The following is a 57,185-nucleotide window of genomic DNA, read 5'->3' as shown; positions in this document are numbered from 1 at the left end:
CTGGTCGGGTCGGCGCGCTCGCCGTCGCTGTCGGCCTGCTCCTCCGAAGGAGGAGCGTAGGGATTGCCGAGGGCGACGACGCCGGCCTCGGCGACCTTGTGCATCTGGTGGGTACGGATGAGGACTTCGGCGACCTCTCCGTCACCGCGCGACACGGCTGTGTGCAGCGACTGGTACAGGTTGAACTTCGGTACAGCGATGAAGTCCTTGAACTCCGAGACGACCGGCGTGAAGCACGTGTGCAGCTCGCCGAGCACCCCGTAGCAGTCGGCGTCCTCGCCGACGAGTACCAGCAGGCGGCCGAAGTCCGCACCGCGCAGTGTTCCGCGCTTGCGTCTCGCCCGGTGCACGGAGACGAAGTGCCGTGGCCTGATCAGTACTTCGGCCGTGATCCCGGCGTCCTTCAGGACGACGCGGGCGTCCTCGGCGATCTCCGCGAGGGGATCGCCGGCCCGCGCGTCGTTGGCCGCGATGAGCTCGCGGGTCTGCGCGTACTCGTCGGGGTGCAGGATCGCGAAGACGAGGTCCTCGAGCTCGGTCTTGAGTGCCTGGACGCCGAGGCGTTCTGCGAGCGGGATGAGCACATCCCGGGTGACCTTGGCGATGCGCACCTGTTTCTCGGGGCGCATCACGCCGAGGGTGCGCATGTTGTGCAGCCGGTCGGCGAGTTTGATCGACATGACCCGCACGTCGTTTCCGGTGGCGACGAGCATCTTGCGGAAGGTCTCGGGTTCGGCGGCCGCTCCGTAGTCAACCTTTTCGAGCTTGGTCACGCCGTCGACGAGATAGGCGACCTCTTCGCCGAATTCCGTACGCACCTGATCGAGCGTCACCTCGGTGTCCTCGACGGTGTCGTGGAGGAGGGACGCGGTCAGCGTCGTGGTCTCGGCGCCCAGCGCGGCGAGGATCAGCGTCACGGCGAGGGGGTGTGTGATGTAGGGCTCGCCGCTCTTGCGCATCTGTCCCCGGTGGGAGGACTCGGCGAGGACGTATGCCCGGCGCAGCGGCTCAAGGGGGGCTTCCGGGTGGTGGGCGCGATGGGCCTCGACCACATGTCCGATCGCGTCGGGCAGCCGGTTGCCCGCGGCGGGGCCGAGGAGCGCGGCCCAGCCGATGCGGCGCAGGTCGATCCGGGGACGGCCGCGCCGGCGGTGCGCGCCCGGTGTGACCGGGCCCGGCGTCGCGGGATTGGTCGCCTCCGCACTCATGAGCACCTCCGGCTGCGTCGACCGGCGGCGGTCTGCGGGGTTCCCGCCCGGGCCGGTGCTTGATGCTACCGAGCCCATCACGTGGAGCAGTCCCCCTCTCGCCCAGCGTGAAACGGATCACCCATTCGAGCGAACGTTCAGGGGTTTACGGTTTCGAGACCCGCCAGCCAGTCCGCGTCGATCTCTCCCTCGGCGACGATCGCCGCAGGTCCCGTCATCTCGATCTCCCCGTCGGCCCGCTCCGTGATCACGAGCCGTCCGCCGGGCAGATCCACTGCGTACGTCACCGGGGATCCGGTGACCGCGGGGTCCAGGCCGTCCCTGCGGGCCGCCGCGACGGCCACGGCGCACGCGCCCGTGCCGCACGAGCGGGTCTCGCCCACGCCGCGCTCATGGACCCTCATGGCTACGTGACGGGGGCCGCGGTCGACGACGAACTCGACGTTCACCCCGTCCGGGTAGGCCGTGGCCGGGGTGAAGGGCGGGGCGGAGAAGAGGGTGCCGGCCTGGGCGAGGTCGTCCACGAAGGCAACGGCGTGGGGGTTGCCCATGTTCACGTTGCGGGCGGGCCAGCTGTGGTCGGCGACGCTGACGGTGACGTCCCCTTCGGGGAGGAGGGCCTTGCCCATGCCGACCGTGATGTCGCCCTCCTTGTCGATGTGCACGCGCTTCACGCCTCCGCGCGTGGCCACCGCGAGGTCGCCCTCGCCGACATGGCCGGCGCGCTGAAGGTAGTGGGCGAACACACGCACGCCGTTGCCGCACATCTCGGCGACCGAGCCGTCGCCATTGCGGTAGTCCATGAACCACTCGGCCCCGGAAGCCAGGTGCCGCGCGTCGGGGTGGGCTGCGGAGCGCACCACGTGCAGCAGGCCGTCACCGCCGATTCCGGCTCGTCGGTCGCACAGGGCTGCGACGGCCGCCGGGGGCAGCTCCAGGGCGTTCTCCGGGTCGGGGACGATCACGAAGTCGTTCTCGGTCCCGTGCCCCTTGAGGAAGGCGATCCGCGTGCTCATTCCTCGATCGTACGGGGTGGCGACGACAGCCCGTCGGGACGGCCCATCACGCGGACCGGCCCGGCCTGATCCGAACCAGGGCGCTAGCGCAGGCGGGCGACGCGCCACACGGCGAGGACGGCGACTGCGGCCACCACGACCGCGTACGCGCCGACGACCCGCCAGTCCGGGCGCCGGCCCGATCCCCGGGCCGGGAATCCGGGCCAGGTGTAGCCGACGCGGCGCGCGGCCATCATTCCCCAGCCGGCGGCGCAGGAGCTGATCAGCAGCCCCAGCATCGCCACGACGGCCCCGCCGTCCCCGAACTCGAAGAAGAGCGGGAAGGCGAACATCAGGGAGCCGATCGCGGAGAGCATCACAATGGGCGCGAGCTGCCACAGGCGCAGGCGGCGCTGCGGGCGCAGCTCCACCTCGACCTCGGCGCCCGCGATCTGCGATGCGAGCTCCTCGGCCGTGGGGCCGTCGGCGATCACACCGTCCGGGGTCGCGTCCGGTCCGTCAGGGCTCAGCTGTTCCCCGCCGGGTGCGGTGTCACGAGGGCCGGCCTCCATCGCCACGCGCCCTCCCACTTCGGACTCCACTGGTCGATCGATGGTCGATGATGGCACGCTCCCAGGGGCCGCGATGACGGCCGGAGCGTCCCGATGCCATCACGTGATCAGGCTGTAACCGGTCGTTCGATCAACGTCATTGCCCGGGCCGGGAGTTCCCCGCGTTCGGCCGCCTCGCCGCTGAGCCAGTGGACGCGCGGATCGCGCCGGAACCACGAGTCCTGACGGCGCGCGAAGCGCTTGGTGGCGCGGACGGTCTCGGCACGCGCCTCGTCCTCGGTGCACTCCCCGGCCAGCGCGGCGAGCACCTGCTGGTAGCCGAGCGCGCGCGACGCCGTGCGCCCTTCCCGCAGGCCGCGCGCCTCCAGGGTGCGCACCTCGTCCACGAGCCCGGCGTCCCACATGCGGTCGACGCGGGTCGCGATGCGCTCGTCGAGTTCGGGGCGCGCCACGTCCACGCCGATCTGGACGGTGTCGTAGACGGACTCGTGTCCGGGCAGGTTGGCCGTGAAGGGCTTGCCTGTGATCTCGATGACTTCGAGGGCCCGGACGATGCGTCGGCCGTTGCCCGGCAGGATCGCCTTGGCGGCCCCGGGGTCGCAGACGGCGAGGCGGGCGTGCAGGGCGCCGGAGCCGCGCAGGGCGAGCTCCTCCTCCAGGCGCGCGCGCACCTCGGGGTCGGTGCCCGGGAACTCCAGGTGATCCACCGCTCCGCGGACGTAGAGGCCGGATCCGCCGACCAGGACGGGCCAGCGTCCCGCGGCGAGGAGCCGGTCGATCTCGGCGCGGGCGAGCCTCTGGTACTCCGCGACGCTGGCCGCCTCGGTGACGTCCCAGATGTCCAGGAGGTGGTGCGCAACCCCGCCGCGCTCCTCGGGCGTCAGTTTGGCGGTGCCGATGTCCATCCCCCGGTAGAGCTGCATGGAGTCGGCGTTGACGACCTCGCCGCCCAGTTCTCTGGCGAGAAAAACGCCCAGATCGGACTTTCCGGCCGCAGTGGGACCGACGACGGCGATGACCCGCGGAGCGGGAGCTGCACTACTCACCGCCCCAGTCTCGCAAACCTCGGGGCCTCTTCCCGAACGAGCTACGTGACGCCACAGGTCCGGGGTCGTTCCCTGTTGCGAGGTTCCGACCGCCGGTTCCGAGTGCCTCAGACCCGGGCGACGCAATCGGACGCACCGGGCGACGCGGGATTTCGCCCGCACGAGTAACGTATGGAGTTGAAATGGGCGTTTTTGCCAGGTTTCGCAGGAAGTCGAAGGACGCGGAGGAGGCGTCAGCCACCGAGGCGCAGGCCGCCCCTGTGACGGCCGGACCCGAGGCCGAGGACTCCTCCTCCGGGACTGAAGACTCCCCCTCCGGGACTTCCGAGGCTGCCGACACCTCCGCGGCCACCGACGCCGTGAAGCCTGAGGCATCCACGGAGGCTGCCGATACCCCCGACTCCGCCGCGGCGGAGCCCGTGGAAATCCCCCAGCAGCAGTCCGCGGAGCAGGCCGCCGACAGCGAGGCCGGTGAGGGCGCCCGCAAGTAGTCCCACGCGAGCGAAGGTGAACCCATGGGCATCCTGGACACGTTGAAAGCCAAGCTCAGCAAGGACAAGGTCGCGGACCTCGCGCAGCAGCACGGGGACAAGATCGACCAGGGCATGGACAGGGCCGCGAAGACGGCCGACGAGAAGACCCAGGGCAAGTACAGCGACCAGATCCAGACGGGCACCAGCAAGGCCAAGGACGCCATGGACCGCCTCGGGCAGCCGGGTCAGGACAAGGGCGGCAGCTCGGGCGGCGGCGCCACACCGCCGTCACCTCCCGCCTCCTGAGGCGCGCGGTACCAGCACACTGCGGACGGCCGCGGAGCCTTTCACGGCTCCGCGGCCGTCGCCGTTCGTCGGTGTTCTGGCTGTTCGTAGGTGGTCTCGCCGTTCGTCCGTGGTCTCGCCGTTCGCCCGTGGTCTCGCCGTTCGTCGCCAGGTGCTCGTCTACGACCAGCCGGCGACGAAGTAGCCCACTCCGTAGGGAGCGTCCTCGTACAGGACGCTCCCGATCCGGTCCTCGTCGGCAGCCGCCGTGAGGATCTGCCACGGGGAGCGGCCGGAGATCTTGAGTTCGCGGGCGAGGTCCGCGTCGAGGGCCGCGAAGAATCCGTCGCGGTCGCCGTTGCCCAGGGCCTGCGCGATCGACGCGTCGACCCCTTCTGCACGGTCGTCCAGGTAGCCGGGCGCCTTGACGCTGCGGCAGGCCGTGCCGTCGCCCATCACGAGGAGTCCTACGCGCGCGGCGCGCGCCGCGAGGCGCACGCCGTCCTCGCGGTTGGCCGGCCAGGACCTGTCGCCCTCGGCCTCGAAGCCCTCCACAGGGCCGGTCCACCCGGCCCGGTCGAGCAGCCAGGCGCCCACTGTGAGGGACAGGGGCAGCCGGTGCGCCGGTGCCTCGGAGTCGGCAGCCGCGCCCAGGCGGACCTCGCGGTCGACACCGAACGGCTGGAAACCGCCCCTGGCGCCCTGCTTGTGCGTACGGGTGGCGGGCCCTTCGCCGACGGCCACGATCAGGTCGGGCCGGGCGGCCAGGACCGCGCGGACGGCCTCGTCGCAGGCCGCGCGCGCAGCCTCCAGCTCGGGGGCCGCGCCCACGGCGACCTCGGGTACGAGCAGGGGCGGGCAGGGGCAGACGGCGGCGGCGACAAGCATGATCGGCAGCCTACTGCGCGGCACGTGGCCCGCAGGGAGTGGTGCCGTCAGTTGACGGCGCAGCCTCCCGTAGCCGCCGGCAGCGGGGCCGGGACGCCCACCGAGGGCAGGCCGAGCATGACGCCCTGTTTCTGCTGGGGCTCCGCGTTCCGCTTCTCCCAGGCGTCACCCGCGCGCGTGCGGCGCACTTCGAGCACGTCGCCCTCGGCGAGCAGGTGGTGCGGGGCCGCGTACGTGATCTCGACGGTGACGACGTCACCGGGGCGCACCTCGGCGTCCGGCTTGGTGAAGTGCACCAGGCGGTTGTCGGGGGCGCGGCCGGACAGGCGGTGCGTGGCGCCGTCCTTGCGGCCCTCGCCCTCGGCGACCATCAGCTCCAGGGTGCGGCCGACCTGCTTCTTGTTCTCGTCCCAGGAGATCTCCTCCTGGAGCTCGACCAGGCGCATGTAGCGCTCCTGGACGACCTCCTTGGGGATCTGGCCCTCCATGGTCGCCGCCGGGGTCCCGGGGCGCTTGGAGTACTGGAAGGTGAAGGCATTCGCGAAGCGGGCCTCGCGGACCGCGTGCATGGTCTGCTCGAAGTCCTCCTCGGTCTCGCCGGGGAAGCCCACGATGATGTCGGTGGAGATGGCGGCGTGCGGGATCGCGGCGCGCACCTTCTCGATGATCCCGAGGTAGCGTTCCTGCCGGTAGGAACGGCGCATCGACTTCAGGACGGTGTCCGAGCCGGACTGCATCGGCATGTGCAGCTGCGGCATCACGTTCGGCGTCTCGGCCATGGCCGCGATCACGTCGTCCGTGAAGTCGCGGGGGTGCGGGGAGGTGAACCGCACCCGCTCCAGGCCCTCGATCTTCCCGCAGGCGCGCAGGAGCTTGCTGAAGGCCTCGCGGTCGCCGATGTCCGAGCCGTACGCGTTCACGTTCTGGCCGAGCAGCGTGATCTCGCTGACGCCCTCGCCGACGAGCGCCTCGATCTCGGCGAGGATGTCGCCCGTCCTGCGGTCCTTCTCCTTGCCGCGCAAGGCGGGCACGATGCAGAAGGTGCAGGTGTTGTTGCAGCCTACGGAGATGGAGACCCAGGCCGCGTACGCGCTCTCGCGGCGCGTGGGCAGCGTCGAGGGGAACGCCTCCAGGGACTCGGCGATCTCGACCTGCGCCTCCTCCTGGACGCGGGCGCGCTCCAGGAGGACGGGCAGCTTGCCGATGTTGTGCGTGCCGAAGACGACATCCACCCACGGGGCCCGCTGCACGATGGTGTCGCGGTCCTTCTGCGCGAGGCAGCCGCCGACGGCGATCTGCATGCCGGGCCGCTTCGTCTTCATCGGCGCCAGGCGGCCGAGATTGCCGTACAGCCTGTTGTCCGCGTTCTCGCGGACGGCGCACGTGTTGAAGACGACGACATCGGCATCACCGTCGGCGCCCTCGGGCGCACGGACGTATCCGGCATCCTCAAGGAGGCCGGAGAGCCGCTCGGAGTCGTGGACGTTCATCTGGCACCCGTAGGTGCGCACCTCGTAGGTCTTCGCGCTCATCTCGCACACCAGGGTACGGGGTCACCACGCGCGCGTGCCCCGGTGTTCCCTGACCTCGGCCCTGGTCCTCACGGTGAGTGAAATGGCAGGATCGCCCGCATGCTCAAGGCCCTCCCCCGTGTCAGCAGGCGCCGAGCCCTGGAGGGCTCGGCCGCCGCCCTCGTCGTCCTCGGGCTGCTCCTGTGGTGGCTGCTGCCGCTGGACGACGGGACACCGGGGGGCAGCGTGACGTTCAGTACGGGCCAGCGGACCGGCGTGTACGAGCGCTACGGCAAGCTCCTCAAGACCGCGCTCGGCCACGACCTGCCGGACCTCGATGTGCGCCTGACGAACAGCGAGGGGTCCCAGGAGAACGTCGAACGGGTCGCCACGGGGAAGGCCGATTTCACGATCGCGGCCGCCGACGCCGTGGAGAAGTACAAGCTTCAGGGCGGCGCCGGAGGGGACCGGCTGCGTGGCTGTGCCCGCCTGTACGACGACTACGTGCAGCTGGTCGTGCCCCGCTCGTCGTCGATCAGGGCGGTCCAGGACCTGCGCGGCCGCAAGGTCGCCGTGGGCGGCAGGGGCTCCGGGGTCCGGCTCATCGCGGAGCGCGTGGCAAAGGCGGCCGGGCTCGACCTGGAGAGGGACATGAAGCCCGTCTCCACAGGGATCGACGGCATGCCCCAGGCGCTCGAGAACGGCGACATCGACGCCTTCTTCTGGTCGGGCGGCCTGCCGACGAACCATGTGCGCAAGTTGTCCGAGAACTACCCCATCCGTCTCGTCGAGCTCGGCAACCTCGTCGACGCACTGCACCAGCAGGGCGGGGCGTCCCGCTACTACCGGGCCGCCGTGATGCCCGCGGACGCCTATCCGGACGCGCAGCAGGGTGCCTCGGTGCCCACGCTGGCCGTGGCGAATCTGCTGGTGACCACGGACCGTGCCGACCCCCGCCTGACGGAGGCGCTGACGCGCACGGTGATAGACAGCCGCGACCACATCGGCACACAGGTGCACGCGGCGCAGCTCGTGGACCTGCGGACGGCGCTCTACACGGATCCGCTGGCGCTGCACGAGGGCGCCCGCCGCTACTACCGCTCGGTGAAGCCGTAGGGCCCCTGGCTCGCCGCCTCAGCCTTCCCGGTGGGTCCGGGGCACCGCCACCGTCACGCACAGCCCGTGGGGCTCGTGAGGGGCGTACGTGATGGAGCCGCCGCCGGCCGCGAGCAGCGCCCGCGAGATGGACAGGCCGAGGCCAGATCCCTTGACGTTCTGATGGCCGGCGCTGCGCCAGAACCGGTCTCCGATCCGCGCGAGTTCGTCCTCGCGCAGGCCCGGACCCCGGTCCGCGACGACGATCTCGGTGGACTCTCCGTTACGGGCGACGCAGACCTTCACCTCCTCGCCGGAGGGGGTGAACTTCAGGGCGTTGTCGATCACAGCGTCCAGGGCGCTCGACAGCGTCACGGGGTCCGCCCACCCGGTGACCGCGGGGCAGTCCGCGGTCAGCCGTACGCCCTTCTCGTCGGCTACCGGCCGCCAGGCGCCCACGCGTTCGGTCACCAGCTCGCCGATGTCCGTGAGCCGCAGATCCGCCTCGGTGTGCTCGGCGAGGGCCAGGTCGAGCAGGTCGTCGAGGACCGAGGCGAGCCGCTTGCCCTCCGTGCGCACGGAGGCGATCTCCTCGTTCCCCTCGGGCAGTTCGAAAGCCAGGAGCTCGATGCGCAGGAGCAGGGCGGCGAGCGGATTGCGCAGTTGGTGCGAGGCGTCGGCGACGAAGGCGCGCTGCTGCTCCAGGACGTCCTCGACGTTGTCGGCCATCTCGTTGAACGACCGGGCCAGGCGCTGGAGTTCCGGCGGTCCCCCGGTCGGGGCGACGCGGGACTTCAGGCGTCCGGTCGCGATGTCGTGGGTGGTCGCGTCGAGGACCCGCACGGGCCGCAGGACCCAGCCCGTGAGCCGCAGGGCCGCGCCGACGGCCAGAAGCATCGCGGCCGCCTCGCCCGCCGCGATGAGCAGCCACCCGTGAAGCGTCTTGGAGCGCATCTTGCCGGTGGGCGAGTCGGTGACGACGACCGCGACGACATCGCCGTCGCTGATGACCGGTGACGCGACGACGAGCCGGCCGCGCTTCCAGGGCCACACCTGCTGCGGGTCGTGGCTGCCGCGCGAGAACAGGGCCTCGTCGAAGGCCTCGCGCACGGCTCCGTCGCGGGGCAGCTGCCAGTCGTCCGGGGCACGCCCCATGGGGTCACTGTTGCGGTAGAAGACGCCCGCGCGGATCCCGTACACCTCGTAGTAGCGCGTGAGTTCGTTCTGCAGGGTCTGCTGGCGCTCGTCCGTGACGCGTACGCGGGAGCCCGTCGAGCGCTTGGTGACGAACTGGGCCAGCGCGGCAAAGCGTGCCGTGTCGTCGATGCGGTCGATGACGACCTTCTGCTGCTGCGCGGCCGCCACGCTCACGGCGAGCGGGAAGCCGAGCGCGAGCAGCACGCCCGCCATCAGGACGATGAGCAGCGGGAGGAGGCGAGCGCGCACCCGCGGCCTCTAGGCGGCCGGTGCGACGAGCCGGTACCCGACGCCGCGCACGGTCTCGATGAGGGCGGGCATGCGCAGCTTGGAGCGCAGGGACGCGACATGCACCTCCAGCGTGCGGCCCGTCCCCTCCCAACTGGTGCGCCAGACCTCGCTGATGATCTGTTCCCGGCGGAACACCACCCCGGGGCGCTGCGCGAGAAGCGCCAGGAGGTCGAACTCCTTGCGGGTCAGTTGGACAACCGAACCGTCCACGCTGACCTGGCGGGTGGGCAGTTCGATGTGCACGGACCCGAGCCGCAGTCCGTCCTCGGCCGGCGCGGAGGACTCGTCCGGCACACTGCGCCGGCTGACCGCGTGGATCCGGGCGAGCAGCTCCCCGGTGTCGTACGGCTTGACCACGTAGTCGTCGGCACCGAGGTTGAGGCCGTGGATGCGGGAGCGTACGTCCGAGCGCGCGGTCACCATGATCACGGGTGTCGACGTGCGCTTGCGGATCTTGCCGCACACCTCGTAGCCGTCCTGGTCGGGCAGGCCGAGATCGAGGAGTACGACTCCGAAGGCGTCCGCCTCGGGGACGAGCGCCCGGAGCGCTTCCTCGCCGCTACGGGCGTGCGCCACTTCGAAGCCGTGCCGGGCGAGGACCGCCGACAGAGCAGCGGCGACATGGTCGTCGTCCTCGACGAGAAGCAGTCTCATCACGGCCCCCTTCGGTTCATCGGTCGTTCGGCCCCGGCACGCCGGCAGGCGTTATCCGTGCACGCGCGTGCGGCACACCAGGGCATCCACTCCGATACATAAGGACGCCGTCAAGAGCGTTCCGGTTACGGGCGCCTTCCGTTATCCAGCCGGTACGCGCGGAGCCACCCTCTTCACGCATCGTGGCCGGTTGAAGCCGGATCGTTATGCTCAAGTTCCCCTCAGATGTAATGACGCTGGTCGTACGGCATTACTACTGTCCTCCCAACCGAGGAGGATGGAGCAAGACCCCGATGACCGATGTATCGGTGACCAAGGACGCCATTCCCGCGGCCGACGAGCTGGTCGTGCTGAACCAAGTCAACAAGCACTTCGGCGCGCTGCACGTGCTCCAGGACATCGACCTGACCATCGCGCGTGGTGAGGTCGTCGTCGTCATCGGACCCTCGGGCTCCGGCAAGTCGACGCTGTGCCGCACGATCAACCGCCTGGAGACCGTCGACACGGGTGACATCACGATCGACGGCAAGCCGCTGCCCCAGGAGGGCAAGGAGCTGGCCCGCCTCCGCGCGGACGTGGGCATGGTCTTCCAGTCCTTCAACCTCTTCGCGCACAAGACCGTGCTCGAGAACGTGGTGCTGGGGCAGATCAAGGTCCGCAAGGCGGACAAGAAGTCGGCCGAGGCCAAGGCGCGCACCCTGCTCGACCGGGTGGGCGTGGGCACGCAGGCGGACAAGTACCCCGCGCAGCTCTCCGGCGGGCAGCAGCAACGCGTCGCCATCGCACGGGCGTTGGCGATGGACCCCAAGATCATGCTCTTCGACGAGCCGACGTCGGCCCTCGACCCGGAGATGATCAACGAGGTCCTCGAGGTCATGCAGCAGCTCGCCCGCGACGGCATGACGATGATCGTCGTCACGCACGAGATGGGCTTCGCGCGCTCGGCGGCCAACCGCGTGGTCTTCATGGCGGACGGACGGATCGTCGAAGAGGCCACCCCCGACCAGTTCTTCAGCAACCCGCGCAGCGACCGGGCCAAGGACTTCCTGTCGAAGATCCTGCACCACTGACGCCGACGCACGGGCGTCCGACTTTCCCACGGCCGAATTCTGCCGACACGAAGGATATTCACCATGAAGCTCCGCAAGTCCGCCGCTGCGGCGGCCACTGTCGCCGTGCTCGCCCTCGCCGCCACCGCGTGTGGCGGAGACTCCGGCAACGCCGGTGACAAGCCCGCCGGCGGTGCCGGCGGCAAGGACCAGCCGAAGCTGCCCACGTACACGGTCGCCTCGGGCGTGAAGCTGGACTCCGCGACGCTGAAGCGGGCTCAGAAGGCCGGAAAGATCGTCATCGGCGCCAAGAACGACCAGCCCTACCTCGGCTTCCAGGACACCGACGGCAAGCGCTCCGGCTTCGACATCGAGATCGCCAAGATGGTCGCCGCCGACCTCGGCTTCAAGCCGTCGCAGATCGAGTTCAAGACGATCGACTCGAACGTCCGTGAGACGACCATCTCCAAGGGCGAGGTCGACCTCTACGTCGGCACGTACACGATCAACGACGAGCGCAAGAAGCAGGTCGGTTTCGCCGGCCCGTACTTCATGGCCGGCGCCGACCTCCTCGTCCGCGGCGACGAGAAGGGCATCACGGGCCCGGACTCCGTCAAGGGCAAGACGGTCTGCTCCATCAAGGGCTCGACCCCGCTCCAGGAGATCAAGAAGGCCAAGTACGGCGCCAAGACCGTCGAGCTCTCCAAGTACTCCGAGTGCGTGCAGCAGCTGCTCAACAACGAGGTCGACGCCGTCACCACCGACGACGCGATCCTCAAGGGCTACGCCGCCCAGCGTCCGGGCAAGCTGAAGGTCGTCGGCAAGCCGTTCACCGAGGAGCCGTACGGCGTCGGCATGAACAAGGACGACAAGGCACTGCGCGAGGCCGTCTCGAACGCCATCGAGGCGCACGAGAAGAACGGCGACTACAAGAAGGCGTACGACGCGACGCTCGGCCTGTCCAAGTCCGCGTACACCGCGCCGCCGGCGCTCGAGCGCTACTGACGCGCTGACGGTGCGGGCCACGGCCCGCACCGTACGACCCCCCGGCAGTGACCTGCCCGCCACGGGCGCAACCGCACAGTGCGCCCGTGGCACGGCCCGCGCTGCCTGTCCGCCGCCGCCCACGAGGACATCCCCGTGAACGTATTGCTCGACCATCTCGCGGAATTCCGCGAGGGGTTCATAGGCACCGTCCTGCTGACCCTGGCCAGCGGGCTCCTCGCGATGGTCCTGGGTGTCATCATCGCCGGGTTCCGTGTCTCACCCGTGCCCCCGCTGCGCTTCTTCGGCACCGCCTGGGTCACGCTCTTCAGGAACACCCCGCTGACCCTGCTCTTCCTTGTGGCGTGGTTCGTCGTTCCGGTCATCTTCATGCCGGGCCTCAGCCCGTGGGCCAAGGCCCTCATGGCGCTGGGCTTCTACACCTCGGCGTTCGTGTGCGAGGCCGTCCGGTCCGGCATCAGCACGGTGCCGCTGGGACAGGCCGAGGCCGCCCGCTCCATCGGGATGACGTTCTTCCAGACGCTGCGCCTGATCATCCTTCCTCAGGCCACCCGGACCGTCCTGCCGCCGCTCAGCTCGATCTTCATCGCGCTGACGAAGAACTCGGCGATCGCGGGCGCGTTCAGCGTCACCGAGCTGTTCGGCGTACAGAAGCTGCTGAGCGACCAGGGCTTCGCCATCGCCTGGATCTTCCTCTGGGTGGCTCTCGGCTACCTGGTCATCACCTTCACCATCAGCGGTCTCTTCCGGCTGCTCGAGCGGCGCATGGGGGTCGCACGATGAGTTCGAGCGTCCTGTACGACGCACCGGGCCCCAAGGCCCGGGTGCGCAACCGCATCTACACGGTCGTCGGCTCCCTGGCCGTGCTCGGCCTGATCGCGTTCACCCTCTACCGGATGAACGTCAAGGGGCAGCTGGAGCCCGAGGTCTGGAACATCTTCAACAACGCCGGTGTGCGGACCAGCATCCGCGACGGCGTACTCACCACGCTGAAGGTGTTCGCCGTCGCCGGTGTGCTCTCCCTGGTGCTCGGCCTGCTCCTGGCCGTCGCGCGCCTGTCCGAGCACAAGACGGTCCGCTGGGCGGCCACGGGCTTCATCGAACTGTTCCGCGCGATCCCGCTGCTGATCACGATCTACGCCCTGTGGTTCCTGTTCCTGACCTACAAGACCAGCCTCGGCGTCGTCGGCGACAACACCGCCTTCTGGGCGCTCGTCATCGGTCTGACCGTCTACAACGGCTGCGTGCAGGCCGAGGTGATCCGGGCGGGCGTCAACGCCGTGCCGCGCGGACAGGTGGAAGCCGCGTACGCGCTGGGGCTGCGCAAGTCGCAGGTCATGACGATGCTGCTGCTGCCGCAGGCCGTGCGCTCCATGCTGCCGACGATGATCAGCCAGCTCGTGGTGACTCTCAAGGACACGTCGCTCGGCTACATCATCACGTACAGCGAGCTGCTGTTCGCGGCCCGCACGATGGCCAGCAACATCATCGTCAACGGCGAGAACCCGATCACCGCGGTGGTCATCGTCGTCGGCGCGATCTACGTGGCGCTGTGTCTGGCCCTGGCCGGGCTCGCCACCTGGATCGAGCGGCGCGGCCGGCGCGCGAAGACCGGTATCGCGGTGGCGGCCGCCACCGAGCCCTCCGTCGTGGACGGGACCGACTGAGCCGCTCTGCAGAAGAACTGACGAGATGTGAGCAAACGGAGGCAGTGGCGTGATCGCCGCTGCCTCCGTCACTTGACGCAAGCACCCGCAATGGGTTGCATACGTTCTGTGATCGCGCACCCCGCTCCAACTGCCCTTTCTTGTACGCCTCCCACAGCACTCCTTGGGGCAGGAGGAGCCGCGCCGTGGACCCGGTGATCGTCGTCGGCGCCGGCCCTGTCGGGCTCACGCTCTCCCTCGCCCTCGCCCGCCACGGGGTGCCCTCCGTCGTGCTCGACGAGGGCCCTGGCAAGGACGAACAGCGCCCCGCACGGACCGTGATCCTCCGCGAGGACACCGCAGCCCTCGTGGAGCGGCTCGCCCGGACGTCCTTCGACGCGACGGGCACGCGCTGGACCGGCTGGCGCTCCCTGCGGCGCAAACAGGTGATGCGGGAGCTCACCTTCGGTGAGCAGATGCTCTCTCCGCTGCATGTGGCCCAGCACGAGCTGACGGGCGCCTTGCGGGAGGCCGCCGCCGACGAGCGGCTCATCAAGGTCGCCGTGAACAGCCGCCTCGACTCGATCGAGCAGGAGAGCGGCGCACTGACCGCGCACACCCGCGGCCCGAAGGGCACCTGGTGGCGCGGGAGCTTCCTGGTGGGCTGCGACGGTCCACGCTCCACGGTCCGCAAGCTGCTCGACATCCGCTTCCCAGGCCGCACGTCCGTCGAGCGACACGCCGTCGCCGCGCTGCGCACGGAGCTTCCCTGGCCCGGCGAGGCGTTGCTTCATCGGAGCCTTCCCTGGCGGACGTCGGGCCCGTCCGGCGGGGAGGTCGTCGCCCGCCCCCTCGCCGACGGCGTCTGGCGCCTCGACTGGCTGCTGCCGCCCCGCAGCGAGCTGGTGACGCCCGACATCCTGGTGACCCGCATCCGGGAGACGCTGGCCGGCTGGTGTGCCGGCTCGACACCGCCGTACGAGCTGCTGGACACGGGGGTGCACACGGTTCACCACCGCCTGGCCCGGCGGTGGCGGGTCGGCCGGGTCTTCCTCGCCGGTGACGCGGCGCACCTGCTCGGCGCGCTCGGCACGCAGGGCCTCGACGAGGGCCTGCGGGACGCGGACAACCTCGCCTGGAAACTGGCCCTCGCCTGGCACGAGGGCCCGCACGAGGCGCTCCTCGACAGCTATCAGGCCGAGCGCCGCGCGGTCGTCGCGGGCCGGCTGCGCGCCGCCGACCAGGCGCTGCCGATACTGCGGGGCGGCAAAGGGCTGCGCTCGTACGTCGCCGGAACCACGCGCGGCCATGATGTGCTGCTCACGGACGGTCACCTGGGGCACGGGGCGCTGGGAGCACCGGGGGCGTACGCCGAGTCGCCGCTGGCGCCGGAGCCCTGCGAAGCGGAGGTCGACGTGGGTACGGCTCCGAGCGCGCCTGTCCGGGACGTGCGGGTCACGGCGCCCGACGGATCCTTCGTCCGGCTGCGGGAGCGGCTCGGCCTCGGGCGCCTGCTCGTCGTTCTGATCGCGCCGGGCACCGGTGTGTGGGAGCGGCGGCACTGGGTCTCGGCCGGGGTGATGCCACGGCTCGCGGCCGCCGTCACGGCGCTGCCGCACGAGGCGGAGCTGCTCGTCGCGGAGAGTTACCCGGGCGCCCCGGCGCACTCCGTGCTGCTTGTGCGCCCGGACGGCCACCTGGTCACGGCCCTGAGCGGGGTGCATCCCGCACAGCTGTACGCGGCCGCGCGAGCCGCGCTCGGGGGGCCCGTGGAGAACGGCGCGAAGGCCGGGAGCGCCGCCGGAACGAGTTGACCGACCCCCTCCGCCATGGTGTACTCCGGAGCGTGACCGACACCGATGTGCGCCTGTGGCGGAGGGTCCATATGGACCTCGTCCGCTATGTGGGCTGCGTGTGTCGCCCGTCCTGCTGAATTCGCCTCTTCCTCTGCGCGATCCCCTTTTTCCCGGGTTCACCGGCTCTTCCGGGGCTTCTCGCGCGCTCTCCGCGAACCTTCAGGACGGTATCTGTGTCTGCCTCACCCTCCCCTTCCCTGGCGACCACCGCGCCCACGCAGCGTGACCTCCTCGACTTCGTACGGCGTACCGCCGAGGACCACGAACTCATCGCCTCGCTCCCCCTGGACCCCGAGGGCCGCACATGGGTGCGGCTCGAAGGGCCCGGCGGCAGCGAGGCATGGCTCATCGGCTGGCCGCCCGGCACGGGCACCGGCTGGCACGACCACGCCGAGTCCGTCGGCGCCTTCCTCACCGCGTCGGGCGAACTCAAGGAGAACTCGCTCGCGGCCCGGCTGCCCGCCGACGGCTGGAAGACGCTTGAGCTGTCCGAAGACGTGGACCGCGAACGGACGTTGGCCGCGGGCAAGGGCAGGGCCTTCGGACAGCACCATGTGCACGAGGTCCTCAACGAGTCCGCCGGCGAGCACGCGATCTCCGTGCACGCCTACTACCCGCCACTCCCCCAGATCCGCCGCTACAGCCGCGCGGGCGCGGTGCTGCGGCTCGAGACGGTCGAGCGGCCGGAGGACTGGCAGTGAGCGGAGGGAGCAAGGTGGGTGACGTGACTACTGGGGTGAGTGGCGGCGTGGGTGGCACGGGTGGCTTGAGCGGCTCGCGGAGTGAGCGGCCTGAGGGAATCGACGAGTTGCTCGACCGGGTGCGCCTCGGTCTGGACCGGGTCGAGGCCGGTGAGGCGTACGCGGCCGCCACGGCGGGCGACGCGCTACTCGTCGACATCCGGTACGCGGCGCTGCGGGAGCGGGACGGGCTGATCCCCGGGGCGCTCGTGGTGGAGCGCAACGAACTGGAGTGGCGGCTCGACCCCCAGGGCAGCCATCGCGCAGCCGAGGCGACGAGCCACGATCTGCGCGTCGTGGTCGTGTGCAACGAGGGCTACGCGTCGAGCCTCGCCGCCGTCTCCCTGCGGCAGTTGGGGCTGCACCGGGCCACCGATCTGGTGGGCGGCTTCCAGGCGTGGAAGGCGGCGGGGCTGCCGGTGGCCGAGTGACGGTCGCGTGAGGTTGCAGGTGTACGTGGCGGTGGGCGCCCCCGAGGTAAGGGGCACCCACCATTGCGTGCCGCCCCTTACTCCTTGGCTGTTGCCACCTCGACCGGACGGGGCTTCAGGGCGGCGCGGCCGGGCAGCGCGGTCCCGGTGAGCGCGAGGAGTCCGGCGGCGGCGACCACGGCCACGTAGACGAGGGGTGCGACAGAGGGGGCTGCGCTTCCGGTCATGCCGACGCTGAACGCCGTCAGTACGGCCAGCGCGATGCCGCTGCCCAGGGTCGTGCCGAGGAGCAGCACGGCGAGGGCCTCGGTGCGCAGCATCCGCAGGACCTGGCGGCGGGTCGCGCCGGCAAGGCGGAGCATCGCGAACTCCCGGACACGTTCGGAGACCGACATCGCGAGGGTGTTCACGACGGCGATCGCGGTGAACGCGAGGATCAGACCCATGGCGAGCAGGTTGACTTCGGCGTTGTCCTGCTGGCGTTCGGCCTGGAGGTCGTCGGCCGTGGCGGGGGCGAGGACACGCAGACCCGGGAACTCCCGAACGGTGCTCGCCAGTTGTTTCTGTGTACGGCTGGTCCTGACGAGTACGGAGGAGGCGAGGGGATTGTCGACGTGCCGGGCCACCAGGTCATGGGCCAGGGTCAGATCGCCGAAGCCGAGACCCTTCGCGTAGACGGCCGTCACGGTGAGGGTGGCCGGTGTGCCGTCCCCGAGCGTCAGCTTCAGCCTGCTGCCGGGCTTCAAGTGGAGCTGGTCGGCGGCTAGTTCACTGACGGCGACGCCGTCCTGCCGGAAATCCTTCAGCGATCCCGCCGTGACGTCCGGGTCCCACGTGCGCGTGAGGCCTTCGCGGGTGACTCCCTGAGCCGGGTACTTCGCAAGTCCTGCGCGCACGGTGGTGCGGACGACCTCGGTCGCGACTGTGCCCTTGGTTCTACGGATCTCGCGTGCGGCCTCGGCGGGCACACCGGGACCCTGCGCCGCGACGATCCAGTCTGCCCGGATGCCTTCGCGTGCCTGGGCGCGGGCCGCGTTGCCCAGGGTCGGCTGGGTGAACAGGACGGTGCAGGTCATGCCGATGAGGAGGGCGAGCGGGGTGACGACGGCGGCCATCCGGGCCGCGTTGCCGCGGAGGTTGGCGGTGGCCAGTCTCCCGCCGGGTCCCGCAAGGCGCAGAGGTCCGGCGAGGAGGGCCGCGGCGCCCTTCACCAGGAGCGGGCCGAGCAGCGCGGCGGAGGAGGCGAGGACGACAACGGCGAGGAACGTACCGGGAGTTGAAGCGGGTTCGGTGCGCAGCACGCTGAGTACGGCTACGAGGACGGCGCCGCCCGCGAGAAGCGCGATTCCGGCTGCGATGCGACCCCAGGCGGGCCGAGAACGCTCGACTCTGGCCTCCGCGAGCGCTTCGGCGGGGCGGATACGGGCGATGCGGCGGGCCGAGATCCGGGCGGCGGCCCAGGCGCCGAGCAGCGTGGCACCCACGGCCGCGAACAGGGGGAAGACGCTGACGGTCCGTTCGAGGGTCGGCGGCACCGCTCCGAGCTCGACGAAGCGGTGGTACAGCCATCCTCCGAGCGGGAGCCCGGCGAGGGAGCCGAGGACGCCCGCGGCGGCCCCGACGATGAGCGCCTCACGTCCGAGGAGCTTGCGGATCTGCCCGGGCGTGGCGGCGATGGCGCGCAACAGGGCGAGTTCGCGGTGACGTTGCTGGACGGAGAGCGCGAAGGTGCCGACGACGACCAGGACGGCGACGAGGAGGGAGGTGCCGCCCATCGCGCCGCCCATGCTGACGAGCTTGATGCGGGCTCCCGCGGCGTCGAGGAACTCGACGGGGCCCCGGGCGTCGCCGGTGGTGACCTGGGCGGTCGTGCCGTCGAGAGCCTTCGCGACGGCACGCGCCAGCTCTGCCGGCTTCTGGCCGGGCGCGGGGTTGACGCCGAGGGCCGTGACCTGGCCGGGGTGGCCGGCGAGACGCCGGGCCTCTGAGGTGGTGAAGAACAGGGAGGTCTGGTGGGTCACTGACGCGTGCCCGGCGGGCGCGGCGATTCCGGTGACGCGGTAGGTGCGCGGTGCCTGGGCGGACTGGACGGTGAGACTGTCTCCGGGCGCGAGGTGGGCGCGGTCGGCCAGGTCCCGGTCCACGACGAGATCCTGGGGCTTGGTGGGTGCGGTGCCTGCTGTCAGAGCGTAGGGGGTCAGCGCGGCGGAGTTCCAGGCATGCCCGTACGCGGGCCTGTCGGGGTCTGCGGCTCCTGGCGGCAAGGGCTGGGCCAGGAAGGTGAGTTCGGGGATGACCTGCTCGACGCCGGGGAGGTCGCGGAGCCGTCGCGCGGTGTCCTGAGGCAGCCAGGCCCGCTCGGCGATCGGCTTGGCCTTGTGCTTGACCTTGGTCTTGCCCTTCTTGTGCTTGACCGTGGTCTTGTGGACGTTCTGGTCGGCGGAGACGAGGACGGGGGCGGCCGCGTACCGCTCGGTGCGAATGGTGCCGCGCAGGCCGGTCTCCAGAAGGGTGCCGCAGGCCGTGATGAGGGCGGCCGCGCACATGAGGGCGAGGAAGGCACCGAGGAACCCGCCTTTGCGGTCCCGGACGGTGTGCAGTGCGTAGCGCAGCATCATGGCGTGTCCGTCTCTGCGGTGTTGTCGAGGGCCTGGATTTCCTCGGCCTGGGCCTGGTTTCCGCCGACCGGAGCCTGTTTTACGTCGGCCGGAGCTTGGCGCGCCGTGGCCTGGGCGTCGTGGGGGCGGGCGTCGTCGGCGTCGTCGGGGTGGGCCGGCGCGGGGAAGGCGAGCAGGCGGGTCAGGACGGTGCGTGCGCCGTCCGGAGTCTCGCCGTCGGGACGCTTGTAGCGGTTGAGGAGCGCGATGAACTCCTGGAAGAACGTGCGGAGTTCGGGCAGCGTGAGCCGGATCGCGCCGCGTGAGTACGGGAAGGCGTCGGCCCACTCCCCCAGGTCCTGCCCCTGCCGATGGAGCCGCTCGAACAGCTCGAGATCGGCGTCGTACGAGAGGTGGCTCAACTCGTCCATGACGAGCCGGGTTTCGGGGCTCTGACGGCTGCGGGGTGGGAATCGGCGGTCGCCCGGGACGGCTCGCCACCAGCGCTCGCGCCCGCCCACACTCTGGTTCGGGGGCGAGCTCTCCTCGGTGAATCCGTAGCGGGCCAGCTCACGCAGGTGGTAGCTGGTGGCGCCGGTGTTGAGCCCGAGGTCGCGGGCCAGCATCGCCGAGGTCGCGGGGCCGTGGAGGGTGAGGTGCTGGAGGATCTGCTGGCGGCGGGGCTGGGCCAGCGCCTTCAGAGCGCTGAGATCGCTCAGCTCCTGGCCGCCGGCGGGAGCGGCGGAGCCGGGTTCCGGTGTCATGCGTACACAGTCGCCTGTGCACACATCCCCGTGCACTGCGGTGACCTGGCGTCATGCCCCGGGGGTTAACCCCACCTGGGTGAGGGCGAGTTCGGCGTCGGACCCCCGTACCGACGCCGCCCTCCCCCTCACCAGGCGGAGCTCACCGGCCCCTCACCCGGCAGGGCTCAGCCCCTTACCGAGCGAAGCTCAGAGTTCTCACCCGGGGGGCTAGAAGTCCCCCAGCCCGAGGTCCTCGGTCTCCTCGCCCTCTTCCTCCAGCGCCTGGCGGACCACCCTGAGCGCCATGCCCTCCGGGTATCCCTTGCGGGCGAGCATGCCCGCGAGGCGGCGGAGGCGCTTGTCGCGGTCGAGGCCGCGTGTGGAGCGGAGCTTGCGGGCCACGAGCTCGCGTGCGGTCTCCTCCTCCTGCTCGGAGTCGAGCTGCCCGACGGCCTCGTCGATCACCGCGGAGTCCACCCCCTTGGTACGCAGCTCCCGGGCGAGCGCCCGCCGGGCCAGCCCCCGGCCGTGGTGCCGCGACTCCACCCAGGCGTCCGCGAAGGCGCCGTCGTTGATCAGGCCGACCTCCTCGAAGCGGGACAGCACTTCCTCCGCCACCTCATCGGGGATGTCCCGCTTCGCCAGCGCGTCGGCGAGTTGCTTGCGCGTGCGCGGTTGTCCGGTGAGCAGGCGCAGGCAGATGCCGCGCGCCCGCTCGGCCGGGTCGGCAGGCGGCTCCCCCGACTCGGCCCCCGACGAGGATGGGGAGCCGCTGCCATGTCGCCCTCCGGCCCCTTCGCCGAAGCCACCGCGCCGACGGCCACGGCTGCGCCCGCCGCCACGGGTACCGCCACCGCCCCGTGCGCCGTTGCCGTCGCTCGGTCCGTCGCCGTCACGTGGCGCCCCGTGCCCGTCCAGGTCGCCCGGGCCCCCGTCGCCCAGGTCCGCCGGGGAGGCGGGGTAGGCGTGATCGGCCCAGTCGGTTCGTCGCGTCACGGACTAGCTCTTGGCCGCCGCGGCCTTGGACTTGGTGGCCTTGGCCGCGGGCGCGGGCACCGTCTTGGCCGCGTCCTCGGCGGGGGTGGCACCCGCCGCGTCGGCACCGGGCTCGGCCGTGGGCGCCTCCGGCTTCACACCGACGCCCAGCTTCTCCTTGATCTTCTTCTCGATCTCGTTGGCCAGGTCGGGGTTGTCCTTCAGGAAGTTGCGCGCGTTCTCCTTGCCCTGGCCGAGCTGGTCGCCCTCGTACGTGTACCAGGCGCCGGCCTTGCGCACGAAGCCGTTCTCCACGCCCATGTCGATCAGGCCGCCCTCGCGGCTGATGCCCTGGCCGTAGAGGATGTCGAACTCGGCCTGCTTGAAGGGCGGCGCGACCTTGTTCTTGACGACCTTGACGCGCGTGCGGTTACCGACCGCGTCGGTGCCGTCCTTCAGCGTCTCGATACGGCGGATGTCGAGTCGCACCGAGGCGTAGAACTTCAGCGCACGGCCACCGGTCGTCGTCTCCGGGGAGCCGAACATCACGCCGATCTTCTCGCGCAGCTGGTTGATGAAGATCGCGGTGGTCTTCGACTGGTTGAGCGCGCTGGTGATCTTCCGGAGCGCCTGGCTCATCAGGCGGGCCTGCAGACCCACGTGCGAGTCGCCCATCTCGCCCTCGATCTCCGCGCGCGGCACCAGGGCGGCGACAGAGTCGATGACGATCAGGTCGAGCGCGCCGGAGCGGACCAGCATGTCGACGATCTCGAGCGCCTGCTCGCCATTGTCCGGCTGGGACAGGATGAGATTGTCGATGTCGACGCCGAGCTTCTTCGCGTACTCCGGGTCGAGCGCGTGCTCGGCGTCCACGAACGCCACGGCGCCGCCGGCCCGCTGCGCGTTGGCCACGGCGTGCAGCGTCAGGGTCGTCTTACCGGAGGACTCCGGCCCGTACACCTCCACCACACGGCCGCGCGGCAGACCGCCGACACCGAGGGCCACGTCGAGCGCGGTCGACCCGGTGGGGATGACCTCGATGGGCTCATTCGGCCGCTCGCCCATGCGCATCACTGCGCCCTTGCCGAATTGCCGTTCAATCTGTGCGAGCGCGGCGTCGAGCGCCTTCTCGCGGTCAGTACCTGCCATGGGTTCCACCCGATTTGCTTGAGTCGATCGCTTCACGTCAATGACGCTAGCGCCTGCCACTGACAATCGGCCTCGGCGCCCGTCCGCCTGTGGATAACTCGAGGCTCGCAGCCCTGCCGCTCTCACCGAAATCCCCGGAAACACTGGGGAGAGAGCCGCCAGACACTCCATAAGAATGGATGTTCGATTTTGGTGTCAAGCGCACCACGCGCCCTGCGATGCGGAAGCTCGTAGACTCTGGCGCCCCCTGAGACGGCTTTGGGGCTCCCGGGCCTGGAGGGTCCGCAGACGCCCCTGCCCCTGCGCTGCACGGCCGCGGTGCTGTCCGCTGTACTCCTCCTCTCTCTGGCCGGGTGCGGGCCGGATGCGAGCGACTCCGGGAAGACCTCGCGCACGCGTGCTTCGCCCGCGTCGGCCTCGCCCTCCGCGGGTCGGTGGTGACCTATGGCCCCTCCTGAGAGCCCGGTCTCGACCAGCCGCCCAGCCTGAAGCCAGGCCATCACCGGCAGGCCACCGGCCACTCCCCCGCCGGGGATACTCCCCCCGGCGTACAGGCGGTGTCTTCGGCCGGGGGACGACGGCGCGTCCCCCGTTCGCGAGGCTTGCGCCATGGAGAACGCGCAGAACCACCGCCCGGGGATCCCGCAGGACCAGCTCCTCAAGCGCCCGCGAGACCGCCGCCCGGTCCGGCGCCCCACCGTCGTCGTCACGCTCGCCGCCCTGGCGCTGCTCGCCCTGTCGATCGTCGGCCAGGTCGTGGCCGGCGCGGACTACCCCGCCGTGCCGCCCGGCCTCGTCATCCCGGTGGTGGCCGCCTCGCTGCCGGCCTGGCGGCCGAACCGCTGGACCGCCGGGCTCGCCCTGGCCGTCGGTCTGTTCATCGGCGTCGGCGCAGTCGTCACCCCCAACACCGGCGACCACCTCTCCTACGGCGACTCCCTGCTGATCGTCTCCACTCTGGCCGAGCTCCTCGCCCTGGCCGGCATGGTCGTGGCCGGCGCCATGTCCGCACTGCGGTTCGGCCGTCCCAAGGAGGTGCGCGTCTGATGTCCTCGCCCACTGCAGCCACTCCCCTGCCGGGCCCGACCGGCCCCGCCCTGACCGGCGCGGTACGGGACCCGTGGCGCGCCGCCCGCCCCTCCGAGCGCCTCTGCTACGCCACCGGCGCCGTACTCACCCTCTCCGGCCTCGCCCACCTGCTGGTCTTCGCGGTCGACGGAGGGCCATGGGACGGCCCTGTCTCGTGGCGCAAGCCGGTCACGTTCGGCGTCTCCTTCGGCCTGACGCTGATCGCGCTCACCTGGGTGACGTCGTATCTGCGGATCGGTGCCCGCGCCAGGAACGTCCTGCTCGTCGTGTTCGCCGCCGACTGCGTCCTGGAGGTCGGCGGGATCACCCTCCAGGCGTGGCGGCGGGTGCCGTCGCATCTCAACATGGAGTCCGGCTTCAACACCGCCGTGTCCATGTCCCTCGCGGTGGGCGGCGGGATCCTGGTCGTGCTGCTCTCCGTGTTCGCGGTCGCCTCGTTCCGGCGCCGGCCGTCGGGGCCCACGGGGATGCCGCTCGCACTGCGGTCCGGGTTCGCGATTCTGCTCGTCGCGCTGGCGTCCGGCGCCGCGATGATCGCGCGCGGGGTGATCCTCACGAAGACCGGCCACCAGGAGGCGGCCTACCACTCGACCGCGCCCCTCAAGCCGCTGCACGGCGTCAGCCTGCACGCCGTGCTCGTCCTGCCCGCGCTGGCCTGGCTGATGTCCCGTACGGCATGGAGCGAGAGGACCAGGTACGGCGTGATGCGCGGTGCGGTCGCCTGCTACGCGGCAGCCGTCGCCGCCGCCGGGATCTGGGCGGCGATCACCTACTGAGACCTAGGAAGCCCGCCTAGGACGGCTGCTCGGAGCCGTCACGGGGGTCGTCCGCGTCCCCTTCCGGTTCCTGCCCGGGCGCCGCTTCGCCCCTCGGATCGTCCGGGTTACGCAGGGCGGCCCGTATGCGCGCGAGGGGGGACGAACCGGATCTGGTCCGATGGCCGTGCACCCGCGGGTCGTCCGTGACGGCGTAGCGCTTCACGTACGCCCCGAGGAATGCCTGCAGCGTCGCCACCGCGGGGATGGCGATCAGCGCGCCGACCGCGCCGAGGAGCGCCGTGCCCGCGATGACGGATCCGAAGGCGACCGCCGGGTGGATGTCCACGGTCTTCGCGGTCAGCTTGGGCTGGAGCACATAGTTCTCGAACTGCTGGTAGACGACTACGAAGATCAGCACCCACAGCGCGTACCAGGGGTCGACCGTGAAGGCGATCAGCATCGGCAGGGCGCCCGCCAGATACGTGCCGATGGTCGGGATGAACTGGGACACCAGGCCGACCCAGACGGCGAGCACGGGCGCGTAGGGCACGCCCAGGGCCTCGAGCAGGATGTAGTGCGCGATCCCGGAGATCAGTGCCATCAGGCCGCGCGAGTAGAGATAACCGCCGGTCTTGTCGACCGCGATCTCCCAGGCGCGCAGCACCTCCGCCTGCTTGGCGGGCGGCAGCACCGAGCACAGCGCGCGCCGGAGCCGGGGACCGTCGGCGGCGAAGTAGAACGAGAACAGCAGGATCGTCAGCAGCCGGAACAGGCCCCCGAGGACCTGCCCGGACACGTCAAGGACGCCGCTCGCGCTGTTCTGCACGTACTTCTGGAGCCAGTCGGAGTGGAGCAGGCTGTCCTGGACGGCGACCCTGCTCAGGTCCGTGTGGAACGTCTGGTTGATCCAGTTGATCACCGAGTCGAGGTACTCGGGAAAGTCCTCGACCATGCTGACGATCTGGCCCGCGAGCATCGAGCTGAGCAGGACCACGAAACCCGCGCCGGCGATCGTGACGCCCAGGAAGACGATCCCGGTGGCCAGCCCCCGGCGCATGCCGCGCCCGGCCATCCAGCTGACCGCCGGCTCCACGGCGAGGGCCAGGAAGAACGCGATCAATACGTTGATCAACAACCCGGTGAGCTGATGGAACGCCCAACTTCCCAGCTGGAAGCAGGCGATGAGGGCCAGGGCGAGCACCATGGCCCGCGGCAGCCAGCCCGGCATCCGCGCACGCACGCTCGCGGCCCCGCCCCCGGGGGGCGTCGGGCCGGGCGGGGAGGCATCGGCTGTCGCCTGCAAGGTCTCGTCTGTGGGTGCCACGGAGCCAGTCTCGCCCACGCCACTGACAGCCGGGCACCGCCCCCGCTCGTTCGAGCAGGTCAGCGGTTCTCCGACGGAACATTCATCGTGGCGCACACCGCACGCCACACGTCCTTCGCCTCCCAGCCGGCATCGAGCGCCTCGTGCACCGTGCGCCCACCGAGTTCCGTCATCACATGATCACGCGCGAATGTTTCGGAGTAGCCAGGACCGAAGTGATCCGCCATCCGCTGCCAGAAGACCGTCAACCGCATGACACCAGTATCCCGCCCCTGAGAGTGCAGCCCGGCACGGAAGGCTCACCGAGAACGCTTTCCGTCCTACCGTCGGTGCATGGCCGAAAACGGAGCATCCCCACTCCCTCAGACCACCTCGGCGCCCTCCCCGCTCTCCCGTGCCGAGCAGTTCATCTGGCTGACCGCGCGCGTGCTGGATCAGCGCCGCTTCGCCTACCACTTCCTCGGCGCGGGCCGGGCGGGCGCAGACGCCGTCGAGACCGCCCTCGCCGCCTACCGCAACGAGGACGAGGGTTACGGTCACGCCCTCGAGCCCGATCTCCGCGGCCCGGTGAGCCAGCCGCTGCACACCAGTCAGGCGCTGCGTGTCCTCGACTCGATCGGCCGTTGCAGCGGCCAGCGGGTGGAGCGCGTGTGCCGCTATCTGACGTCCGTGTCGACCCCGGAGGGCGCTCTCCCGGCGATCCATCCCAGCCAGCGCGGATACCCGTGCGCGCCTTTCGTGCCGGTGGTGGACGACCCGCCGAGCGAGCTGCTCGCCACGGGCCCCGTGGTCGGCCTGCTGCACCGGAACCAGGTGTGGCACGCGTGGCTGTTCCGGGCGACCGACTTCTGCTGGGCCGCGGTCGAGTCCCTGAAGAAGTCCCATCCCTACGAGATCGAGGCGGCCGTGGCCTTCCTGGACGGCGCGCCCGACCGCCCGCGGGCGGAGGCGGCCGCCGACCGGCTCGGCCGGCTCGTGCGCGAGCAGCGGCTTGCGTTGCTCGATCCCGAGCGGCCGGGGCAGTACCCCGTAGCGCCCGGGTACGCGCCGGGTGAGCACCACCTTCCGCACGACTACGCGAAGACTCCGGAGTCGCTGGCGCGCGCGTGGTTCACGGATGAGGAGATGGCGCGCTCGCTGGACTTCCTCGCGGGCGAGCAGCAGGACGACGGCGGGTGGCCGATCCGCTGGCGCCAGTGGGCTCCGGCAGCCGCGCTGGAGGCGCGCCCGATGGTGACGGTCGAGGCGCTGCGCACGCTGCGGGCGTACGGGCGGCCCATCACCTGACGCCTTCGTGGAGGCGCCTCAGGGTGTGTCGGCCGCGTCCCTCAGGAGAAGCGCGGCGATGGCGAGCGCCGTCCCGCGCGGAGCCGACAGGTCGATGCCCGTCTGCTCGCCGATGCGGGCAAGCCGGTTGTCGACCGTGTTGGGATGCAGGCCGAGCACGGCGGCTGTCGCCCTGCGGTCCTGCTGGTGGGCAAGATGGGTCCGCAGGGTCTCCAGGAGTTCGGGCCGGTCCGCCAGCGGATCCAGGAGGGCCGCTATCCGATGGCTCGTCGCGCTGGGACGGGACAGGTGGTACTCCAGGAGCACGTCGTCCAGGCGGTGCAGTCCGGCCGGGATTCCGCACGCGCGCGTGATGCGCAGGATCTCGGTCGCGGTGCGGGCCGACGCGGGCACCTCCTCGGGGCCGGCCGCCGGCACGGCGGCCACCCGGACCTCGAACCCGCCGGCCTTGGCGAGGCGGCCGGCCAGATCGTCGGGGGCCGGGCAGTCCTTGGGCACGATGACCCGCCCGCCGTCGGCCTCCAGGAGCGCGAACACTTCCACTCCGAAGGCGTGGTCCAGGGCGGTCTGCACCCGACGCAGCCTGCGCCGCACAGCGACCCGGCCCTCGGCGGGATCCGCGTCGAGGCCGAGGGCCAGTACGAGCGCGGGACCTTCGAGGCGGAGCTGGTCCAGGAGGACGTGCCCGGGCGGGACCATCCCGTCGAGCAGACCGCGCACCAGGGAGCGGACCTGGGCCCGCTGTTCGGCCTCCAGGGCGGACCGCTCGTCGAGATACGTCTCGGCCACGGCACCCACGATCCCCGGGTGCGACTGCAGCAGTACGTCGACGAGTTCGACCAGCGCGCCTTCGTCACCGGGGCCCGCAGCGTCACGCAAGGCCTGCCACAGGACGTAGACGCCATACGCGTGGGCGCGCAGGAGGAGGTGCAGCGGCATGCCCTCCTCGGCCCGCTGAGCGGCTCGCTCGCGGAACAGCCGGTGGCTGCCGGGCCGGACCAGGTCAGGCTCGCTGACACCGCGCAGGAAGAGCCGTACGCCGTGCCGGGCGGTCGCGGCGACTTCCAAGTCCTTCACGTCGTCGGGGAGTTCCGCGTATCCGGGCAGTTGCTCGAACGACTCGCGAGCCATGCGGCGGGCGAGTTCGTTGACTCTCTGTTCGCAGCGCGCGGCCAGGGAGCGGGCTTCGGGCGACAGGGCCACTGTTCCTCCATTCCCCCATGGACGTGGACCGGCACTGCGTTTGTGACGCGTCACATTACCCACGGGTGGGACTTGTGACATGAGGCGGTGTTCGATCTCACATCGGGGGCCGAAACTCGTGGCCGGTGGCGATCGACCGCACTGCGCACAAGGAGCCGAGGACATGACCGAACACAAAGAGCGGGACGCCCAGCACACCGAGTACTCCGAGTACTCGGAGTACGCCGACCGGGTCTGGCAGGGCGCCGATTCGCTGCTGCCTCATCTGACGGGCACGTACTCCGGGAGCGAACTGGTGCGCCTGCGTGACCGCGTGGGCTTCTTCCCGGCGTTCGCCAACGTAACGGCCTTCGATACGGGCGACGGCGTGGTCCTCGTCGACTCGGGCGACTTCCGTACGGCGGGCCAACTGCATGAGGCGGTCGTCGGGTTCGGCGCGGGACCGGTGCGCTCCGTGGTGTACACGCACGGTCACGTGGACCACGTCTTCGGGGTGGCCCCCTTCGACCAGGAGGCCGACGAGAGGGGCGGACCGCGCCCCGAAGTGATCGCCCACGAGGCCGTCCCCGCGCGGTTCGACCGCTACATCCGGACGGCGGGTTACAACTCCTGGATCAATCGCCGGCAGTTCGGAGTGCCCTCTTTGGAGTGGCCCACCACATACCGCTATCCGGACGTCGTCTACAGGGACCGTCTCACCGTGCGGCGCGGGGAGCTGACGTTCGAGCTCGTGCACGCGCGCGGGGAGACCGACGACCACACCTACGTATGGATCCCTGAGCTCAGGACGCTGTGCACGGGCGACCTGTTCATCTGGAACACGCCGAACGCCGGCAACCCCCAGAAGGTGCAGCGGTATCCGGAGGACTGGGCGCGCGCCCTGCGCGCGATGCAGGGGCTCGGCGCCGAACTCCTCCTGCCTGGGCACGGCGTTCCCGTCGTCGGCTCCGACCGCGTGCACCAAGCTCTCGACGACACCGCGGGCTTCCTGGAGTCACTGTGCGAGCAGACCAGGGAGCTGATGAACACGGGCCACCGCCTCGACGCGGTCATCCACGGCGTGAAGGCTCCGGAGAACCTGCTGGCGAAGCCGTACCTCCACCCGGCCTACGACGAACCGGAGTTCGTCGTGCGCAACCTGTGGCGCCTGTGGGGCGGCTGGTACGACCAGAACCCCGCGCACCTCAAGCCCGCCCCGGAGGCGGACGTCGCGGCCGAGTTCGCACGGGCGGCGGGCGGGGCGTCCACGCTGGCGCTGCGCGCCTCCGAGCTGCTCGCCGCCGGGGAGCTGCGCCTCGCCTCGCATCTGGCGGAGACGGCGGCCCTGGCGGCGCCCGCCGACCAGGAGGTGGCACGCGTGCGTGCCGACGTGTTCGCGCGGCGTGCCCTCCAGGAGACGTCGACCATGGCCCGTGGAGTCTTCCACTGGGCCGCGGCCGAATCGGCAGCCGTGTTCGCCGGTACGGACGTGCAGACGGAGTTGACGCGCTCCCCGGAGGGACGCAAGCGGGCCGAAGGGGCGATCAGCGTCGGTGTGGTCGACGACGAGGACGGCTGCTGCTGACCGGGCTCACCCCGTGACGGCGCGCAGCCCCGCCGTGACCACAACGGCCGCCGCGACGACGACCAGGAACGGCGCGCGCAGGATCAGCGCGACCGCCGCCGCGGCCAGCCCGGCCGCCTTCGCGTCGAGGACGAGCGTGGTGCCTTCGGCGAAGGTCTGCTGGGCCGTGAGCGCGGCCAGCAGGGCCACGGGGAGCAGGGCCGCCAGTCGTCGGACCAGCGGCCGTTCCAGGACACCGGCGGGCACGAGGAGGCCGATGAGCTTGACGGCGTAACAGCCTAGTGCGGTCACCGCGACCGCGATCCAGATGTTCATCGGCCCTCTCCTTGTCGGCGGTCGGCCTCCTGCGAGGTCGCTGGTGAGTTCTCGTCCGGGCAATCGTGCGGGCTCTTCCCGGTCTCTCTCCGTGCCGCCCGGCGCCCCTCTGCGTAGAGCACGGCCGGCGCGGCGAGTGCGGCCACCAGGACCGGGACGCCGGCCGGCAGGACGGGCAGCAGCCCGAGGCCGAGGATGACGGCGACACCGGCCACGGCCCGTTCCGTCGAGGTCCGCAGCATCGGCGCGAGCAGCGCCAGGAAGACCGCTGGTCCGGCCGCGTCGAGCCCCCAGGCGTCGGTGTCGCCGATGGCCTCCGCGCCGAGCGCCCCGAGCAGGGTGGTGAGGTTCCACAGCACGTACAGGGTGAGTCCCGTGACGGTGAAGCCGATACGGGCGCTGCGGCGCGTGGGCTGGGCGAGGGAGACGGCCGTGGTCTCGTCGATGACCCAGTGCGCGGCGAAGGGGCGCAGCACGCGCGGGAGGGCGAGCAGCTGGGACAGGCGCAGCCCGTAGAAGGAGTTGCGCACGCCGAGGAAGAAGGCGCCCGCCGCGGCGGTGAGCGGGTTGCCGCCGGCCGCGATCGCGCCGACGAGGGCGAACTGCGAGGCCCCGGTGAACACGAGCAGGCTGAGCGCGCAGGTCTGGAGCACACTGAGGCCGCTGCCGGCCGAGGTCACGCCGAAGGCGAATCCGGAGAGTCCGACGGCGACGCCGACGCCGAGCGCGTCCCGGACGACGGCGGAATCGGCCTTCTCAGGCCCACCGCTCCCAGGCCCTCCGCTCCCAGACCCGCTCCCGGCCCCTTCGCTCCCCTGCCCACCTGCTGTGGGCCGGCCCTCCCCGCGAGTCCCTACTTGCCCGGGCTCGCCAGGCTCCCGTGCTGACCCTGCGCTTCCTGATCCGGTGCGTATCGCTGCGGATGTTGTCTGTTCTGCCACGCCTGTGACGGTACGAGGAAGCGCGCGGCCGGGTCTTGTACGTTCTTGCGCTCCCGCTGGTAGGCGCCGGGCGGTACGCCGACGATCCGCGTGAAGTGCCGGTTCAGGTGCGGCTGGTCCGTGAAGCCGACCGTCACGGCCGCGTCCGCCGGTGCCGTGCCGCCGTCCAGGAGGCGGCGGGCGGCCCGCACGCGCGCGTCGGTGAGCCAGGTGTGCGGCGGCATGCCGTACGCGTCCCTGAAGGCGCGCAGCAGAGCGAACGGGCTGGTGCCGAGTTCGGTGGCGAGGATCTCCAGGGACGGCGGCTCGGCCATCCGCTCGACGAGCACGGCACGCGCGCGTGCCGCGATCGAGGCGCCGGCGGACCGCATGGGGCGCGCGGTCATGGGCTGCCCGTGATCGCGCAGCAGCCGGGCGACCACGACGCGCAGCAGGCTGTCGGCGGCGAGCGCGTTGCCCTCCTCGGCGGCGCGGTGCACCTCACTGATGAGGTGAGCCGCCTGCGGGTCGCTCACGATCGGCTCGGCGAACGCGGCGGTCCCTCGGACCGCCATGGTCTCGCCCGCGATCTCCGCTATGACATCGGCCGACGGATAGAGCGTGTGGTACGCCCACCCTTCGGGTTCCCCCGCCCGCGCAGTGTGCGCCACCTCGGGGTTGATCATGACGACGGTCCCGGGGCCCGCGTGCACCGTGCCCGTCGGCAGGCCCACGTCCTCGACCCCGCTGGTGACCGCACCGAAGACGTACCCGTCGTGGCTGTGGCGGGGGAAGGTGTGGCGGACGTAGCGCGCCCGCAGCAGGTCGAGGCCCGGTAGCTGTTCGTAGCGCCAGTGCCTGGCCCATTCCTTCGTCCTCGACCCCGCCATGTGTTCCATTCTGCGCCACGAGCGGGCCGCGCCATCCCGCCGCCGGGATCAGGACTCGGAGCGTTTGCGCAGGTCCGGGCCATTGTCAGTGGGGAGGTGCACGATGGGTGCATGGTCAGGTCCGCACGCAGCCCGCTCGACGGTTTCTCCCCCGCGACCCGCAGTTGGTTCACGGGGGCGTTCTCCGCGCCCACGTCCGCACAGGCCGGGGCGTGGCAGGCCATCGGCGAGGGCTCGGACGTGCTGGTCGTCGCGCCGACGGGTTCCGGCAAGACCCTGGCCGCGTTCCTGGCCGCCCTGGACCAGCTGGCGTCGACGCCACCGCCGGCCGACCCGAAGAAGCGCTGTCGCGTCCTGTATGTCTCGCCGCTCAAAGCCCTCGCGGTCGACGTGGAGCGCAATCTGCGCAGCCCGCTCACCGGTATCCGGCAGGAGTCGGTGCGCCTCGGGCTGCCCGAGCCCGAGGTGAAGGTCGGCATCCGCTCCGGGGACACTCCCCCGGCCGAGCGCCGCGCCCTGTCGACCCGGCCTCCGGACATTCTGATCACGACGCCCGAGTCGCTGTTCCTGATGCTCACGTCCGCCGCGCGTGACGCGCTCACGGGCATCGAGACGGTGATTCTCGACGAGGTGCACGCGGTCGCGGGCACCAAACGCGGCGCCCATCTCGCGCTGTCCCTGGAGCGCCTCGACGAGCTGCTGCCCCGGCCCGCCCGCCGGATCGGACTGTCGGCGACGGTCCGCCCTGTGGACGAGGTGGCGCGCTATCTGTCGCCCCAGCGCAAGGTGGAGATCGTCCAGCCGCGCTCGGGCAAGGAGTTCGACCTCTCGGTGGTCGTCCCCGTGGAGGACCTGGGCGAGCTCGGCGGCTCACCCGTCGCCGACTCCGACCAGGGCGCGGAGCGGCCGTCCATCTGGCCGCATGTCGAGGAGCGGATCGCCGACCTGGTCCAGTCGCACCGCTCGACGATCGTCTTCGCCAACTCCCGCCGCCTGGCCGAGCGCCTGTGCAACCGGCTGAACGAGATCGCGTACGAGCGGGCGACGGGCGAGGCACTCCCCGAGGACCACGCACCGGCCGAGCTGATGGGCGGCTCGGGCGCGGCGAACGGAGCGCCGGCGGTCATCGCCCGCGCCCACCACGGATCGGTCTCCAAGGAGCAGCGCGCCCTCGTCGAGGAGGACCTCAAGGCGGGCCGGCTGCCCGCCGTGGTGGCCACGTCCAGCCTCGAGCTGGGTATCGACATGGGCGCGGTGGACCTCGTCGTCCAGGTGGAGTCCCCGCCCTCCGTGGCCTCCGGCCTCCAGCGCGTGGGCCGCGCGGGACACCAGGTGGGCGCGGTCTCCACGGGCGTGGTCTTCCCGAAGTACCGGGGCGACCTCGTCCAGGCGGCCGTGGTCACCGAGCGGATGCGCACGGGCTCCATCGAGTCCCTTCGTGTCCCCGCCAACCCCCTGGACGTGCTGGCGCAGCAGCTGGTCGCGATCACGGCGCTCGACACGTGGCAGGTGGACGACCTGCTGGCGCTCGTCCGCCGCGCGGCCCCCTTCGCATCGCTTCCGGAGTCCGCGTTCACCGGCGTTCTCGACATGCTCGCGGGCCGCTATCCCTCCGACGCGTTCGCCGAGCTGCGTCCACGCGTGGTGTGGGACCGCATCGCCGGCACGGTCACCGGACGCCCTGGTGCCCAGCGCCTGGCCGTCACCTCCGGGGGCACGATTCCGGACCGCGGCCTCTTCGGGGTGTTCCTCGCCGGATCCGACCCCAAGAAGGGCGGCGGACGGGTAGGTGAGCTCGACGAGGAGATGGTCTACGAGTCCCGGGTGGGCGACGTGTTCACCCTCGGTACGAGTTCCTGGCGCATCGAGGACATCACGCGCGACCGCGTGCTGGTCTCCCCCGCGCCCGGCGTCCCGGGCAGGCTCCCGTTCTGGAAGGGCGACCAGCTCGGCCGCCCGCTCGAACTGGGCCGCGCGGTGGGCGCTTTCCTGCGCGAGGTCGGATCCCTGTCCACGGACGACGCGCGGCTGCGGCTGCTCGCGGCGGGCCTCGACGCGTGGGCCGCCGACAATGTGCTGGCCTATCTGTCCGAGCAGCGCGAGGCCTGCGGCCACATCCCGGACGACCGGACCATCGTGGTCGAGCGGTTCCGTGACGAGCTGGGCGACTGGCGGGTCGTCGTGCACTCCCCCTTCGGCGCACAGGTGCACGCCCCCTGGGCGCTCGCTCTCGGCGCCAGGCTCGGCGAGAAGTACGGCATGGACGCCCAGGTCATGCACGCCGACGACGGCATCGTGCTGCGCCTTCCCGACGCCGACCTCATGAGCCTCGACCTCCTGGACCAGGAGCCCTCGAAGGCCGGTTCGGAGTACGACGCCGACCAGGCGCCCCTCGGGGCGGGCGACGTCGCCTTCGACAAGGGCGACGTCAGCCAGATCGTCACCGACCAGGTCGGCGGCTCGGCCCTGTTCGCGGCCCGCTTCCGCGAGTGCGCGGCCCGCGCCCTGCTGTTGCCCCGCCGCAACCCCGGCAAGCGCACCCCCCTGTGGCAGCAGCGCCAGCGCGCCTCCCAACTCCTCCAGGTGGCCAGCGAGTTCGGCTCGTTCCCGATCGTCCTCGAAGCCGTACGGGAGTGCCTCCAGGACGTCTTCGACGTGCCCGGCCTCGCGGAGCTGATGGGGGACATCGAGTCCCGCAAGGTCCGCCTCGTCGAGGTCACCACCCCGGAGGCCTCCCCGTTCGCCCGCTCCCTCCTGTTCGGCTACGTCGCCCAGTTCCTGTACGAGGGCGACTCCCCGCTCGCCGAGCGGCGCGCCGCCGCCCTCTCGCTGGACTCGCGGCTGCTCGCCGAACTGCTCGGGCAGGCCGAGCTGCGCGAGCTCCTCGACGCGGACGTGCTCGCCGAGCTGGAACAGGAGCTCCAGTGGCGCACCGACGACCGCCGTATCAGGGACGTCGAGGGCGTCGCGGACCTGTTGCGCGTCCTCGGGCCGCTCACGGACGCCGAGTTGGCGGACCGGGGCGCCGAGCCGGGGTGGGCCCCGGAGCTGGCGTCCGCCCGCCGCGCCATCCGAGTCCGTATCGCGGGGGCCGACCACTGGGCGGCGATCGAGGACGCGGGCCGACTGCGGGACGCGCTCGGCACCGCGCTGCCCGTCGGCGTACCCGAGGCCTTCACGGAGCCCGTCAAGGATCCCCTGGGCGACCTTCTCGCCCGGTACGCGCGCACGCACGGCCCGTTCACCTCGGCCGTGGCCGCCACCCGCTTCGGCCTCGGCGCGGCCGTCACGGACGGCGCGCTGCAACGCCTGGCGGCGAACGGGCGGGTGGTGCAAGGCGAGTTCCATCCGGCCGGCATCGGCCAGGAGTGGTGTGACGCGACGGTGCTCCGGCGTCTGCGCAGGCGTTCGCTCGCGGCCCTGCGGCACGAGCTGGAGCCGGTACCGCCCGCCGCCCTCGCCCAGTTCCTGCCCCAGTGGCAGCACTTGGGCGGGAACGGACTGCGCGGTGTCGACGGTCTGGTGCGCGCGGTCGAGCAGTTGCAGGGCGCGTCCGTACCGGCGTCCGCCCTGGAGAAGCTCGTCCTGCCGTCCCGGGTCTCGGGCTACGCGCCCGCGATGCTCGACGAACTCACGGCGTCGGGCGAGGTCGTGTGGGCAGGCGCGGGCTCCCTGCCCGGCAAGGACGGCTGGGTCTCCCTGTACCTGGCCGACACGGCCCCCCTCCTGCTCCCCGCACCCCATCCCCTGGAGCTCACTGCTCTCCACCAGTCCGTCGTGGACACGCTCTCCGGTGGCTACGGCCTGTTCTTCCGCCAGATCGCCGACCAGGTCCGCGCGACGACGCACCCCGACGCCAGCGATCCTCAGCTGGCGGACGCACTCTGGGATCTGGCCTGGTCCGGGCGGCTCACGAACGACACGCTGGCCCCGATGCGCTCGCTCCTCGGGTCGGGCCGCACCGCGGGATCCACGGCTCATCGCGCCCGCCGCGCGATCCCTCGCGGGCGCTACGGGGGCCTCACCGCCGCCGCGCGGACCGCCTCCCGCTCGGGCCCGCCGACCGTCGCGGGCCGCTGGTCACTGCTGCCCACAGCCGACCCCGACCCGACGGTGCGCGCCCATGCCCTGGCCCGCACGCTCCTCGACCGGCACGGCGTGGTGACCCGGGGCGCCGTCGCCGCGGAGGGCGTGGAGGGCGGCTTCTCCGCGGTGTACCGCGTCCTGTCCGCCTTCGAGGACAGCGGCCAGGCCCGACGGGGGTACGTCGTCGAGGGCCTCGGCGCCGCACAGTTCGCGATGGACGGCGCGGTGGACCGCCTGCGCGCGGCCGCGAACGCACGCGACCGCGGGGACGCCCCGCCCGACCCCTACGCCGGTCCGCCCGGGGCTCCCATGAACTCCACGACCGACCCGTCGGCAGCCTGGGATCCGTCGTGGTCCACCGCCACCGGACCGCACACCGTCCCGGACTTCCCCCCGGACCTTCCCCCGGGCTTCTCCCCGGACGCCGTCCCGGATTTCCCCCCGGACTTCGCGGAACACAACGCCTGGTCCGCACCCGGCCGCCCCGGCCCAGGCCCCGATCGCACCCCACGCCGCCGAAGAGCCGCTTCCAGAGCCATCGTTCTCGCCGCCGCAGACCCGGCGAACGCCTATGGTGCTGCCCTGACCTGGCCCGACTCCCCCACCGGCGCCGGACACAAGCCGGGCCGCAAGGCGGGCTCCCTGGTCGTGCTCGTCGACGGCGAACTGACCCTCTACATGGAGCGCGGCGGCAAGACCCTGCTGGCCTGGCCGGCGTCCGAAGGCGACGCCGGCACGCTCTCCGCGGCCGAGGTCGCCGAGGACTCCCGGCTGCCCGCCGCCGCGGAGGCACTGGCAGACGCCGCCAGAGCGGGTTCCCTCGGGACGATCACCGTGGAGCGGATCAACGGCTCCGCCGCTCTGACCTCACCGTTCTCGTCCCTCCTGGAAACAGCCGGCTTCCACGCGACCCCGCGAGGCCTGCGGCTGCGCGCCTAGTCCCGCCCCCGCACGGAACACGCCCACCCGCCCCCCACGACGTCGCCCCATACCCCCACCGGCCCACCGCTCCCTCCTCCCGGCCCCGCTCCTCACGCCGGCCCACCAACCACCCCACCGCTGCCACCCGTGCCACCCTTGACCCATGCCCGAAGGCGACACCGTCCTGCAGACCGCGCGGCGTCTGCACACCGCCCTCGCGGGCCAGGTGCTCATCCGCTCCGACCTGCGCGTCCCCCGCTTCGCCACGGCCGATCTGACCGGCCGCACGGTCCTCGACGTCACCCCGCGCGGCAAGCACCTCCTCACCCGCATAGAGGGCGGCCTCACCCTGCACTCGCACCTCCGCATGGACGGCTCCTGGAAGGTCTACGCACTCGGCGAGCGCTGGACCGGCGGCCCCGGCCACCAGATCCGCGCGATCCTCGGCAACGCCACCCGCACCGCCGTGGGCTACCGCCTCCCCGTCCTCGAACTCATGCGCACGGCCGACGAGATCAAGGTGGTCGGCCACCTCGGCCCCGACCTGCTCGGCCCGGACTGGGACGCCGAAACGGCCCTGCGCAACCTCCTCAGTGACCCGGCCCGCCCCCTCGGCGAGGCGCTCCTCGACCAGCGCAATCTCGCGGGCGTCGGCAACGTCTACAAGTCCGAGCTGTGCTTCCTCCTCCAGGTCACCCCGTGGCTGCCCGTCGGCGACCTCCCCGACGACACCGCCGCCCGCCTCCCCGAGCTCGCCAAGAAGCTCCTCGAAGCCAATCGCGACCGCCCCGCACGCGTCACCACCGGCAGCCGCCGCCCCGGCCAGCGGCTCTACGTCTACGGCCGGGCGCCTCGCCCCTGCCTGCGCTGCCGCACCCCGATCCGCGTGGCCGACCAGGGCGACGGCTCCCGTGACCGCCCCACCTACTGGTGCCCCTCCTGCCAACACGGCCCGGCCCCCCGCCCGTCCACCAAGCAGCCCCCGCTCATCAGATGACAAAGCCTCACCAGATAGCCCGTACAAGCTAATTGACGGCCCGTCAGAAATGCTCGTACGGTCCCCTCATGCCCGTCACCGCGTACGACCTCACCGGACGCACCGCATTCGTCACCGGCGCCGCGAGCGGCATCGGACGCGCTTCCGCCCTGCTCCTGGCCGACGCCGGAGCCACCGTGCACTGCGCCGACCGCGACGCGCAGGGCCTGCACGAGACGGAGACGCTGATCAAGGCCAGGGGCGGCACGGCCCGCACCCACGCCCTCGACGTCGCGGACCGCACCCAGCTCGCCGAGGCGGTGGCCGCGGCCGTCGACGCGGCGGGCCGTCTCGACGTCATGGCCGCGATCGCCGGGATCATGCACAGCAGCCCCGTCCTGGAGACCCGCGACGAGGACCTCGACCGCGTCCTCGGCATCAATTTCAAGGGGGTGCTGTACGCCTGCCAGGAGGCCGCCCGCGCCATGATCGCGACGGGCACTCGCGGCAGCATCGTCACGATGGCGTCGGGCGCCGTGGACACCGGCGGCCCCGGACTGCTCTGCTACGGCGCCTCGAAGGCCGCGGTCGTCCAGCTGACGAAGACCCTGGCGACCGAGGTCGGCCCGCAGGGCATCCGCGCCAACGCGGTCGCTCCCGGCTGGATCCGTACGCCCATGACCGGCCGCCACGACGCGTCGGAGCAGTCGCACACCGAGGCTCTGATGGTCCGGATGTCCCCGCTGGGCCGCGTAGGCGAGGCGGACGACATCGCCCACGCCGTCCTGCACCTGGCGTCGGACGCGTCATCGTTCACGACGGGCCAGATCCTCCGCCCGAACGGCGGCGTCGCCATGCCCTGGTAAGCAGGCCGGCCCCAGCGGACCGCCTCGCCCTCATAGCCGCCCCATCGGCCCCCGTCGCCCCCACAGCCTCCCCAGAAAACCGCCTCGCCCCCGCAGAAGTCCCGCCCCGCCTCACGGCCCCCACCGCCCTCGCGGCCCGGGCCCTGGGCACACAGTGCACCGGCAGCAGGCTCAGCCCCCACCCACCGGCCGCCACGGCTCCCTCGAACGCTCCCGCGTCCGGCGAGAAGGCCAGCCGCAGCAGGCCCCACCACCACAGCGTCCCGAAGGCCACGGCCGGTATCCAGCGCGCGTTCCGCCACACCCCGGCCGGTATTCCGCGCACGGTCCGCCACGCCACGGCCGCCACCTCCTGCCCGATGCCGGATCGGATCGAACCCGAATGCCGGCGCCACCCGGCGGCAGGGCGCTCCGGAGCCGTTTCCGCACACCGAAGGCGCTCCCGCGCACGTCGAAATCCCCTTCACCATGGCACGAATGCCCTGATGCGGGCATGTCGAGCCCGCTCCGACGCCCGTGGCCCACCACCCCAAACACCCCGGCCCGCCCCTCCCGACACCCCGCTCCCACCACCCAGTCCCCTCGACATGCAAAAGTCCCGGCCGATCTCCCGGCCGGGACTTTCACACACTTATGAGTGACACCTGCATGAGGCGTCACGCCGCGCGGACTCACGCAGCGACGACGTCCACCGCTTCCGCAGGCGCCTTGATGGTCACCCGTTCCGGTGGGACACCGGCCACGGAGACAGAATTCAGCCGCGGGCGAACCGGCGCGGGCACCGGATCAGTAGCCGCTGCCGACACGGCCAGCTCGGCGAGAGCGAGCTCGTCGCTCACCTCGCGCATGAGCTCGGACATCCGTACGTCAAGCGCGTCGCAAATAGCGGACAGCAGCTCGGAGGATGCCTCCTTCTGCCCCCGCTCCACCTCGGAGAGATAGCCGAGCGAGACTCGGGCGGACGAGGAGACTTCGCGCAGAGTACGGCCCTGGCGCTGGCGCTGCCGACGCAGCACGTCACCCAGCAGGCGACGGAGCAGAATCATCGGTGGCTCCCTCCTCGGACCGCGTAGCCGCATCCTTCACGCCCCACCGTACCGCCTTGCGCCGCGGCCGTGCGGGGAGCGATGTCGTGTTCACTCAGGGCTGTAAACATCAAAACCCCCCGTTCTGTTCCGTATCCTGTGCCCGCTCATTCTCTGCGCGTTCGCTCAAGAGCCGCTCAAGCAGCAGTTCAAGCACACTCCGTACACTCTTCATACGGATTTCCGAACGATCGCCGTTCAACCGCAACGCGGCCACTTTCCGGCTACGAGCGAAACTGCCTGCCTGAGCCCCGGACCCCTCAACCCCGGCGCCGTCTCCCGCGTCAGCCCCTCCGGAGCCCGCCTCGAAGGCCGTGGAATCCCCCGGACCGGCGACGGCCACGAACACCGTCCCCACCGGCTGCCCGTCCTGCTCGTCGGGCCCGGCCACGCCTGTGGTCGCGATTCCCCAGTCCGCGCCGAGGACCCTGCGCACCCCGGTCGCCATCTGCAGGGCGACCTCGGGATCCACCGCCCCTCGCTCGGCCAGGAGAGTGCCGTCGACGCCGAGGACGTCCCGTTTCAGCTCGGTCGCATACGAGGTCACGGACCCGCGGAAGACGCGCGAGGCGCCCGGCACCGAGGTGATGCCGGCGGCCACGAGGCCGCCGGTGAGCGACTCGGCGACCGCGAGGGTCTCGCCGCGCTCGGTGAGCAGCCGGAGCACCACGGCGGCGGTGGCGAGGCCGTCCGCCCCGCCACCGCCGACCGCTCCGGACGTCACTGCTCCGCCGCCGCCTCACGTTCGTCGCGGGCGGCACGCTCGGCCGCCATGCCCTGCCGCCGCAGCACTACGGCCTGCTTCACGTAGTCGAGGCCGGTGAGCACGGTCAGCGCGACCGCCACGGCCATCACCCAGAACCGGAAGGTGGCCAGCGGCCCGGTCAGCGCCAGGACGTACATCCCGACCGCCGTGCCCTGCGCGAGGGTCTTCATCTTGCCGCCGCGGCTGGCCGGGATCACCCCGTACCGGATGACCCAGAAGCGCAGCAGGGTGATCCCGAGCTCACGCCCGAGGATCACTCCCGTCACCCACCAGGGGAGGTCGCCGAGGCTGGAGAGACAGATGAGGGCCGCCCCCATGATCGCCTTGTCGGCGATGGGGTCGGCGATCTTCCCGAAGTCCGTGACCAGGTTGTACGTGCGCGCCAGATGCCCGTCGAAGACATCCGTGATCATGGCGACGGCGAAGGCCGCCCAGGCCCAGGCGCGCCAGACGGGGTCGTAGCCGCCGTCGGTGAGCAGGAGCACGACGAAACCCGGCACGAGGAGGAGCCGGACCATGGTCAGGATGTTCGCGATGTTCCACAGGCTGGCCTGGTTGACGGCCGCAGCACCCAGCTTCCCGCCGGGCGCCGCCCTACCGGAACCGCCCGTGGCGGACGCCGGGACTCCGGTCATCTGCCCGCCTCCTCAGAACACTGGAGCGGCTCGGCGACCAGGTCCACGCCCTGGGTGCCGATCACCTTTGCCTCGACGATACGACCCACGCTCAGGCCCTCGCTGCTCGTGAGCAGCACCTGTCCGTCCGTCTCGGGCGCCTGGTGCTCCGCGCGCCCGACAGCGCCGTCCTCGTCGTCGATGGACTCGACGAGCACGTGGACCGCCTCGCCGACGCGCTCGTCCGCGCGCTGCGAGACCAGCTCCTCGGCGAGCCGCGACACGCGCGCGAGGCGCTCGGCGACGACGTCCTCGTCGAGCTTGTGCTCGTACGTCGCAGCTTCGGTGCCCTCCTCGTCGGAGTAGCCGAAGACGCCGATCGCGTCGAGGCGGGCGCCGGTGAGGAAGCGCTCCAGCTCGGCCAGGTCGGCCTCGCTCTCGCCGGGGAAGCCCACGATGAAGTTCGACCGGACACCGGCCTGCGGCGCCCTGTCCCGGATCGTGGAGAGCAGGTCGAGGAACCGGTCGGTGTCCCCGAAGCGCCGCATGGAGCGCAGCACGGCGGGCGCCGAGTGCTGGAACGAGAGATCGAAGTACGGGACGACCTTGTCGGTGCCCGTGAGGACGTCGATGAGGCCGGGGCGCATCTCGGCGGGCTGGAGGTAGCTGACGCGCACCCGCTCGATCCCGTCGACGGCGGCCAGCTCGGGCAGCAGCGTCTCCAGGAGTCGGATGTCGCCGAGGTCCTTGCCGTACGAGGTGTTGTTCTCGGAGACGAGCATGACCTCCTTGACGCCCTGTTCGGCGAGCCAGCGCGTCTCACCGAGGACGTCGCTGGGCCGGCGCGAGATGAAGGAGCCGCGGAAGGACGGGATCGCGCAGAACGAGCAGCGCCGGTCGCAGCCGGACGCCAGCTTCACCGAGGCGACGGGGTTCGTCCCGAGGCGGCGGCGCAGCGGGGCACGGGGGCCGGACGCGGGCGCGAGACCGTCGGGCAGGTCCACGGGGGCGTGTCCGGGAAGCGCCACCTCGGCGCCCGCGTCCTGCCGCTCGGCAGGGCTGATCGGCAGCAGCTTGCGCCGGTCGCGCGGGGTGTGGGAGGCGTGGATGCCGCCGTTGAGGATGGTCTGGAGCCGGTCGGAGATGTCGGCGTAGTCGTCGAAGCCGAGCACGCCGTCGGCCTCGGGGAGGGCTTCCGCCAGGTCCTTGCCGTACCGCTCGGCCATGCAGCCGACGGCCACGACGGCCTGGGTTCTGCCATGGCCCTTGAGGTCATTGGCTTCGAGAAGGGCGTCGACGGAGTCCTTCTTGGCGGCTTCGACGAAGCCACAGGTGTTGACGACAGCGACGTCTGCGGCCTCGGCGTCCTCGACGAGCTCCCAGCCGTCCGCCTCCAAGCGGCCTGCGAGCTCCTCCGAGTCCACCTCGTTACGGGCGCAGCCAAGAGTGACAAGGGCGACGGTACGGCGTTCGGGCATGGGCTCAAGACTACTTCGTCCCGCCGACAGCCCCGCCCGCGAGGGTTACCCGGAGATCACCACCGGGCAACCTCCCGCTCATCCGACCTCGGGATCACCCTTGGTGTAGGTAAGGCGCTCGACCTGTCCGGGCTCGAACTCGTTGTCCACCTGCTTGCCGTTCACGTACAGCTGGATGGCGCCCGCGTCGCCGAGGACGAGGTCGACCTTCTGATTGTCCTGGAAGGTCTTCGACTCACCCTGCTCGAGCAGGCCGTCGAACATGATCCGTCCGTTGTGGTCCTTCGCGGAGATCCAGCTGCGGCCGTCCGCCGCGTTGATCTTGACAGTGACCTTGTCGCGGGGCGCGGCCGCGATCGCGCTGTCGGTCGGGTCGGGCTTGGGATCGGTGGGCTTGCTGGGCTTGGGGGTCTGCGTGGGCTTCGGCTTGCCGCTGGCGGGTGTCGCGCCCTCGGCAGCCTGCTGCTTGGCACCGCCGTCGTCGCTGCCGCCGAACGCGGTGAACCCGACGAAGCCGATCACCGCGACGATCGCGGCGACCATGGCCGCCGTCCAGTTCGGCCGGCGCGGATCGGACCTGATCCGCTCGGCCTCGAACAGCGGAGCGGTCGGAGTCGGCGCGGGCCGCCCGCCGTGCTCGTCGGCGAACTGGGCGAGAAGCGGCTCGGGATCGACACCCACGGCGCGCGCGATGGTCCGGATGTGACCGCGGGCGTAGACGTCGCCGCCGCACCGGGAGAAGTCGTCCTCCTCGATCGCGTGCACGATCGGGACGCGCACCCGCGTGGACGTACTGACTTCGTCGACGGTCATCCCGGCGTCGACGCGCCCCTGACGGAGGACGCGTCCGATCGAGGGACGGTCGTCCGCGGGCGTGGGCGCCTGCTCGACGGCCGGTGTGGGCGTCGCGTGAAGGTCATCCGAAGGACGGTCGTCTTCAGGGGAGTTGCCGATGGACACGGGGGCGCCTTTCGAGCGTGTAACCACCTGCTGGAGGTTCAGTCTAGGGGGGGTACGAAAGGGTGGGGCAACCGGGCGGTCAGACTTTGTACGCCATCGGAATGGCCGGACACAACGACCGGTCACCCCGATGCTGGGACACGTACCCGGCCCCTCCCTCAACTTGACGTACGAGGAGGGGAAACGGTTGCCTCACGCTCCCTTACGAGTGAGCGTCGATCGCGAGTGTGAGCCGTCCGTTCTTCCTGCCGGGGCGCGCGCTGTCCCTGCGACGCGCGCCTCAGGGTTGAGCCTCCCCGCGGATCACGGCGAGCACTCCATCCAGTTCGTCAGGCTTCACAAGAACGTCACGTGCCTTCGAACCCTCGCTCGGGCCCACGATGTTCCGCGACTCCATGAGGTCCATGAGCCGCCCGGCCTTCGCGAAGCCGACGCGCAGCTTGCGCTGGAGCATCGACGTGGACCCGAATTGCGTGGAAACGACCAGCTCAGCGGCCTGGCACAGCAGGTCGAGGTCATCGCCGATGTCCTCGTCGATCTCCTTCTTCTGCTTGGTGCCGACGGTGACGTCCTCCCGGAAGACGGGCGCCATCTGGTCCTTGCAGTGCTGGACGACGGCGTGGATCTCGTCCTCGGTGACGAACGCGCCCTGCATACGGGTGGGCTTGTTCGCGCCCATCGGAAGGAAGAGCCCGTCACCCTTGCCGATCAGCTTCTCGGCGCCCGGCTGGTCGAGGATGACGCGGCTGTCGGCGAGCGAGGAGGTGGCGAAGGCGAGCCGGGAGGGGACGTTGGCCTTGATGAGTCCGGTGACGACGTCGACCGACGGGCGCTGGGTGGCGAGCACCAGGTGGATGCCGGCCGCGCGCGCGAGCTGCGTGATGCGCACGATCGAGTCCTCGACGTCCCGCGGCGCCACCATCATCAGGTCCGCGAGCTCGTCGACGATGACCAGCAGATACGGATACGTCTTCAGCTCGCGCTCGCTGCCCTCCGGCGTCTTGAGCTTGCCGTCGCGGATCGCCTGGTTGAAGTCGTCGATGTGCCGGTAGCCGAACGCCGCGAGGTCGTCGTAGCGCAGGTCCATCTCGCGCACGACCCACTGCAGCGCCTCGGCGGCCCGCTTGGGGTTGGTGATGATCGGCGTGATCAGGTGCGGGATGCCCTCGTACGCGGTGAGCTCGACGCGCTTGGGGTCGACGAGGACCATGCGCACGTCCTCGGGGGTCGCCCGGCACATGATCGAGGTGATCAGGCAGTTGATGCACGAGGACTTTCCGGATCCGGTGGCGCCGGCGACGAGGATGTGCGGCATCTTCGCCATGTTGGCCATGACGTAGCCGCCCTCGACGTCCTTGCCGAGCGCGACGAGCATCGGGTGGTCGTCCTCGGCCGCGTCGGCGAGGCGCAGCACGTCACCCACCTTGACCATCTCGCGGTCGGTGTTCGGGATCTCGATGCCGACGGCCGACTTGCCGGGGATGGGCGAGATGATCCGGACGTCCGGGGACGCGACGGCGTAGGCGATGTTCTTCGCCAGCGCCGTGATCTTCTCGACCTTCACGGCGGGGCCGAGCTCGATCTCGTAGCGAGTGACCGTCGGGCCGCGCGTGAAGCCGGTGACGGCGGCGTCGACCTTGAACTCGGAGAAAACGTTCGACAGCGAGTCGACGACGGCGTCGTTGGCCGCGCTGCGCGACTTGCCGGGGCCGCCGCGCTCCAGGAGGTCGAGCGAGGGCAGCGAGTAGGTGATGTCTCCGGACAGCTGGAGCTGCTCGGCGCGCGGCGGGAGGTCGCGCGGGGCGTCGGGGGCCGACTTCGTCAGGTCGGGCACGCCGGCCTTGGCCACCGTGGCCGCGGGCTCCGGAGCCGCCTCCTTGGTCTCCTTCACCGGGGTCTTCGCCCGCGCGGTCGGTACCGGCGCCGTGCGCTCCGGAGCGCTTTCCCGCTCTGTACCGACCCCCTGCGTCAGATCGGCGACGAGCGGCGACGGCGGCATGCCGTGCAGCACGGCCCCGTCGAGCGCGGCAGCGGCCGCCGCGGCCACGTCGACCGCGTCCATGGGCCGGGTCACGACGGGCTGCACAGGCGTGCGCCTGGGCCTGCGCCGCTTGGAGAGCGCCTCCTGCTCCGCCTGGTCGGGGTCGTACGCCTCCGGGTCCGCCGGGCGCCGCCTGGAGCGCGCGGGCAGGGACTCGCGCCACTGGTCGTCGTAGCGCTCGTCGTCGTCCGTCGCACCGTCGGCGCCGAGAGGGTCGTCCTCGGTGTCCGGATGGACGACGCCGAGCTTCACGCCGAGCAGCCGCAGGCGCTGCGGGATCGCGTTCACGGGCGTCGCGGTGACCACGAGCAGCCCGAAGACGGTGAGCAGGACGAGGAGCGGTACCGCGAGCACCTCTCCCATGGTGAAGCTCAGCGGGGTGGAGGCGCCCCAGCCGATGAGCCCTCCGGCGTCCCTTATGGCCTGCATCCCGTCGGTGCGGGCGGGCGAGCCGCAGGCGATGTGGACCTGGCCGAGCACGCCGATGACGAGCGCGGACAGGCCGATCACGATGCGCCCATTGGCCTCGGGCTTCTCGGGGTGCCGGATGAGGCGTACGGCGATGCCGCCGAGCAGCAGCGGTACGAGCAGGTCGAGGCGGCCGAACGAGCCCGTGACGAGCATTTCGACGAGGTCGCCGACGGGTCCGCGCAGATTGGACCAGGTGCCCGCCGCGACGATCAGCGCCAGGCCAAGGAGCAGGAGCGCGAGGCCGTCCTTGCGGTGTGCCGGGTCGAGCCCCTTGGCGCCACGTCCTATGCCGCGGAACATCGCGCCCACGCTGTGCGCGACGCCGAGCCAGAGCGCGCGTGCGAGCCGGTACACGCCCCCGGTGGGGCTGGGCACCGGCTTGGGCGCGGACTTCTTCGCCGCGGCTTTCCTCGGGGACGCCTTCTTGGCCGCGGGCTTCTTCGCGGCCGCCTTCTTGGCAGGGGCCTTCTTCGCCGGAGCCTTGGTCGGCGCGGCCGCCTTCTTCGCGGGCGACTTCTTGGCTGCGGGACGTGAGGCCATGGGTGTGAGGTTACCGGTGGAGACCACTGCGGACACGTGTGCCCACTGCTTCACCCGTCCGTGTCGCGGTTCGGTGTGCCCGGAGGTGACGCTTCCTCAAAAGGTGGGCTGCTGCTCAGTTCTGCGAGGGAAGTGACGGTGCGCCACTTCCCGTGCCGGGCTCCAGGGCGTCAAGAGCGCGGCGCAGTCCGGTGAGTTTGCGCTCGAGATGGGCTGCCGTGGCGACCGCGGCGGCGTCCGCCGACTCGTCGTCGAGCTGCTTCGAGAGCGCCTCGGCCTGCTCCTCAACGGCGGCGAGCCGCGCGGAGAGTTCGGCCAGCAGCCCGGCCGGCTCCTTGGCGTCGCCGACGTCCGACTTCCCGCCGCCCTCGAGCTGGAGCCGCAGCAGGGCTGCCTGCTCCCGCAGTTGGCAGTTCTTCATGTACAGCTCGACGAACACCGAGACCTTCGCGCGCAGGACCCACGGGTCGAACGGCTTCGAGATGTAGTCCACCGCGCCGGCCGCGTACCCACGGAACGTGTGGTGCGGGCCGTGGTTGATGGCCGTGAGGAAGATGATCGGGATGTCGCGTGTCCGCTCACGGCGCTTGATGTGCGCCGCGGTTTCGAAACCGTCCATTCCCGGCATCTGAACATCCAGCAGAATGACCGCGAAATCGTCCGTGAGTAGCGCCTTGAGTGCTTCCTCCCCGGACGATGCCCGCACCAGTGTCTGATCGAGCGCGGAGAGGATGGCCTCCAGCGCCAGCAGATTCTCCGGCCGGTCATCGACCAGGAGGATCTTGGCCTTCTGCACCATGGCCCGCCCTCCTCGCCCCGGCATGGGGCCGCCCCTGTCCGCAGGACTTGGGACGGCTCCGGAAGCCGCCCCAGAGGGCGACTCCCTTGCGTCGCCCGTCCTTGTGCCGGTCATGGTAGCCGCACCCCGCCTGTCGCCACACCCTGTCACCGCGATGTCACTGTGCACGTAGCGCAAACGCAGTGGGAGACCAGAAGGTTCCCCGAATACCGCACTTCTACACGGCTTCGGCCACACTCAGTCAACAACTGCTCAGCAACGCACACCTACCCGGTCACTCCCCGCGCATCCACTGCTCCATCACCGTCAGCAGATGATCCGGATCGACCGGCTTCGTGACGTAGTCGGAGGCCCCGGACTCGATGGCCTTCTCCCTGTCGCCCTTCATCGCCTTCGCCGTGAGCGCGATGATCGGCAGCCCGGCGAACTGCGGCATCCTGCGGATCGCCGTCGTCGTCGCGTAGCCGTCCATCTCCGGCATCATGATGTCCATCAGGACGACCGTCACGTCGTCGTGCTGTTCGAGGACCTCGATCCCCTCCCGGCCGTTCTCGGCGTACAGCACGGACAGACCGTGCTGCTCCAGGACGCTGGTGAGCGCGAAGACGTTACGGATGTCGTCGTCGACGATGAGCACCTTCTCGCCGCCGAAGAGGAACGTGCGTCGCTCCTGCGGCGCCCCTTCCTGTCCGGTTCCCGCCCACTGCTCCTGGGCACGGTCCTGCGCGGGCGCCACCGGCGCCTGCTGCCCGGGCTGTCCCGGCAGCGCCGGCCGCTGTTCGGACGCGGCCACCTGCTTGCGGCGCCGCCTGAAGAGCGCGGCGGGACCGTGCTGGGTGTCCTGGTACGACCTGACCTCCGGCGGCATCGACGCCTCGGGCGGCATGGCACCCTCCATCGGCACGGCGTGGATCCCCGGCTCGATGGACGGAGCGAGCTGCGGGTAGCCCTGCGGCGGCAGTTCGCTCGCATGCAGCGGCATGTACAGCGTGAACGTGGAGCCGCGGCCCGGCTCGCTCTGCGCGTGGATCTCACCGCCGAGGAGCCGCGCGATCTCACGGCTGATGGACAGGCCGAGGCCCGTGCCGCCGTACTTGCGGCTCGTCGTCCCGTCGGCCTGCTTGAACGCCTCGAAGATCACCCGCATCTTGCTGGCCGCGATGCCGATGCCGGTGTCGGTCACGGAGAAGGCGATCAGGTCGCCGTCCGCCTCCCGCAGGGAGCCCGCCTCGAGGAGCTGCTCACGGATGGCGTTGGGCACGTCCGCGCCCGCCGGCCTGATGACCAGTTCGACGGCTCCGGAGTCGGTGAACTTGACCGCGTTGGACAGCAGGTTGCGCAGCACCTGGAGCAGGCGCTGTTCGTCCGTGTGCAGCGTCGCGGGCAGTTCGGGAGAGACCCGTACGGAGAAGTCGAGGCCCTTCTCCGCGGTCAGCGGGCGGAAAGTGGCCTCTACGTAGTCGACGAGCTGCACCAGAGCGATGCGGGTCGGCGACACGTCCATCTTGCCCGCCTCGACCTTCGACAGGTCGAGGATGTCGTTGATCAGCTGGAGCAGGTCGGAACCGGCGCCATGGATCGTCTCGGCGAACTCGACCTGCTTCGGGGTCAGGTTCGAGTCCGCGTTGTCGGCGAGCAACTTGGCGAGAATCAGCAGGGAGTTGAGCGGCGTACGCAGCTCGTGCGACATGTTCGCCAGGAACTCGGACTTGTACCGCATGGAGACCGCGAGCTGCTCGGCACGCTCCTCCAGGACCTGCCTGGCCTCTTCGATCTCGGTGTTCTTGACCTCGATGTCGCGGTTCTGCTGGGCGAGCAGCTCGGCCTTCTCCTCCAGCTCCGCGTTGGACGCCTGGAGCGCCTTCTGCCGGTTCTCCAACTCGGCGGAACGCTCGCGCAGTTGCTCGGTGAGCTCCTGCGACTGCTTGAGCAGCACCTCCGTCTTCGTGTTGACGGAGATGGTGTTCACGCTCGTCGCGATCATCTCGGCGATCTGGTTCAGGAAGTCCTTCTGGATCTGCGTGAACGGCTGGAACGTCGCCAGCTCGATCACACCGAGGACCGTCCCCTCGAAGAGCACCGGCAGCACGATGACATGTGCGGGCGGCGCCTCCCCGAGCCCGGAAGCGATCTTCAGATAGCCCTGCGGCACGTTCTCCACGAGGATCGCGCGCCTCTCCTGGGCCGCGGTCCCGATCAGCGTCTCACCGGGCCGGAAGGACGTCGGCATGGACCCCATCGAGTAGCCGTAACTGCCGAGCATGCGCAGCTCGTACGCGTCCTCGGGCGCGCCACCGGCCGCCTCGGCCTCGTCCGTCGGCAGCGCCAGGAAGAACGCGCCGTGCTGGGCGGAGACGACCGGCGTCAGCTCGCTCATGATCAGCGAGGCCACGTCCTCGAGGTCGCGGCGGCCCTGCATGAGGCCGGAGATGCGCGCCAGGTTGCCCTTCAGCCAGTCCTGCTCCTCGTTGGCGATCGTGGTGTCGCGCAGGTTGGAGATCATCTTGTTGATGTTGTCCTGGAGGACCTGGATCTCGCCCGCCGCGTCGACGTCGATCTTGAGGTTCAGGTCGCCGCGGGTCACCGCCGTGGCGACGGCCGCGATGGCGCGCACCTGACGGGTCAGGTTTCCGGCCATCTCGTTCACGGACTCGGTCAGGTCGCGCCAGGTGCCGTCGACGTCGCGCACGCGCGCCTGACCGCCGAGCTGGCCCTCCGTACCCACCTCACGGGCGACCCGGGTCACCTGCTCGGCGAACGAGGACAGCTGGTCGACCATCGTGTTGATGGTCGTCTTGAGTTCGAGGATCTCGCCGCGGGCGTCGATGTCGATCTTCTTGGTCAGGTCGCCCTTGGCGATGGCGGTCGTGACCATCGCGATGTTGCGGACCTGTCCGGTCAGGTTCGACGCCATGCCGTTCACGGACTCGGTGAGGTCCTTCCACGTACCGGAGACTCCCGGTACGCGGGCCTGCCCGCCGAGGATGCCGTCGGTGCCCACCTCGCGGGCCACCCGGGTCACCTGGTCGGCGAACGAACTCAGCGTCGTCACCATGGTGTTGACCGTGTCGGCGAGCTGCGCGACCTCGCCGCGCGCCTCGACCGTGACCTTCTTGGTGAGGTCTCCGTTGGCGACGGCCGTCGCGACCTGCGAGATGTTCCGCACCTGACTGGTCAGGTTGTTGGCCATCAGGTTGACGTTGTCGCTGAGGTCCTTCCAGATGCCCGTGACGCCCCGCACGCGCGCCTGACCGCCCAGCTGGCCCTCCGTACCCACCTCGCGGGCCACCCGGGTCACCTGTTCGGCGAACGACGACAGCTGGTCCACCATCGTGTTGACGGTCGTGACGAGTTCGAGAATCTCGCCCTTCGCGTCGACGGTGATCTTCTTGGACAGGTCGCCCCGCGCGACGGCCGTGGTGACCTCGGCGATGTTGCGCACCTGAAGGGTCAGGTTGTTGGCCATGCCGTTCACGGACTGGGTGAGGTCCTTCCAGGTGCCGGAGACACCCTGGACCTCGGCCTGCCCGCCGAGGATGCCCTCCGTACCCACCTCGCGGGAGACCCGCGTGACCTGCTCGGCGAAGTTCGAGAGCTGGTCCACCATCGTGTTGAGGGTGTTCTTCAGCTCCAGGATCTCGCCGCGCGCGTCCACGTCGATCTTCTGCGACAGGTCACCGCGCGCCACCGCCGTGGCGACCTGCGCGATATTGCGCACCTGGGCGGTGAGGTTGCCGGCCATGCCGTTCACGGAGTCGGTCAGGTCCCGCCACACACCGGCGACGCCGGGCACCTGCGCCTGACCGCCGAGCCGGCCCTCCGTACCCACTTCGCGGGCCACCCGCGTCACCTGGTCGGCGAACGCGGAGAGCTGGTCGACCATCGTGTTGATGGTGTTCTTGAGTTCGAGGATCTCGCCGCGCGCGTCCACGTCGATCTTCTGCGACAGGTCGCCCCGCGCCACCGCCGTGGTCACCTGCGCGATCTGGCGCACCTGCGAAGTCAGGTTGCCCGCCATGAAGTTGACGGAGTCCGTGAGCTCCTTCCAGGTACCGGACACGCCGTCCACACGCGCCTGACCGCCGAGGCGACCCTCGGTGCCCACGTCGCGCGCCATGCGCGTCACCTGGTCGGCGAACGAGGACAGCTGGTCCACCATCGTGTTCACGGTGTTCTTCAGCTGGAGCATCTCGCCGGACACGTCGACGGTGACCTTCTGCGACAGGTCGCCGTTGGCCACCGCCGTCGTCACCTGCGCGATGTTGCGGACCTGGCCCGTCAGGTTGCGGAAGGCCGTGTTGACGGAGTCCGTCAGGTCCTTCCACGTACCGGCCGCGCCCTGGACGTGCGCCTGGCCGCCCAGCTCACCCTCGACACCGATCTCCCGCGCCACGCGCGTGACTTCCGAGCCGAACGCGGAGAGCTGATCGACCATCGTGTTGACGGTGTTCTTCAGTTCGAGCATCTCGCCGGCGACATCGACGGTCACCTTCTGCGAGAGATCACCGTTCGCCACCGCCGTCGTGACGGTCGCGATGTCGCGCACCTGAGTGGTCAGATTCCGGAAGACCGTGTTCACCGAATCGGTGAGGTCCTTCCACGTTCCCGCCGCACCGGGCACATTCGCCTGGCCGCCGAGCTGCCCTTCCGCACCGACCTCGTTGGCCACGCGCGTGACCTCGTCGGCGAACGTGCGCAGCGTCTCGGTCATCTGGTTGATCGTCTCGGCGAGCTGGGCGACCTCACCGCGTGCCGACACCGTCACCTTCTGCGACAGATCACCGTTGGCGACCGCCGTCGTGACCTGCGCGATCCCGCGCACCTGGGCCGTCAGGTTGCCGGCCATAAGATTTACGGAATCGGTGAGGTCCTTCCACACACCCGCCACACCCGGCACCTGCGCCTGGCCGCCGAGCTCGCCCTCCGTGCCCACCTCGCGGGCCACCCGGGTCACTTCCGAGGAGAACGACGACAGCTGGTCCACCATCGTGTTGACGGTGTTCTTCAGCTCGAGCATCTCGCCCGCGACGTGAACCGTGACCTTCCGGGACAGATCGCCCTTCGCCACCGCGGTCGTCACGAGAGCAATGTCACGCACCTGAGCCGTCAGCCGGTACGCCATGGTGTTGACCGAATCCGTGAGGTCCTTCCACGAACCGGACATACCGCGCACCCGGGCCTGACCGCCCAGCTTGCCCTCCGTGCCCACCTCACTGGCCACCCGCGTGACCTCGTCGGTGAACGTCGACAACTGGTCCACCAGGTTGTTGACGGTGCGTCCGACCTTGAGGAACTCGCCCCGCAGCGGATGGCCGTTGCCGTCCGGCACCTGCGAGCGCAGCTCCATGCGCGGCGACAGATCGCCCTCCGCGACCGCCGTGAGCACCCGTCCGACCTCGGAGACCGGGCGTACGAGGTCGTCGACCAGGGCGTTCGAGGCGTTGATCGCCGCGGCCCACGAGCCCTCACAGGCGCCCGTCTCGAGCCGTTCCGTGAGCTTTCCCTCACGCCCGACCATCCGCCGCACCCGCGACAGCTCGCCGGTGAGGTGCAGATTCCGGTCCGCGACCTCGTTGAAGACCGCCGCGATCTCGGTCATGAGGCCGTCGCCCGACACCGTGAGCCGCTTGCGGAAGTTGCCGTCCCGCATCGCCACAAGCCCGGCGAGCAGTCTGTTCAGGGCAGCGGTGTCCACCGCTGTGGTCCCATTGCGCGGTTTACGCTGTTTCGCCAGGGACTGTCCGCCCTTTGCGCGCGTATTCGTGCCTCGCGACGCTGCGCCAGACTCCACTGTGTCCCTCCCGCAAGGGTCGGCCGTACTGCTCGGATTGCTCGGGTTCTCTTCGGAAGCCTGCCCAGTGTTTCACCATGGCAGAACCAGGCCATAACAGTTCGGCAGCTTCGCACACCCTCCGCACACCCTCCGGACGGAAACACTGGCGACCGGCATCCGCATGGACGGCGAAGGTAAGTAACCTTGGCAGCGGCTGTCCACCCACCCCGGTCCGCCCGGCCAGGGCGGTGGCACGAGGACGACGGGCATCGGAGGGGGCGGCCGCGCCATGAGTTCGGGAGACCTGGGCGCCGAGACTCGTACGACTGTTACAGGGAGTTCTGTGATCACCGCGCGCGCGGCTGCCACCTTCGACCCCGTCGGGCGGTCCGTCGCGACCGCCCGCGCCTTTGTGCGCGACACCCTCCAGGGGTGGGGCTTCCCCGACATCATCGACGACGCGGTCGTCCTGACCAGCGAGCTCGTGACGAACGCCGTGGTGCACGCCGGCACCTCCGCGGAGGTCCTGTGCCTGCGCACCGACGACGGCGTACGCATCGAGGTCGCCGACCGCTATCCGGAGCGCGAGATCCCGCTCCAGCAGTCCGCGATCAACATGGGCAGCCCCGACCGCGAGGGCGGCCGCGGTCTCCAGCTCTGCGCGGCCCTCGCCACCCGCTGGGGCGTCGACTACACGCCGACGCACAAACTCGTCTGGTTCCAACTCGCCCTTCCCCAGCGTTCGGTGGGCACCCGCACCGCGGGCCCCGCGCTCCCCACCGACCTCCTCCCGCTGGCCGACGGCAGAGTCCGGGTCGCCGTCGTCCAGATCGACCGCACGGGAGCCGTCGCCGCCTGGAGCGAGGACGCGGAGCACCTGTTCGGATATGTCGCCGAACAGGTCGTCGGCAAACCCCTCACCGACTTCGCCGCCTGGCCGCACACCCCCGGCACGAGCACGGGAATCGCCGACGCGCTGCAGTTCTCGCGCTGGGAGGGCAGTTACGGCATCCGCGGCGCCAACGGCCGCGTGACGCCCGTCTACGCGTCCCACCTCCGCGTCCGCGACACCGACGGCGATCCCTCCACCGTCTGCCTCCTCGTACGCGACCACGAGCGCGCCGTCCTCCAGACCCCGCTGCGCGGCCAGACCACCTCGGAGAGCGGCACGCTGTCCGAGGGCAACGCGTCCGACCCGTTCCAGGTCTTCATCGGCTCACCCGCCCCCGACGACCTCGACGGCCTGCTCCAGCGCACGGTCGAACGCGCCCGCGACATGCTCGACGGCGACTCCGCCTTCCTGCTGCTCGCGACGGACGACGAGACCGAACTGGAGGTCCGCGCCTCCACCGGCCTTCCCTCGGCCCGCCAGCGCTTCGCCCGCGTCCCCGTGGAGGTGGGCCCCGGCCGCTACGGCTCGGCCCGCATGCCGGCCGTCCACGAGGACCTCACCCTCGTCCCCGGCGCCGTCCCGCTCCTCAACGGCACGGGCATGCGCTCGGTCGTCACGGTCCCGCTCAAGGTCGAGGGCCGCCTCACCGGCTCCCTCGGCGTCGCAGCCGAGGCACCTGACCGGTACTCGAACGAGGAAGCCCTGCGCCTCCAGTTCGCTGCCGACCGCATCGCGCTGGCCGTCGAGTCGGCCCGCCTCGGCGAGCTCGAAAAGCTCCGCCGTGGCTCCCTCAGCTTCCTCGTCGAGGCCTCCGATCTCCTCGCCGGCACCCTCGACCGCGACCAGACCCTGGCCCTGATGGCCCAGATGACGGTCCCGACACTCGCCACCTGGTGCGCCGTCTACACGATCGCCGACCAGTCCTCGGAGCCGTACCTCTCGTACGTCCTGCACGAGGACGAGGAGCGCATCGACGGCCTCAAGGCACTCCTCTCCAAGATCGCCCCGCCCGACCCGGTCCCCTCCCCCGGAGCCCGCGTCTGGGCGGCGCCCGCCGAGGCGGCCCATCAGGCGGCTCTGCGGACGTCCATGCGCAGCCTCGGCCTCGGCGCACCCGCCAGCGTCAGCTCGGGCATCGGCACCACCCTCGCGACGGCCTCCGCGGTCGGCGGCGAGACGGTCGTCCTCCCCCTGGTCGCCCGCAACCGCGTCATCGGCATGCTCACCCTCGGCAAGCCATCCGACGAACACTTCCGCCAGGAAATCCTGGAACTGGCCGAGGACTTGAGCCGCCGTGCCGCGCTCGCCCTGGACAACGCGCGCCTCTACTCGGAGCGCATGGCCATCAGCCAGTCCCTCCAGCGGAGCCTGCTCCCGCCGGAGCTCCCGCACATCCCGGGCGTCGAGGTGGAGGTCATCTACCGCGCGGCCGGCGAGGGCAACGAGGTGGGCGGCGACTTCTACGACCTGTTCCCGATCCGCGACGGCGCCTACGGCTTCGCCATCGGCGACGTCTGCGGTACGGGACCCGAGGCCGCGGCGGTGACCGGCCTGGCCCGTCACGCCCTGCGCCTCCTGGCCCGCGAGGGCTTCGGCGGCCCCGCGGTCCTGGAGCGCCTGAACGCCGCGATCCTCGACGAGGGCGCCCGCAGCCGCTTCCTCACGCTCCTCTACGGCGAGTTGTGGCCGCAGGAGGACGGCTCGGCGGTCCTGAAGATGGTGTGCGCCGGCCACCCGCTCCCCCTGCGCCTGCGCCAGGACGGCACGGTCGAGCCGTACGCGGAGCCGCAGCCGCTCCTCGGCGTCATGGAGGACCTGGAGCTCTACGAGCAGACGATGACGCTCGACCCGGGCGACGTCCTCCTCTGCGTCACGGACGGCATCACCGAGCGCCGCGAAGGCACCCGTATGCTCGGCGACGACGGCCTGGCGGACGTCCTGACGACCTGTACGGGCCTGACGGCCGGCGCGGTGGCGGCCCGCATCATGCGCGCGGTGGAGCGTTTCGCGTCTGACGCCCCTTCGGACGACATGGCCATCCTGACGATGCGCGTCCCGGAACTCCAGAAGGACTGAGAGACTCAACGCAAAAGGCCCCCGCCCGAAAGGGCGAAGGCCTTTTATGTCTGAGCCCCCAAGCGGAATCGAACCGCTGACCTTCTCCTTACCATGGAGACGCTCTACCGACTGAGCTATAGGGGCCTGTTGCTTTCCCGGGGTTTCCCCCGCAGCAACGGAATTAAGCATACCCGAACTTCAGCTCGGTTCGAACCGCCCCGCCTGCGCGTCAGAAAGCAGGCTGCAGCAGCCCGCCGAGCGCATTGCACGCGGAGACGACCTTCTGCAGCTCGCGCCGCGACAGCGTGGCGCTGACGGGCAGCGCCAGAGTCTCGTCGGCGGCCCGCTCTGTCTCCGGCAGCGCGACGTCACGCCGGAACCGCGGCAGCCGGTGCACGGGCGTCTTCACGGGCACGCGGCAGTCAATTCCCCTGGCCCGTATGGCATGTGCGAAGGCGTCCCGGTCGGGCCGCCCGTTGCCGGGCACCCGGACGACGTACTGCTGGTAGGTGTGCCGCTCGCTCCCGGCGGGTGTCTGTACGCCGCTGAGCCGCGCGTTCAGATATCCGGCGTGCGCCCGCCGCTTGGCGAGCCCGTCGTGCGGCTGCTCCGATTCGCCCTGCTCCAGGACGAGCAGCCCGCGCCGCCCACCGATCTCCCGAAGCCGCGCCACATCGGCCGGCTGTCCGAAGCGGTGTACGGCGATGATCGCCGCGGTGTGTGCGCTGATGCCGCCCTCGACCGAGGCGGGGGCGAGGCAGTACGTGACCGGATCTATGTCCGCGAACACGGGCCTGGCTCCGGCCAGTTCGACGGCCTCGGCGACCTCGATGTTTCCGTAGGCGGGCACGATGACCTCGTCACCGGTTCCGATACCGGCGGCCCTCAGCATTGCAACTGTCCCCATGACACGGGATGTTGGCTGCGCAACGTGAACGACAAGTGACGCAGAACAAAAAAGAGCTGGTCCCTGAACCGAAGTTCAGGGACCAGCTCTATAAAAGGAGTTCGGCGGCGTCCTACTCTCCCACAGGGTCCCCCCTGCAGTACCATCGGCGCTGTGAGGCTTAGCTTCCGGGTTCGGAATGTAACCGGGCGTT

General features: G+C 70.8%; 46 protein-coding genes, 1 tRNA gene and 1 rRNA gene (1 of these 48 running past the window's edge). 18 read left to right on the top strand and 30 right to left on the bottom strand.

Features of this window, described 5'->3' with window-relative positions; genetic code table 11:
- The 4 genes from ACWIGU_RS33215 to miaA all read right to left on the bottom strand — a co-directional run.
- Positions 1-1,208 carry the 5' portion of a RelA/SpoT family protein gene (locus ACWIGU_RS33215; protein WP_454405377.1) on the bottom strand. The gene continues 922 nt to the left of window position 1, outside the view, so the window shows 1,208 of its 2,130 coding nt (coding positions 1-1,208); its start codon is at positions 1,206-1,208; its stop codon lies beyond the left edge, outside the window.
- Positions 1,209-1,345: 137 nt separating this feature from the next.
- Positions 1,346-2,224 (bottom strand): diaminopimelate epimerase, encoded by an 879-nt coding sequence (dapF, locus tag ACWIGU_RS33210; protein ID WP_454405376.1) that lies wholly within the window; start codon positions 2,222-2,224, stop codon positions 1,346-1,348.
- A gap of 83 nt (positions 2,225-2,307) precedes the next feature.
- On the bottom strand, positions 2,308-2,775 hold the full coding sequence (locus ACWIGU_RS33205; protein ID WP_454405534.1) for a hypothetical protein: 468 nt from the start codon (positions 2,773-2,775) through the stop codon (positions 2,308-2,310).
- A 107-nt stretch (positions 2,776-2,882) separates the two neighbouring features.
- Positions 2,883-3,821, bottom strand: coding sequence for a tRNA (adenosine(37)-N6)-dimethylallyltransferase MiaA (gene miaA, locus ACWIGU_RS33200; protein ID WP_454405375.1), 939 nt, complete (start codon positions 3,819-3,821; stop codon positions 2,883-2,885).
- A gap of 182 nt (positions 3,822-4,003) precedes the next feature.
- On the opposite strand from miaA, the gene ACWIGU_RS33195 reads away from it, so the two are divergent.
- On the top strand, positions 4,004-4,312 hold the full coding sequence (locus ACWIGU_RS33195) for a hypothetical protein (RefSeq protein ID WP_454405374.1): 309 nt from the start codon (positions 4,004-4,006) through the stop codon (positions 4,310-4,312).
- A 24-nt stretch (positions 4,313-4,336) separates the two neighbouring features.
- Positions 4,337-4,600: an antitoxin gene (locus ACWIGU_RS33190; RefSeq protein ID WP_454405372.1), complete on the top strand. Its 264-nt coding sequence runs from the start codon at positions 4,337-4,339 to the stop codon at positions 4,598-4,600.
- Between the two features lie 159 nt (positions 4,601-4,759).
- On the opposite strand, the gene ACWIGU_RS33185 is transcribed toward ACWIGU_RS33190, so the two are convergent.
- On the bottom strand, positions 4,760-5,467 hold the full coding sequence (locus ACWIGU_RS33185) for a class III extradiol dioxygenase subunit B-like domain-containing protein (protein ID WP_454405370.1): 708 nt from the start codon (positions 5,465-5,467) through the stop codon (positions 4,760-4,762).
- A 47-nt stretch (positions 5,468-5,514) separates the two neighbouring features.
- A complete protein-coding gene (gene miaB, locus ACWIGU_RS33180; RefSeq protein WP_383094920.1) occupies positions 5,515-6,999 on the bottom strand; it encodes a tRNA (N6-isopentenyl adenosine(37)-C2)-methylthiotransferase MiaB in 1,485 nt (494 codons plus the stop codon).
- A gap of 99 nt (positions 7,000-7,098) precedes the next feature.
- Here miaB and ACWIGU_RS33175 point away from each other — a divergent pair, with 99 nt between their 5' ends.
- Positions 7,099-8,094: a TAXI family TRAP transporter solute-binding subunit gene (locus ACWIGU_RS33175; RefSeq protein ID WP_454405368.1), complete on the top strand. Its 996-nt coding sequence runs from the start codon at positions 7,099-7,101 to the stop codon at positions 8,092-8,094.
- An 18-nt stretch (positions 8,095-8,112) separates the two neighbouring features.
- Here ACWIGU_RS33175 and ACWIGU_RS33170 read toward each other — a convergent pair whose 3' ends face one another.
- Positions 8,113-9,519 carry a sensor histidine kinase gene (locus ACWIGU_RS33170; RefSeq protein WP_454405367.1) on the bottom strand — a complete coding sequence of 469 codons (1,407 nt, stop codon included), beginning with the start codon at positions 9,517-9,519 and terminating at the stop codon, positions 8,113-8,115.
- 9 nt (positions 9,520-9,528) lie between these two features.
- A complete protein-coding gene (locus ACWIGU_RS33165; RefSeq protein WP_454405366.1) occupies positions 9,529-10,215 on the bottom strand; it encodes a response regulator transcription factor in 687 nt (228 codons plus the stop codon).
- 293 nt (positions 10,216-10,508) lie between these two features.
- Between ACWIGU_RS33165 and ACWIGU_RS33160 the strand changes: the two genes are divergently transcribed.
- The 7 genes from ACWIGU_RS33160 to ACWIGU_RS33130 all read left to right on the top strand — a co-directional run bounded on the left by ACWIGU_RS33160 (position 10,509) and on the right by ACWIGU_RS33130 (position 16,942).
- On the top strand, positions 10,509-11,285 hold the full coding sequence (locus tag ACWIGU_RS33160) for an amino acid ABC transporter ATP-binding protein (protein WP_454405365.1): 777 nt from the start codon (positions 10,509-10,511) through the stop codon (positions 11,283-11,285).
- A 63-nt stretch (positions 11,286-11,348) separates the two neighbouring features.
- Positions 11,349-12,269, top strand: coding sequence for a glutamate ABC transporter substrate-binding protein (locus ACWIGU_RS33155; RefSeq protein ID WP_454405363.1), 921 nt, complete (start codon positions 11,349-11,351; stop codon positions 12,267-12,269).
- Between the two features lie 135 nt (positions 12,270-12,404).
- The gene (locus ACWIGU_RS33150) at positions 12,405-13,052 is read left to right on the top strand and encodes an amino acid ABC transporter permease (RefSeq protein ID WP_116509108.1); all 648 of its coding nucleotides are present in this window, start codon (positions 12,405-12,407) and stop codon (positions 13,050-13,052) included.
- A complete protein-coding gene (locus tag ACWIGU_RS33145; RefSeq protein WP_454405362.1) occupies positions 13,049-13,936 on the top strand; it encodes an amino acid ABC transporter permease in 888 nt (295 codons plus the stop codon). The genes ACWIGU_RS33150 and ACWIGU_RS33145 overlap by 4 nt, the downstream gene beginning before the upstream one ends.
- A gap of 185 nt (positions 13,937-14,121) precedes the next feature.
- On the top strand, positions 14,122-15,729 hold the full coding sequence (locus ACWIGU_RS33140; RefSeq protein ID WP_454405360.1) for an FAD-dependent monooxygenase: 1,608 nt from the start codon (positions 14,122-14,124) through the stop codon (positions 15,727-15,729).
- Positions 15,730-15,944: 215 nt separating this feature from the next.
- A complete protein-coding gene (locus ACWIGU_RS33135) occupies positions 15,945-16,472 on the top strand; it encodes a cysteine dioxygenase (protein ID WP_454405359.1) in 528 nt (175 codons plus the stop codon).
- A gap of 35 nt (positions 16,473-16,507) precedes the next feature.
- Positions 16,508-16,942 (top strand): rhodanese-like domain-containing protein, encoded by a 435-nt coding sequence (locus ACWIGU_RS33130; protein WP_454405533.1) that lies wholly within the window; start codon positions 16,508-16,510, stop codon positions 16,940-16,942.
- Positions 16,943-17,019: 77 nt separating this feature from the next.
- Here the strand turns inward: ACWIGU_RS33130 and ACWIGU_RS33125 are convergent, their stop codons facing one another.
- The 4 genes from ACWIGU_RS33125 to recA all read right to left on the bottom strand — a co-directional run bounded on the left by ACWIGU_RS33125 (position 17,020) and on the right by recA (position 22,409).
- On the bottom strand, positions 17,020-19,560 hold the full coding sequence (locus ACWIGU_RS33125) for an FtsX-like permease family protein (RefSeq protein ID WP_454405357.1): 2,541 nt from the start codon (positions 19,558-19,560) through the stop codon (positions 17,020-17,022).
- Positions 19,557-20,303, bottom strand: coding sequence for an ArsR/SmtB family transcription factor (locus ACWIGU_RS33120; protein WP_454405356.1), 747 nt, complete (start codon positions 20,301-20,303; stop codon positions 19,557-19,559). The genes ACWIGU_RS33125 and ACWIGU_RS33120 overlap by 4 nt, the downstream gene beginning before the upstream one ends.
- A 210-nt stretch (positions 20,304-20,513) precedes the next feature.
- Positions 20,514-21,281, bottom strand: coding sequence for a recombination regulator RecX (gene recX / locus ACWIGU_RS33115; RefSeq protein ID WP_454405354.1), 768 nt, complete (start codon positions 21,279-21,281; stop codon positions 20,514-20,516).
- A gap of 3 nt (positions 21,282-21,284) precedes the next feature.
- Positions 21,285-22,409 carry a recombinase RecA gene (gene recA / locus ACWIGU_RS33110; protein WP_326773806.1) on the bottom strand — a complete coding sequence of 375 codons (1,125 nt, stop codon included), beginning with the start codon at positions 22,407-22,409 and terminating at the stop codon, positions 21,285-21,287.
- 609 nt (positions 22,410-23,018) lie between these two features.
- On the opposite strand from recA, the gene ACWIGU_RS33105 reads away from it, so the two are divergent.
- Both ACWIGU_RS33105 and ACWIGU_RS33100 read left to right on the top strand, forming a co-directional pair.
- Positions 23,019-23,456 (top strand): hypothetical protein, encoded by a 438-nt coding sequence (locus ACWIGU_RS33105; protein WP_454405353.1) that lies wholly within the window; start codon positions 23,019-23,021, stop codon positions 23,454-23,456.
- Positions 23,456-24,274, top strand: coding sequence for a hypothetical protein (locus tag ACWIGU_RS33100; protein ID WP_454405352.1), 819 nt, complete (start codon positions 23,456-23,458; stop codon positions 24,272-24,274). Before ACWIGU_RS33105 ends, ACWIGU_RS33100 begins: the two co-directional genes overlap by 1 nt.
- A 16-nt stretch (positions 24,275-24,290) precedes the next feature.
- Here ACWIGU_RS33100 and ACWIGU_RS33095 read toward each other — a convergent pair whose 3' ends face one another.
- Both ACWIGU_RS33095 and ACWIGU_RS33090 read right to left on the bottom strand, forming a co-directional pair.
- Positions 24,291-25,580, bottom strand: a complete 1,290-nt coding sequence (locus tag ACWIGU_RS33095; RefSeq protein ID WP_454405351.1) for an AI-2E family transporter — start codon at positions 25,578-25,580, stop codon at positions 24,291-24,293.
- 59 nt (positions 25,581-25,639) lie between these two features.
- Complete coding sequence (locus ACWIGU_RS33090) at positions 25,640-25,834, bottom strand: DUF3046 domain-containing protein (protein WP_454405350.1); 195 nt, start codon at positions 25,832-25,834, stop codon at positions 25,640-25,642.
- Between the two features lie 79 nt (positions 25,835-25,913).
- Here ACWIGU_RS33090 and ACWIGU_RS33085 point away from each other — a divergent pair, with 79 nt between their 5' ends.
- Positions 25,914-26,867: a hypothetical protein gene (locus ACWIGU_RS33085; RefSeq protein WP_454405349.1), complete on the top strand. Its 954-nt coding sequence runs from the start codon at positions 25,914-25,916 to the stop codon at positions 26,865-26,867.
- Positions 26,868-26,885: 18 nt separating this feature from the next.
- On the opposite strand, the gene ACWIGU_RS33080 is transcribed toward ACWIGU_RS33085, so the two are convergent.
- A complete protein-coding gene (locus ACWIGU_RS33080; protein ID WP_454405348.1) occupies positions 26,886-28,070 on the bottom strand; it encodes a PucR family transcriptional regulator in 1,185 nt (394 codons plus the stop codon).
- A 163-nt stretch (positions 28,071-28,233) separates the two neighbouring features.
- On the opposite strand from ACWIGU_RS33080, the gene ACWIGU_RS33075 reads away from it, so the two are divergent.
- Positions 28,234-29,634 carry an alkyl sulfatase dimerization domain-containing protein gene (locus ACWIGU_RS33075; RefSeq protein ID WP_454405347.1) on the top strand — a complete coding sequence of 467 codons (1,401 nt, stop codon included), beginning with the start codon at positions 28,234-28,236 and terminating at the stop codon, positions 29,632-29,634.
- Positions 29,635-29,640: 6 nt separating this feature from the next.
- Here the strand turns inward: ACWIGU_RS33075 and ACWIGU_RS33070 are convergent, their stop codons facing one another.
- The 3 genes from ACWIGU_RS33070 to ACWIGU_RS33060 are packed head-to-tail and all read right to left on the bottom strand — an operon-like array spanning position 29,641 to position 31,759.
- The gene (locus ACWIGU_RS33070; protein WP_454405346.1) at positions 29,641-29,949 is read right to left on the bottom strand and encodes an AzlD domain-containing protein; all 309 of its coding nucleotides are present in this window, start codon (positions 29,947-29,949) and stop codon (positions 29,641-29,643) included.
- Positions 29,946-30,890: an AzlC family ABC transporter permease gene (locus tag ACWIGU_RS33065; RefSeq protein WP_454405345.1), complete on the bottom strand. Its 945-nt coding sequence runs from the start codon at positions 30,888-30,890 to the stop codon at positions 29,946-29,948. Before ACWIGU_RS33065 ends, ACWIGU_RS33070 begins: the two co-directional genes overlap by 4 nt.
- Positions 30,803-31,759 (bottom strand): AraC family ligand binding domain-containing protein, encoded by a 957-nt coding sequence (locus ACWIGU_RS33060; RefSeq protein ID WP_454405344.1) that lies wholly within the window; start codon positions 31,757-31,759, stop codon positions 30,803-30,805. The genes ACWIGU_RS33065 and ACWIGU_RS33060 overlap by 88 nt, the downstream gene beginning before the upstream one ends.
- A 111-nt stretch (positions 31,760-31,870) precedes the next feature.
- Between ACWIGU_RS33060 and ACWIGU_RS33055 the strand changes: the two genes are divergently transcribed.
- The 3 genes from ACWIGU_RS33055 (at position 31,871) to ACWIGU_RS33045 (ending at position 38,608) form a co-directional block, all read left to right on the top strand.
- The gene (locus tag ACWIGU_RS33055; RefSeq protein ID WP_454405343.1) at positions 31,871-36,784 is read left to right on the top strand and encodes an ATP-dependent helicase; all 4,914 of its coding nucleotides are present in this window, start codon (positions 31,871-31,873) and stop codon (positions 36,782-36,784) included.
- Between the two features lie 145 nt (positions 36,785-36,929).
- Positions 36,930-37,763 (top strand): Fpg/Nei family DNA glycosylase, encoded by an 834-nt coding sequence (locus ACWIGU_RS33050; protein ID WP_454405342.1) that lies wholly within the window; start codon positions 36,930-36,932, stop codon positions 37,761-37,763.
- A 68-nt stretch (positions 37,764-37,831) separates the two neighbouring features.
- Positions 37,832-38,608: an SDR family NAD(P)-dependent oxidoreductase gene (locus ACWIGU_RS33045; RefSeq protein ID WP_454405341.1), complete on the top strand. Its 777-nt coding sequence runs from the start codon at positions 37,832-37,834 to the stop codon at positions 38,606-38,608.
- Here the strand turns inward: ACWIGU_RS33045 and ACWIGU_RS33040 are convergent.
- The 9 genes from ACWIGU_RS33040 to ACWIGU_RS33000 all read right to left on the bottom strand — a co-directional run bounded on the left by ACWIGU_RS33040 (position 38,556) and on the right by ACWIGU_RS33000 (position 53,153).
- A complete protein-coding gene (locus ACWIGU_RS33040; RefSeq protein ID WP_454405531.1) occupies positions 38,556-38,891 on the bottom strand; it encodes a hypothetical protein in 336 nt (111 codons plus the stop codon). The genes ACWIGU_RS33045 and ACWIGU_RS33040 overlap by 53 nt on opposite strands.
- 388 nt (positions 38,892-39,279) lie before the next feature.
- On the bottom strand, positions 39,280-39,654 hold the full coding sequence (locus ACWIGU_RS33035; protein WP_383094896.1) for a helix-turn-helix domain-containing protein: 375 nt from the start codon (positions 39,652-39,654) through the stop codon (positions 39,280-39,282).
- 109 nt (positions 39,655-39,763) lie between these two features.
- Positions 39,764-40,360 (bottom strand): CinA family protein, encoded by a 597-nt coding sequence (locus tag ACWIGU_RS33030; RefSeq protein WP_454405340.1) that lies wholly within the window; start codon positions 40,358-40,360, stop codon positions 39,764-39,766.
- A gap of 53 nt (positions 40,361-40,413) precedes the next feature.
- Positions 40,414-41,094: a CDP-diacylglycerol--glycerol-3-phosphate 3-phosphatidyltransferase gene (pgsA, locus tag ACWIGU_RS33025; protein ID WP_454405339.1), complete on the bottom strand. Its 681-nt coding sequence runs from the start codon at positions 41,092-41,094 to the stop codon at positions 40,414-40,416.
- Positions 41,091-42,551 (bottom strand): 30S ribosomal protein S12 methylthiotransferase RimO, encoded by a 1,461-nt coding sequence (rimO, locus tag ACWIGU_RS33020; protein ID WP_454405338.1) that lies wholly within the window; start codon positions 42,549-42,551, stop codon positions 41,091-41,093. Before rimO ends, pgsA begins: the two co-directional genes overlap by 4 nt.
- Before the next feature lie 78 nt (positions 42,552-42,629).
- Positions 42,630-43,511, bottom strand: a complete 882-nt coding sequence (locus tag ACWIGU_RS33015; protein ID WP_454405336.1) for a helix-turn-helix domain-containing protein — start codon at positions 43,509-43,511, stop codon at positions 42,630-42,632.
- Positions 43,512-43,791: 280 nt separating this feature from the next.
- Positions 43,792-46,563, bottom strand: coding sequence for a DNA translocase FtsK (locus ACWIGU_RS33010; protein ID WP_454405335.1), 2,772 nt, complete (start codon positions 46,561-46,563; stop codon positions 43,792-43,794).
- Between the two features lie 115 nt (positions 46,564-46,678).
- Entirely contained in the window at positions 46,679-47,362 is a 684-nt protein-coding gene (locus ACWIGU_RS33005; RefSeq protein WP_454405334.1) for a response regulator, read from the bottom strand.
- 274 nt (positions 47,363-47,636) lie between these two features.
- Positions 47,637-53,153 (bottom strand): HAMP domain-containing protein, encoded by a 5,517-nt coding sequence (locus tag ACWIGU_RS33000; RefSeq protein ID WP_454405333.1) that lies wholly within the window; start codon positions 53,151-53,153, stop codon positions 47,637-47,639.
- Between the two features lie 271 nt (positions 53,154-53,424).
- Here ACWIGU_RS33000 and ACWIGU_RS32995 point away from each other — a divergent pair, with 271 nt between their 5' ends.
- Positions 53,425-56,103 carry a SpoIIE family protein phosphatase gene (locus tag ACWIGU_RS32995; RefSeq protein ID WP_454405332.1) on the top strand — a complete coding sequence of 893 codons (2,679 nt, stop codon included), beginning with the start codon at positions 53,425-53,427 and terminating at the stop codon, positions 56,101-56,103.
- A 53-nt stretch (positions 56,104-56,156) separates the two neighbouring features.
- Here ACWIGU_RS32995 and ACWIGU_RS32990 read toward each other — a convergent pair.
- The 3 genes from ACWIGU_RS32990 to rrf all read right to left on the bottom strand — a co-directional run.
- Positions 56,157-56,229, bottom strand: a tRNA-Thr gene (locus ACWIGU_RS32990).
- 85 nt (positions 56,230-56,314) lie between these two features.
- Positions 56,315-56,977: a DegT/DnrJ/EryC1/StrS family aminotransferase gene (locus ACWIGU_RS32985; protein ID WP_454405530.1), complete on the bottom strand. Its 663-nt coding sequence runs from the start codon at positions 56,975-56,977 to the stop codon at positions 56,315-56,317.
- 114 nt (positions 56,978-57,091) lie between these two features.
- Positions 57,092-57,185 (bottom strand): 5S ribosomal RNA (rrf, locus tag ACWIGU_RS32980); the annotation flags it as partial.

The sequence above is a fragment of the Streptomyces sp. NPDC055400 genome (genome assembly GCF_053644375.1).
This window is presented reverse-complemented; position numbering and strand designations above follow the sequence as displayed.

What these genes read in the sequence shown, in the direction of transcription:
- dapF (WP_454405376.1), bottom strand. Translation starts at nt 2,224, where the DNA reads ATGAGCACGCGGATCGCCTTCCTCAAGGGGCACGGGACCGAGAACGAC.
- ACWIGU_RS33205 (WP_454405534.1), bottom strand. Translation starts at nt 2,775, where the DNA reads ATGGAGGCCGGCCCTCGTGACACCGCACCCGGCGGGGAACAGCTGAGC.
- ACWIGU_RS33195 (WP_454405374.1), top strand. Translation starts at nt 4,004, where the DNA reads ATGGGCGTTTTTGCCAGGTTTCGCAGGAAGTCGAAGGACGCGGAGGAG.
- ACWIGU_RS33190 (WP_454405372.1), top strand. Translation starts at nt 4,337, where the DNA reads ATGGGCATCCTGGACACGTTGAAAGCCAAGCTCAGCAAGGACAAGGTC.
- ACWIGU_RS33185 (WP_454405370.1), bottom strand. Translation starts at nt 5,467, where the DNA reads ATGCTTGTCGCCGCCGCCGTCTGCCCCTGCCCGCCCCTGCTCGTACCC.
- miaB (WP_383094920.1), bottom strand. Translation starts at nt 6,999, where the DNA reads ATGAGCGCGAAGACCTACGAGGTGCGCACCTACGGGTGCCAGATGAAC.
- ACWIGU_RS33175 (WP_454405368.1), top strand. Translation starts at nt 7,099, where the DNA reads ATGCTCAAGGCCCTCCCCCGTGTCAGCAGGCGCCGAGCCCTGGAGGGC.
- ACWIGU_RS33165 (WP_454405366.1), bottom strand. Translation starts at nt 10,215, where the DNA reads ATGAGACTGCTTCTCGTCGAGGACGACGACCATGTCGCCGCTGCTCTG.
- ACWIGU_RS33160 (WP_454405365.1), top strand. Translation starts at nt 10,509, where the DNA reads ATGACCGATGTATCGGTGACCAAGGACGCCATTCCCGCGGCCGACGAG.
- ACWIGU_RS33155 (WP_454405363.1), top strand. Translation starts at nt 11,349, where the DNA reads ATGAAGCTCCGCAAGTCCGCCGCTGCGGCGGCCACTGTCGCCGTGCTC.
- ACWIGU_RS33145 (WP_454405362.1), top strand. Translation starts at nt 13,049, where the DNA reads ATGAGTTCGAGCGTCCTGTACGACGCACCGGGCCCCAAGGCCCGGGTG.
- ACWIGU_RS33125 (WP_454405357.1), bottom strand. Translation starts at nt 19,560, where the DNA reads ATGATGCTGCGCTACGCACTGCACACCGTCCGGGACCGCAAAGGCGGG.
- ACWIGU_RS33120 (WP_454405356.1), bottom strand. Translation starts at nt 20,303, where the DNA reads ATGACACCGGAACCCGGCTCCGCCGCTCCCGCCGGCGGCCAGGAGCTG.
- recA (WP_326773806.1), bottom strand. Translation starts at nt 22,409, where the DNA reads ATGGCAGGTACTGACCGCGAGAAGGCGCTCGACGCCGCGCTCGCACAG.
- ACWIGU_RS33105 (WP_454405353.1), top strand. Translation starts at nt 23,019, where the DNA reads ATGGAGAACGCGCAGAACCACCGCCCGGGGATCCCGCAGGACCAGCTC.
- ACWIGU_RS33100 (WP_454405352.1), top strand. Translation starts at nt 23,456, where the DNA reads ATGTCCTCGCCCACTGCAGCCACTCCCCTGCCGGGCCCGACCGGCCCC.
- ACWIGU_RS33090 (WP_454405350.1), bottom strand. Translation starts at nt 25,834, where the DNA reads ATGCGGTTGACGGTCTTCTGGCAGCGGATGGCGGATCACTTCGGTCCT.
- ACWIGU_RS33085 (WP_454405349.1), top strand. Translation starts at nt 25,914, where the DNA reads ATGGCCGAAAACGGAGCATCCCCACTCCCTCAGACCACCTCGGCGCCC.
- ACWIGU_RS33075 (WP_454405347.1), top strand. Translation starts at nt 28,234, where the DNA reads ATGACCGAACACAAAGAGCGGGACGCCCAGCACACCGAGTACTCCGAG.
- ACWIGU_RS33070 (WP_454405346.1), bottom strand. Translation starts at nt 29,949, where the DNA reads ATGAACATCTGGATCGCGGTCGCGGTGACCGCACTAGGCTGTTACGCC.
- ACWIGU_RS33060 (WP_454405344.1), bottom strand. Translation starts at nt 31,759, where the DNA reads ATGGCGGGGTCGAGGACGAAGGAATGGGCCAGGCACTGGCGCTACGAA.
- ACWIGU_RS33055 (WP_454405343.1), top strand. Translation starts at nt 31,871, where the DNA reads ATGGTCAGGTCCGCACGCAGCCCGCTCGACGGTTTCTCCCCCGCGACC.
- ACWIGU_RS33050 (WP_454405342.1), top strand. Translation starts at nt 36,930, where the DNA reads ATGCCCGAAGGCGACACCGTCCTGCAGACCGCGCGGCGTCTGCACACC.
- ACWIGU_RS33045 (WP_454405341.1), top strand. Translation starts at nt 37,832, where the DNA reads ATGCCCGTCACCGCGTACGACCTCACCGGACGCACCGCATTCGTCACC.
- ACWIGU_RS33035 (WP_383094896.1), bottom strand. Translation starts at nt 39,654, where the DNA reads ATGATTCTGCTCCGTCGCCTGCTGGGTGACGTGCTGCGTCGGCAGCGC.
- pgsA (WP_454405339.1), bottom strand. Translation starts at nt 41,094, where the DNA reads ATGACCGGAGTCCCGGCGTCCGCCACGGGCGGTTCCGGTAGGGCGGCG.
- rimO (WP_454405338.1), bottom strand. Translation starts at nt 42,551, where the DNA reads ATGCCCGAACGCCGTACCGTCGCCCTTGTCACTCTTGGCTGCGCCCGT.
- ACWIGU_RS33010 (WP_454405335.1), bottom strand. Translation starts at nt 46,563, where the DNA reads ATGGCCTCACGTCCCGCAGCCAAGAAGTCGCCCGCGAAGAAGGCGGCC.
- ACWIGU_RS33005 (WP_454405334.1), bottom strand. Translation starts at nt 47,362, where the DNA reads ATGGTGCAGAAGGCCAAGATCCTCCTGGTCGATGACCGGCCGGAGAAT.
- ACWIGU_RS32995 (WP_454405332.1), top strand. Translation starts at nt 53,425, where the DNA reads ATGAGTTCGGGAGACCTGGGCGCCGAGACTCGTACGACTGTTACAGGG.
- ACWIGU_RS32985 (WP_454405530.1), bottom strand. Translation starts at nt 56,977, where the DNA reads ATGCTGAGGGCCGCCGGTATCGGAACCGGTGACGAGGTCATCGTGCCC.